General features: G+C 43.9%; 48 protein-coding genes and 1 riboswitch (2 of these 49 running past the window's edge). Of the genes, 27 read left to right on the top strand and 21 right to left on the bottom strand.

Features of this window, described 5'->3' with window-relative positions; translation table 11 throughout:
• On the top strand, positions 1-248 hold the final stretch of the coding sequence (locus tag IEY18_RS11025; protein WP_188920767.1) for an ABC transporter permease. Its footprint begins 2,206 nt before the window's first position; 248 of the gene's 2,454 nt are visible here — the last part of the coding sequence; the start codon falls outside the window, past its left edge; its stop codon occupies positions 246-248.
• Between the two features lie 209 nt (positions 249-457).
• On the opposite strand, the gene IEY18_RS11030 is transcribed toward IEY18_RS11025, so the two are convergent.
• Together IEY18_RS11030 and folX are read right to left on the bottom strand one after the other, a co-directional pair.
• Positions 458-1,372, bottom strand: a complete 915-nt coding sequence (locus IEY18_RS11030) for a TIGR01777 family oxidoreductase (RefSeq protein ID WP_188920769.1) — start codon at positions 1,370-1,372, stop codon at positions 458-460.
• Positions 1,373-1,473: 101 nt separating this feature from the next.
• Positions 1,474-1,845, bottom strand: a complete 372-nt coding sequence (gene folX, locus IEY18_RS11035) for a dihydroneopterin triphosphate 2'-epimerase (protein ID WP_188920771.1) — start codon at positions 1,843-1,845, stop codon at positions 1,474-1,476.
• 131 nt (positions 1,846-1,976) lie between these two features.
• On the opposite strand from folX, the gene IEY18_RS11040 reads away from it, so the two are divergent.
• Complete coding sequence (locus IEY18_RS11040; RefSeq protein WP_188920773.1) at positions 1,977-3,095, top strand: AI-2E family transporter; 1,119 nt, start codon at positions 1,977-1,979, stop codon at positions 3,093-3,095.
• An 84-nt stretch (positions 3,096-3,179) separates the two neighbouring features.
• The gene (locus tag IEY18_RS11045) at positions 3,180-4,103 is read left to right on the top strand and encodes a class I SAM-dependent methyltransferase (RefSeq protein ID WP_188920775.1); all 924 of its coding nucleotides are present in this window, start codon (positions 3,180-3,182) and stop codon (positions 4,101-4,103) included.
• 112 nt (positions 4,104-4,215) lie between these two features.
• Here IEY18_RS11045 and IEY18_RS11050 read toward each other — a convergent pair whose 3' ends face one another.
• Positions 4,216-4,440, bottom strand: coding sequence for a hypothetical protein (locus IEY18_RS11050; RefSeq protein ID WP_188920777.1), 225 nt, complete (start codon positions 4,438-4,440; stop codon positions 4,216-4,218).
• Positions 4,441-5,323: 883 nt separating this feature from the next.
• On the opposite strand from IEY18_RS11050, the gene IEY18_RS11055 reads away from it, so the two are divergent.
• On the top strand, positions 5,324-6,493 hold the full coding sequence (locus IEY18_RS11055) for a MerR family transcriptional regulator (protein WP_188920779.1): 1,170 nt from the start codon (positions 5,324-5,326) through the stop codon (positions 6,491-6,493).
• Positions 6,494-6,558: 65 nt separating this feature from the next.
• Here IEY18_RS11055 and IEY18_RS11060 read toward each other — a convergent pair whose 3' ends face one another.
• The 3 genes from IEY18_RS11060 to ackA form a co-directional block, all read right to left on the bottom strand.
• Positions 6,559-7,002, bottom strand: a complete 444-nt coding sequence (locus tag IEY18_RS11060) for a hypothetical protein (RefSeq protein ID WP_188920781.1) — start codon at positions 7,000-7,002, stop codon at positions 6,559-6,561.
• 507 nt (positions 7,003-7,509) lie between these two features.
• Entirely contained in the window at positions 7,510-9,648 is a 2,139-nt protein-coding gene (pta, locus tag IEY18_RS11065; RefSeq protein WP_188920783.1) for a phosphate acetyltransferase, read from the bottom strand.
• A gap of 90 nt (positions 9,649-9,738) precedes the next feature.
• Positions 9,739-10,938 carry an acetate kinase gene (gene ackA, locus IEY18_RS11070; protein ID WP_188920785.1) on the bottom strand — a complete coding sequence of 400 codons (1,200 nt, stop codon included), beginning with the start codon at positions 10,936-10,938 and terminating at the stop codon, positions 9,739-9,741.
• 211 nt (positions 10,939-11,149) lie between these two features.
• Between ackA and yfbV the strand changes: the two genes are divergently transcribed.
• Positions 11,150-11,575: a terminus macrodomain insulation protein YfbV gene (gene yfbV / locus IEY18_RS11075; RefSeq protein WP_188920936.1), complete on the top strand. Its 426-nt coding sequence runs from the start codon at positions 11,150-11,152 to the stop codon at positions 11,573-11,575.
• 13 nt (positions 11,576-11,588) lie between these two features.
• On the opposite strand, the gene pflA is transcribed toward yfbV, so the two are convergent.
• From pflA to IEY18_RS11090, 3 genes are all read right to left on the bottom strand, one after another.
• Positions 11,589-12,329: a pyruvate formate lyase 1-activating protein gene (pflA, locus tag IEY18_RS11080; RefSeq protein ID WP_188920787.1), complete on the bottom strand. Its 741-nt coding sequence runs from the start codon at positions 12,327-12,329 to the stop codon at positions 11,589-11,591.
• Between the two features lie 61 nt (positions 12,330-12,390).
• Positions 12,391-14,673 (bottom strand): formate C-acetyltransferase, encoded by a 2,283-nt coding sequence (gene pflB / locus IEY18_RS11085; protein ID WP_188920790.1) that lies wholly within the window; start codon positions 14,671-14,673, stop codon positions 12,391-12,393.
• Between the two features lie 846 nt (positions 14,674-15,519).
• Positions 15,520-17,052 (bottom strand): DUF3360 family protein, encoded by a 1,533-nt coding sequence (locus tag IEY18_RS11090; protein WP_188920791.1) that lies wholly within the window; start codon positions 17,050-17,052, stop codon positions 15,520-15,522.
• Positions 17,053-18,006: 954 nt separating this feature from the next.
• On the opposite strand from IEY18_RS11090, the gene focA reads away from it, so the two are divergent.
• Entirely contained in the window at positions 18,007-19,590 is a 1,584-nt protein-coding gene (gene focA, locus IEY18_RS11095; RefSeq protein WP_188920793.1) for a formate transporter FocA, read from the top strand.
• 86 nt (positions 19,591-19,676) lie between these two features.
• Here focA and IEY18_RS11100 read toward each other — a convergent pair whose 3' ends face one another.
• The 4 genes from IEY18_RS11100 to pdsR form a co-directional block, all read right to left on the bottom strand.
• Complete coding sequence (locus tag IEY18_RS11100; protein WP_188920938.1) at positions 19,677-20,588, bottom strand: LysR substrate-binding domain-containing protein; 912 nt, start codon at positions 20,586-20,588, stop codon at positions 19,677-19,679.
• An 867-nt stretch (positions 20,589-21,455) separates the two neighbouring features.
• A complete protein-coding gene (locus IEY18_RS11105; protein WP_373290741.1) occupies positions 21,456-23,141 on the bottom strand; it encodes a M28 family metallopeptidase in 1,686 nt (561 codons plus the stop codon).
• A 111-nt stretch (positions 23,142-23,252) separates the two neighbouring features.
• Positions 23,253-25,463, bottom strand: a complete 2,211-nt coding sequence (gene pdsS / locus IEY18_RS11110; RefSeq protein ID WP_188920795.1) for a proteobacterial dedicated sortase system histidine kinase — start codon at positions 25,461-25,463, stop codon at positions 23,253-23,255.
• Positions 25,464-25,474: 11 nt separating this feature from the next.
• Positions 25,475-26,167: a proteobacterial dedicated sortase system response regulator gene (gene pdsR, locus IEY18_RS11115; RefSeq protein ID WP_188920797.1), complete on the bottom strand. Its 693-nt coding sequence runs from the start codon at positions 26,165-26,167 to the stop codon at positions 25,475-25,477.
• Between the two features lie 321 nt (positions 26,168-26,488).
• Between pdsR and pdsO the strand changes: the two genes are divergently transcribed.
• From pdsO to IEY18_RS11145, 6 genes are all read left to right on the top strand, one after another.
• Positions 26,489-27,247, top strand: a complete 759-nt coding sequence (gene pdsO / locus IEY18_RS11120) for a sortase-associated OmpA-like protein PdsO (RefSeq protein WP_188920799.1) — start codon at positions 26,489-26,491, stop codon at positions 27,245-27,247.
• 28 nt (positions 27,248-27,275) lie between these two features.
• Positions 27,276-29,705, top strand: coding sequence for a marine proteobacterial sortase target protein (locus IEY18_RS11125; protein WP_188920801.1), 2,430 nt, complete (start codon positions 27,276-27,278; stop codon positions 29,703-29,705).
• Between the two features lie 124 nt (positions 29,706-29,829).
• The gene (locus IEY18_RS11130; protein WP_188920803.1) at positions 29,830-29,994 is read left to right on the top strand and encodes a hypothetical protein; all 165 of its coding nucleotides are present in this window, start codon (positions 29,830-29,832) and stop codon (positions 29,992-29,994) included.
• A gap of 10 nt (positions 29,995-30,004) precedes the next feature.
• Positions 30,005-30,640: a class GN sortase gene (locus IEY18_RS11135; protein ID WP_373290742.1), complete on the top strand. Its 636-nt coding sequence runs from the start codon at positions 30,005-30,007 to the stop codon at positions 30,638-30,640.
• A gap of 361 nt (positions 30,641-31,001) precedes the next feature.
• Complete coding sequence (locus tag IEY18_RS11140; protein WP_188920807.1) at positions 31,002-31,292, top strand: putative quinol monooxygenase; 291 nt, start codon at positions 31,002-31,004, stop codon at positions 31,290-31,292.
• Positions 31,293-31,455: 163 nt separating this feature from the next.
• Positions 31,456-31,797, top strand: a complete 342-nt coding sequence (locus tag IEY18_RS11145) for a DUF4144 family protein (RefSeq protein WP_188920809.1) — start codon at positions 31,456-31,458, stop codon at positions 31,795-31,797.
• 140 nt (positions 31,798-31,937) lie between these two features.
• Here the strand turns inward: IEY18_RS11145 and IEY18_RS11150 are convergent, their stop codons facing one another.
• Positions 31,938-32,963, bottom strand: a complete 1,026-nt coding sequence (locus IEY18_RS11150) for a GGDEF domain-containing protein (protein ID WP_188920811.1) — start codon at positions 32,961-32,963, stop codon at positions 31,938-31,940.
• A gap of 325 nt (positions 32,964-33,288) precedes the next feature.
• Between IEY18_RS11150 and IEY18_RS11155 the strand changes: the two genes are divergently transcribed.
• Positions 33,289-34,830 carry a M28 family metallopeptidase gene (locus IEY18_RS11155; RefSeq protein WP_188920942.1) on the top strand — a complete coding sequence of 514 codons (1,542 nt, stop codon included), beginning with the start codon at positions 33,289-33,291 and terminating at the stop codon, positions 34,828-34,830.
• Positions 34,831-34,917: 87 nt separating this feature from the next.
• Here the strand turns inward: IEY18_RS11155 and IEY18_RS11160 are convergent, their stop codons facing one another.
• A complete protein-coding gene (locus IEY18_RS11160; protein WP_188920814.1) occupies positions 34,918-35,775 on the bottom strand; it encodes a hypothetical protein in 858 nt (285 codons plus the stop codon).
• A 314-nt stretch (positions 35,776-36,089) separates the two neighbouring features.
• Positions 36,090-36,461 carry a diacylglycerol kinase gene (locus IEY18_RS11165; RefSeq protein WP_188920816.1) on the bottom strand — a complete coding sequence of 124 codons (372 nt, stop codon included), beginning with the start codon at positions 36,459-36,461 and terminating at the stop codon, positions 36,090-36,092.
• A 267-nt stretch (positions 36,462-36,728) separates the two neighbouring features.
• Here IEY18_RS11165 and IEY18_RS11170 point away from each other — a divergent pair, with 267 nt between their 5' ends.
• The 10 genes from IEY18_RS11170 (at position 36,729) to IEY18_RS11215 (ending at position 46,017) form a co-directional block, all read left to right on the top strand.
• On the top strand, positions 36,729-37,367 hold the full coding sequence (locus tag IEY18_RS11170; RefSeq protein ID WP_188920818.1) for a CDP-alcohol phosphatidyltransferase family protein: 639 nt from the start codon (positions 36,729-36,731) through the stop codon (positions 37,365-37,367).
• 74 nt (positions 37,368-37,441) lie between these two features.
• Positions 37,442-39,226 (top strand): bifunctional alpha/beta hydrolase/class I SAM-dependent methyltransferase, encoded by a 1,785-nt coding sequence (locus tag IEY18_RS11175; RefSeq protein WP_188920820.1) that lies wholly within the window; start codon positions 37,442-37,444, stop codon positions 39,224-39,226.
• 36 nt (positions 39,227-39,262) lie between these two features.
• Entirely contained in the window at positions 39,263-40,627 is a 1,365-nt protein-coding gene (locus IEY18_RS11180) for a phosphatase PAP2/dual specificity phosphatase family protein (protein ID WP_188920823.1), read from the top strand.
• Positions 40,620-41,081, top strand: a complete 462-nt coding sequence (locus IEY18_RS11185; protein ID WP_188920825.1) for a hypothetical protein — start codon at positions 40,620-40,622, stop codon at positions 41,079-41,081. The genes IEY18_RS11180 and IEY18_RS11185 overlap by 8 nt, the downstream gene beginning before the upstream one ends.
• A 27-nt stretch (positions 41,082-41,108) precedes the next feature.
• Positions 41,109-42,041 (top strand): phosphatidate cytidylyltransferase, encoded by a 933-nt coding sequence (locus tag IEY18_RS11190; protein ID WP_188920827.1) that lies wholly within the window; start codon positions 41,109-41,111, stop codon positions 42,039-42,041.
• Between the two features lie 8 nt (positions 42,042-42,049).
• A complete protein-coding gene (locus tag IEY18_RS11195) occupies positions 42,050-42,691 on the top strand; it encodes a lysophospholipid acyltransferase family protein (protein ID WP_188920828.1) in 642 nt (213 codons plus the stop codon).
• A gap of 57 nt (positions 42,692-42,748) precedes the next feature.
• Positions 42,749-42,848: riboswitch (purine riboswitch) on the top strand.
• A gap of 87 nt (positions 42,849-42,935) precedes the next feature.
• Positions 42,936-43,937 carry an adenosine deaminase gene (locus IEY18_RS11200; protein ID WP_188920830.1) on the top strand — a complete coding sequence of 334 codons (1,002 nt, stop codon included), beginning with the start codon at positions 42,936-42,938 and terminating at the stop codon, positions 43,935-43,937.
• A 286-nt stretch (positions 43,938-44,223) separates the two neighbouring features.
• Positions 44,224-44,442 carry a hypothetical protein gene (locus IEY18_RS11205; protein ID WP_188920833.1) on the top strand — a complete coding sequence of 73 codons (219 nt, stop codon included), beginning with the start codon at positions 44,224-44,226 and terminating at the stop codon, positions 44,440-44,442.
• 347 nt (positions 44,443-44,789) lie between these two features.
• On the top strand, positions 44,790-45,335 hold the full coding sequence (locus IEY18_RS11210) for a hypothetical protein (RefSeq protein WP_194468929.1): 546 nt from the start codon (positions 44,790-44,792) through the stop codon (positions 45,333-45,335).
• 202 nt (positions 45,336-45,537) lie between these two features.
• The gene (locus tag IEY18_RS11215) at positions 45,538-46,017 is read left to right on the top strand and encodes a low molecular weight protein-tyrosine-phosphatase (protein ID WP_188920838.1); all 480 of its coding nucleotides are present in this window, start codon (positions 45,538-45,540) and stop codon (positions 46,015-46,017) included.
• A 36-nt stretch (positions 46,018-46,053) separates the two neighbouring features.
• Here IEY18_RS11215 and ylqF read toward each other — a convergent pair whose 3' ends face one another.
• Positions 46,054-46,992 carry a ribosome biogenesis GTPase YlqF gene (gene ylqF, locus IEY18_RS11220; protein ID WP_188920840.1) on the bottom strand — a complete coding sequence of 313 codons (939 nt, stop codon included), beginning with the start codon at positions 46,990-46,992 and terminating at the stop codon, positions 46,054-46,056.
• A 106-nt stretch (positions 46,993-47,098) separates the two neighbouring features.
• A complete protein-coding gene (locus IEY18_RS11225) occupies positions 47,099-47,308 on the bottom strand; it encodes a hypothetical protein (RefSeq protein ID WP_188920843.1) in 210 nt (69 codons plus the stop codon).
• Between the two features lie 26 nt (positions 47,309-47,334).
• On the opposite strand from IEY18_RS11225, the gene IEY18_RS11230 reads away from it, so the two are divergent.
• Positions 47,335-48,288 (top strand): bifunctional methionine sulfoxide reductase B/A protein, encoded by a 954-nt coding sequence (locus IEY18_RS11230; protein ID WP_188920845.1) that lies wholly within the window; start codon positions 47,335-47,337, stop codon positions 48,286-48,288.
• Positions 48,289-48,353: 65 nt separating this feature from the next.
• Here the strand turns inward: IEY18_RS11230 and IEY18_RS11235 are convergent, their stop codons facing one another.
• Both IEY18_RS11235 and rne read right to left on the bottom strand, forming a co-directional pair.
• Positions 48,354-49,910 (bottom strand): SulP family inorganic anion transporter, encoded by a 1,557-nt coding sequence (locus tag IEY18_RS11235; protein WP_188920847.1) that lies wholly within the window; start codon positions 49,908-49,910, stop codon positions 48,354-48,356.
• Positions 49,911-50,173: 263 nt separating this feature from the next.
• Positions 50,174-53,827, bottom strand: a complete 3,654-nt coding sequence (rne, locus tag IEY18_RS11240) for a ribonuclease E (RefSeq protein WP_188920849.1) — start codon at positions 53,825-53,827, stop codon at positions 50,174-50,176.
• A gap of 595 nt (positions 53,828-54,422) precedes the next feature.
• Here rne and rluC point away from each other — a divergent pair.
• On the top strand, positions 54,423-55,382 hold the full coding sequence (gene rluC, locus IEY18_RS11245) for a 23S rRNA pseudouridine(955/2504/2580) synthase RluC (RefSeq protein WP_188920851.1): 960 nt from the start codon (positions 54,423-54,425) through the stop codon (positions 55,380-55,382).
• Positions 55,379-56,026, top strand: a complete 648-nt coding sequence (locus IEY18_RS11250) for an HAD-IA family hydrolase (RefSeq protein WP_188920854.1) — start codon at positions 55,379-55,381, stop codon at positions 56,024-56,026. The genes rluC and IEY18_RS11250 overlap by 4 nt, the downstream gene beginning before the upstream one ends.
• Positions 56,027-56,057: 31 nt before the next feature.
• Here the strand turns inward: IEY18_RS11250 and bioA are convergent, their stop codons facing one another.
• Positions 56,058-57,389: an adenosylmethionine--8-amino-7-oxononanoate transaminase gene (bioA, locus tag IEY18_RS11255; protein ID WP_229779825.1), complete on the bottom strand. Its 1,332-nt coding sequence runs from the start codon at positions 57,387-57,389 to the stop codon at positions 56,058-56,060.
• A 100-nt stretch (positions 57,390-57,489) separates the two neighbouring features.
• On the opposite strand from bioA, the gene bioB reads away from it, so the two are divergent.
• A protein-coding gene (bioB, locus tag IEY18_RS11260) for a biotin synthase BioB (RefSeq protein WP_188920856.1) crosses the window boundary here: on the top strand, positions 57,490-57,671 show its beginning. It continues 871 nt past the right edge of the window; only the first 182 of its 1,053 coding nucleotides appear in the window; its start codon is at positions 57,490-57,492; its stop codon lies off the right edge, out of view.

Here is a 57,671-nt window from a genome sequence, read left to right on the forward strand (position 1 = left end):
TGTTAAAACTAGCAACGGGTTTTGAATTTGCATTGCTTGGTGGGATTGCTGGGGTGCTTGCTGTGATTGTCGCGGAGTTTACCCTGTATTTACTCAAGACGCAGGTGTTTGAACTACAGGTCTTTATGCATTGGCCTTGGTGGGGCATCGCACCGCTCGCTGGAGCAAGCATCGTTGCTGTGCTAGGAATGTGGCGATGCCGTCAACTTTTGAATAAGAGTTGTCGAGAGTTATTACAGCCTGCTTAGTGATAAACAACGGGAAATCATTTTTAAGTTGAACATGGTTCGATAGTGACAATTTGTAAAGCGGCTATTTTAGCCGCTTTTTCTTTTATATTCATTTGAAATGAAATGTAGTAGAGGCAAGCGATAAGCCAGAGGTTGGGTGATTAAAAGTCACAATGGCCAAATTGCGTTCTGTATCGTTTGCAGCTGACCTATTCGTGATCAGCCTTTTAATTATGGCAAAGTTCCGGTTTAGCAAATAAGTTATCTAAAGCGTCTTGAATATAGGGAAAGCGAAATTGAAAACCACTAAGTAATGTTCTGCCGGGATAAACAAATTGCCCTTCTGTCAGTAGCTCTGACATCTCGCCCATCGCTAATTTCAGCGCGATAGCGGGGGTTGGAATAAAAGCTGGACGTTGAATGGCTTTACCTAGAGCCGTTGCAAAATCTTTGTTACTGACTGGATTTGGCGCCGTCGCATTGAATATTCCTTTGCATTGTGGGCTTTGTAATAAATACAGCATGAGCTCAGTTAAATCATCAATGTGGATCCAACTCATTCCTTGTTCACCATGCCCTATAGGACCACCCAGACCAAGCTTAAATGGCGGTAGCATTTTTGCTAATGCGCCACCGTTATCGCCAAGAACGATACCTATTCGAGTCACACAGACGCGAGTTAGATTGGATTGCGCTGAAAGGGCGTGAGATTCCCAGTGTTTACATACTTGATGACTGAACTCTTCTCGACCAGCACTTGCTTCATCTAATCGCTCTTTGTCTCGAGCGCCGTAAAATCCGATTGCCGATGCACTTATCAAACAATTCGGAGGGTTTTCACTGGCCTGAATAAGCGAACTAATTTGTTGGGTGATATCCCATCGGCTTTTACATATTTTATCTTTTTGAGCAGGGCTCCAGCGCTTCGCTACAATGGGTTCACCAGCAAGGTTGATCACCGCATCATAGTCATTGAGCTCCGACAACCCGTTTAGATCGCTGAGGTAATCGACTTTGTCTGCAAATTCCTTTTGCGCTTTTTCGATGTTCCGGGTTAATACCGTGATTTGATGTTCAGGAAGGAGCTTTTTGAGAAGGTGAGAACCAACAAATCCAGTTGCACCAGTCACTAGTATTTTCATAATGGAATACCTCGATTACGCTGTAAAAATTATAATGCTGTACAGAGCAAATGCTTTATAAAAGCCTACAAATATTTATACGTCCGGAGTATAGGGATCGATCAATTCTTCTGCTTCTGGTAACACAGCTCCATCGATACTGAGTCGGCATAACGCAATGCGTGTGGCTTATCGACTTCGACTTTTGCAAATTCGACCCACTCGTGATCACTCGCGATGGCTAACACTTTGTCTGTCAGGTGCTCTAGCAGGGAAAAGCGGTTATTTTCAATCAATGCAATGATGGCTTTGGTAATTGTTCTGTAATTAAGCGCATGATCCATATTATCGCTTCGCCGTGCTTGCGCAGCACAGTAGTGGATCTCTACATTCACAATGACGTCTTGTCGATTTTCAATTTCTTCGTCCTTAATTCCAATAAAAGTGCGTAGTCTCAAGTTTTTAATGCGTATAATGGCAGTTTCTGGTTTCATATCCGTGATGACCTTTTCATGCATAATTGCGCTTAACGAGCCGGAAATTTACGTTGTAAATGTGACTATTATGTTATAGCAATCGTTTAATATTGCTAGTAGGAATTGATTTAACAAGGATTTTTAGCTGAATGGCCAAACTGAATAATTCAAGCATTGCGTTCCGAGGCTTTGCAACCATGGCATTTCTTGTGGTTATCCTCGCTGGTGTGAAGGCTGCCAGTCCAATCGTGGTTCCCTTTGTCTTGTCCGCGTTTATTGCCGTGATTTGTAATCCGGTTATTGGGTTTATGACTCGCTACAAGTTACCAAAGCCACTGGCAGTGATGTTACTGATGGCTTTTATTGTGATGATGGGGCTGTGGTTAGCGAGCCTAGTGGGGAGCTCAGTCAATGAGTTCACGAAGCAATTACCTTTCTATCGTGTGCAATTGATTGAGCAGTTCTCATGGATTATCCAGAAGCTGCAGGCTTTTAACATTCAGATCTCTAAAGAGCAGGTATTGGCTTACTTTGACCCTGGGATGGCGTTGTCAATGACAACGAATATGTTGTCAGGTGTTGGCAATGTCATGGCTAACCTGTTTTTGATTATTTTGACCATTGTCTTCATGTTGTTTGAAGCAGATTCATTGCCAAAGAAAGTGCATTTAGCGCTTGATGACCCTGAAATGCGCCAACAACAAATAGACCGTTTTTTGTCATCTGTGAACCAGTATATGGTGATCAAGTCGTTGGTTAGCCTCGCGACAGCGATGATTGTTGGAGTGGGTTTAGCCATTATTGGCGTTGATTATGCGCTGTTATGGGCAGTGCTGGCATTCTTGTTTAACTATATCCCGAATATTGGTTCAATCATCGCAGCTATTCCCTCGATTTTATTGGCGTTTGTTCAAATTGGCCCTGCTGCTGCCGGAGCGACTGCAATCTTATATCTTTCAACAAATATGGTGATGGGTAATGTCGTTGAACCGAAATTTATGGGCAAAGGCCTCGGTTTATCAACATTGGTCGTGTTCTTATCTTTGATTTTCTGGGGGTGGCTACTTGGTTCGGTTGGTATGCTTCTTTCGGTGCCATTGACGATGATTGTTAAAATTGCGCTAGAAAGTAGCACCAATGGCAACTGGTTAGCAATCATGCTAGCTGATGATGTCGACGATAAGATTAAGGTGCGGCAACAAGAAGAGCCGCAAGCTGATGAAGCTCTTGCTTCGACGGATTTAGCTGAAAAGAGCTCTGATGAATAGGGGTTAAAATTTCTGTTGCTTTGGACGCGCTGAACTCACAAACCCGAATGAAATATAGAATCAATTAAAAATTAGTGGTATTGCATGCAAGAATTTTTTACATCCCTCGAGCAAGTTCAACTCGGTGATGAAGTAAAGCGGTTGTTTCATGGTCGTGGTGGTCGTTATCCTGGCTGCGAACATTTGTGTTTAGATTGGTTTCCTCCTGTTATGTTATTGACCAGTTTTCAAGAGTTGAACACTGAAGCACGTAATGAACTGACACAATGGATTTCGGCACAATGGCCAATTTGGTGTCAGCAAAGTCGCTATGAAAACCCAGAGCTAAATCTGGTGTATCAATACCGTAGTGGAAGCCAAACACAAACCGACATCGTATGTGGAGAAGTACCTGATCAGCATTGGGTGAAAGAAAATGGGCTCAAGTTCAACGTCCATCTTCCTCGAGGACAAAATCATGGTTTGTTTCTTGATATGTGTTATGGCCGAAAATGGGTACAGCAACATGCGCAAAACAAATCTGTGTTGAATTTGTTTGCCTACACCTGTGGTTTTTCTGTTGCAGCGCTATCAGGGGGGGCAACGGGTGTGATTAATATCGATATGAGCAAGGGCGCGTTATCCGTTGGTAAACAAAATCATGTTGCGAATGGTTTTGCCGAAAATGCACGTTTTTTTGGTCATGATATTTTTAAATCTTGGGGCAAGCTTAAAAAATTTGGACCGTATGATCTAGTGATTGCTGATCCTCCCAGCAACCAAAAAGGAAGCTTTGTTGCGACAAAAGATTATGTTCGACTTTTACGTAGACTTCCTGATTTAGTCGCTCAGGGTGGTGAAGTACTGCTGTGTTTAAATGCACCACAACTCGACAGTCAGTTTTTGAAGCAGCAAGTGGCAGATGCTGCACCCCAGTTAGAGTTTGTAGAACGGATTGCTAATCCGGAAATCTTTGCTGATATCGATGAAGAAAAATCTCTGAAGGTGCTGCGTTACCGCTTGAAGTGAGTAACCTAGCTCATGAATTAGCACGTTATACGGGCAGGTTCTCCCATGGTTTTATTATCAAAAAGCCGATGTCAAATCATGACATCGGCGTTTTGGATAGTTGCATTAAATTTTAGTAATTCATCTTTTCTGCGATGCTAGACTGGCCATGGCTTTCAATTACTTTCGCTATTTCATTTTGCTCTTGATGCCGCAAAGAAGATATCTCTGTGCAAATTTTATCTTGTACATCGAGAGGCATATGCATGTTTTCCATGAACATTCTTATACTGAGCATATCTCCTTGATCAAACAATGAGGCGAGTTCTTGAGCTTCATATTCAACGAGTGTATTCATAGCGTTTCCTCCTTAATGTTTAATCAATAGCAGACTGGCAGCGACTCGTTAGATTTTTATCGTATGAGGAGGTAACTACGCCTTATATAAAAAGCCGAACTGAAAGTCTTTCAGTAATTACTTTCAGTATTAGGCTCGAAAACACTGTTTTCGGTGACACAGCTCCGTTTGAGTGAAAGTTTTGTGTAATTTTGTGATCTGGATTGGTATTATGGCGCTGAAGTATTAGAACTTCTCGAAATTCAAATTGTAGTGCTTTGCCGTTGTCTTTATTGATTTCGCTGAAGTGTAACCTCAATCATTAGGAGCGATTATGGAAGTTCAAGAATACCAAGATGCGTACTATCAAGTAAAAGATGACGTTGCTGAATCTCTGCCATTTGAGGCAGAAGAAGAGGCCTGTATTGATTAAGCCTAGAGCTTAACAAAGAATACAAAGTGGGCGGAACCAGTATTGTTAGGTGAACAGCTAAAATCTGTCGCTTAACGAAGGGAATTCCGCCTTTTTTATGGGCGTAAATAACCGCTGTCATTGGCGGGATTGTCTAGGCTTAGACGTTAAAGCCGCTCCCTACATACACTTCCTTGGCGTACAGTCTAAATTGCAACATGCAACTCTATTGCTTTTCCAGTGTATCTATTATTTCTCTACCTTGAGTCGTGTTTGAGCCCGAGGCGTGCCTACTACTTTATCTATCCCCCTGTTTTGGTTACTTTTGTTGATAAATAGTCGCTGAAAGCAAGTTAACGCCAAATGTGATGGGCTGAACTGATGACAACCTAAGATCTATCTTATATCTAGTCTATTTTTAAGTTTGATTTGCTTGACCTGTCTACAACTTTATAGTTTAAGGTAGCGCACTCTCAAAACCTTAGGTTGATAATGTACAAAATTTCTGAGCTCGCACGAGCAGCTGGCCTATCGAGAACAACAATATTGTACTACGAAAAGATAAATCTCATTCGTGGTCAAAGGTTAGAGAATCGTTATCGTGTGTATAGCGATGATGATCTTCAACGGTTGCGTCTCATACAACAATTGCAGGCGGGTGGATTGACCTTAAGTGAGTGTAAGAAATGTCTTGATGCAAAATTGGATCGGCAGCTATTGCAGCAACGGCTAAACAAGTTAGATCAAGAAATTCGACAAAAACAGCAGTCTCGGCGTTTGCTCGCAGGGTTAATGGGAGAGGGGACGATGACAGATTGGCATGGTGAGCTAGGCAAGTTAGCTCCTGATGCTCATTTGGATTGGTTGAAACGTCAGGGTTTTAGTGAAAAAGAAGCGTTACGTTTGAGGTGGTTATCAAAAGATATGAATGAGCATGATTTATATATGGCTGACTTTATGAAAGTGTTTGAGCCGCTAGAGTACTGGGGACCTGGTAGTCCGAGTGATACACAAAAAGCTTTTGCTTTTGTACCAATATCCACAAAACATATTTTGGAGATCGGTTGTGGACAAGGACTTGCGACTCAAGTCCTGTTGACCATTAGTGACGCTGCTGTGACAGCGCTCGACAATGAGCAGCCAGCGCTCGATCGTTTAATGTGCAAACTCCAGCAACAAGGGTTATCAGACCGGGTACAGCCCGTTTGTGCAAGTATGACGTCTTTGACATTTTTAGAGAAAAGTTATGATGTGATATGGGCAGAAGGCAGTGCTTACATTATGGGTGTCGAACAGGCACTACAAAAGTGGCGGTTAATATTATCAGATGATGGTGTGCTGGTTTTTAGTGATATGGTTTGGCGTACGCAGACACCAAGCCCTAAGTCTCAAGCGCTATGGCTACATGATTATCCAGATATTCAAACGGTCCCCACACGATTAGCGCAAATCAAGCAGGCAGGGTATGCAGTTGTTTCTCATTTTGCGCAAAGTGAACAAGCTTGGCGCAATTACTATGAGCCGTTGCAAGCTCGAGTCCACGCTTTAGCGGATGATATGCTCACCTCTCGTGCGATACAAGATATACAAAATGAAATCGATGTATGCACTGCCTTTAATCATGAGTTTGGCTATCATGTGTTTATTGTACAAAAGAAATAAAAAGGCGGTGGGTTGAAACCTGACCGCCTTTATATTGTGGGGAGTTGTGAATATTGCTGTCTATGTTAGCCGTTCACTTTAAACTTCTCAGGAACTATCTCTACAATGACCCATTTTTTTTGTTTTTTATCTTTGATTAAACGAATGGTGCGGTCGTCCAACCAATTCTGACCCCCTTTAAGTCCTTTCATTTTCACAACAACGGTGACGTCATCGGTGAACTTACGGAAGAAATCAATACTGATCTCTTCAATTTCCATCTCCACTTGTGTCATTGACAGGTTGAGCATATGACGCTGAACGGAGCCGGCAATGTGATAGTGATCGAGTAGCTCTCTTAGATGGTTGTCCACAAAAGGCTTGGCTTTTTGTACATCGCGATCTACGTATATTGCAGTAAAGAATCCAAGGGTGACTTGCTCTGGACTGAGTTGGCCACTTTGCTCAGGATTAGATCCCCCACAAGCAGTCAGAAACAATATAAATAGGGGTAAAATGAATTTGTACATAGATAGCAATCATGATTACGATAAAACAGCAGTATCTCGATAAATAACAGCCGACGCAAGATCAGCATGCTTTAGAAGGTGAGTTATTTACACTTTTAGGGAAATGTTTTAACGGCATCAACGCCATACCAAACCCAATACTGTATCTGCTCTTATGAAGTGTGTAAGGTTAGCAAAATAGGATTCGACTTGATGCCGGTTTGCTGGGGTTATAGAAAAAACCTCAAGACTTAGATTGGTTGTAAATTAATCAGTTGCCCGTTGTTTTCTTGACACTTCGCCCTTGAAGGCGCATAGATAGGGGATTGCTTTGTAAATGTTATCCACAAATTCTGTGGACAAGTTTGTTGAAGACTATTTTTGCAATGATTAACTCGTTGAATTTAGTCGAGTAAAACTGCTGTACAATTTTTAGCGTATGCAGTGTTTATCAATATAAATAAAGCACAATAAAAAAGAGCCTGTCATTTGACAGGCTCTTTTTGTTATCCAATGTAGCGTGGCTGATTAGCCTTGAGTCGCTTGGATTGCAGTCAATGCGATGGTGTAAACGATATCGTCTACCAATGCACCACGTGACAAATCGTTCACTGGCTTGCGCATACCTTGAAGCATAGGACCAATACTGATGAGGTCCGCACTACGCTGTACCGCTTTGTAGGTTGTATTACCAGTGTTTAGGTCTGGGAATACAAATACAGTGGCTTTACCAGCAACAGGGCTGTTTGGTGCCTTAGAGCGTGCAACGTTTGGCATAACCGCAGCGTCATACTGAAGAGGACCGTCAATCATTAGATCTGGACGCTTCTCTTGTGCTAAGCGTGTTGCTTCACGAACTTTATCAACATCAGAACCAACACCTGAGCTACCAGTCGAGTAACTGATCATCGCAACGCGAGGGTCAATACCAAATGCAGCAGCAGAGTCTGCAGATTGAATCGCAATATCAGCAAGTTGTTCTGCGGTTGGGTCCGGGTTAATTGCACAGTCACCATATACAAGCACTTGATCCGGCATCAACATGAAGAAGATTGACGATACAAGGCTAGAGCCAGGAGAAGTTTTGATTAACTGTAGTGGCGGACGAATCGTTGCTGCAGTTGTGTTTACAGCACCAGAAACGATACCGTCAACTTCACCTTGAGAAAGCATCATTGTGCCTAGCACCATGTTGTCTTTCAATTGTGCTTTTGCAACGACTTCGGTCAAGCCTTTGTGGCGACGAAGCTCAAGCATTGGCTCGATGTAGCTGTCACGAACAAGCTCTGGGTCAACAACCTTGACACCTTCACCTAAAGTTACACCTTGCTGCTCTGCAATACGAGTGATCTCATCTGGGTTACCCAGTAGCACACAGTTTGCAATGCCGCGCTCAGCACAGATAGCCGCAGCTTTAACTGTACGAGGCTCGTCACCTTCAGGTAGAACAACAGTCTTTTTCGCTGCACGTGCAAGCTCTGTAAGCTTGTAACGGAATGCTGGTGGAGATAGACGGTGCTCGCGTAAAGAGTTTTGTGTGACATTTTCGATCCAAGATTGGTCGATATGGCTTGCAACGAACTCTTGTACTAATTCGATACGGACTGAATCATCTACAGGTACTTCATGGTCGAAGCGGTGGATGTTCAATGCAGTCTGCCAAGTATTCGTTTCAATCAAGAATACAGGTAGGCCTGTTTCGAAAGCTTGTTCACAAAGCTTTAAGATTTCTGGCTCAAGCTCGTAGTTACCAGTGAGAAGTAGGGCACCAATTTTAGTACCGTTCATTGCAGCAAGACATGCAGCAACAACTACGTCAGGACGGTCGCCAGAAGTAACAAGTAGAGAGTCATTGATGAAATGCTCAAGAATGTTCGGCACGCTACGCGCACAGAATGTTACTTTTGATAAACGACGAGTATTCATTTCACCAGCGTTGATGATGCGTGCACGTAGGTGCTTCGCAAGATCAGATGCACGAGGAGAAACAAGCTCTAGGTTATATGGTACACAACCTAAGATTGGCATTGCTGTATCAGTTGGCATTTCAAAAATGCTCGTTTCAGCAGTACGCCCCGTATCTTGATGATCAAATACTTCAGATAAATCTGGACGGGCACGGCCTTCACTGTCTACTGGTGCGCCAACTTTGTTGATCATTGCACCAATAAGACGCTTGTTAGATTTGCCACCCCAAGCGTTGTAAGCAATCTCTAGGCGATTTCTTAGACCTTCTTGGCCATCGTTACCTGGAGTTGCTACGAAGATAACGTCCGCATCAAGCGCCTTAGCGATTGAGTGGTTGATGTCATCAACAAATGGGTGGTTGCGTGTTGGCACTAAACCTTCAACGATAAGCGTTTCAGTGTTTTCTGCGCGATCTGCTGCACGAGCAATGATTTGCTCCATAAGTACATCAGTTTGATCGCTACGAATAAGTGCTTCAGCGTGGCTCATTTCAAACGGCTCTAATGGATTAACCGTTGGAGATTTGCTCAAAATCGTCGTAGAACGCTCAGGACCATGGTCATGAGGACGTTGCTGAGAAATAGGCTTGAAGAACTGCACTTTTACGCCGTGACGTTCTAGTGCGCGAACCATTCCTAGGCTCATTGACGTTAGGCCAACTCCTGTGCCCATAGGAATTAACATAATATTACGAGACATAAAAACCTCTTATATTCGAAGCTCTGTAACAGAGTTTCTAGCTAGAATGCTAAATTAAAAAGCCGCCCGTTGATGAGCGGCTTGAATCATTTACGCGTTGATTAGCGTGATTGAATCTTCAGCAATAACCCACTCTTCGTTTGTTGGGATAACCATAGCAACTGTACCTTCGTCGCTAGTGATTACGCCTTCAGCACCGAAGCGAGCAGCAGCGTTACGCTCTGCATCAACGTTGAAGTTGAAGATTTCAAGCAAGTTCAATACTTTTTCACGAACAAGCATAGAGTTCTCACCGATACCACCAGTGAATACTAGAGCGTCAAGACGACCGAGTGGTACAGTGTAAGAAGCAATGTATTTCGCTAAACGGTAGCAGAATACGTCGTGAGCTAGCATTGCGCCTTTGTGACCTTCTGCAACAGCAGTTTCGATACCACGGCAGTCGTTAGTCAGTTCAGAAATACCTAGCAGACCACTTTGCTTGTTCATCATCGTGTCAACTTCAGCAACAGTGTAACCAAGCTGAGTGACAAGGTGGTTTACGATAGATGCATCAACATCACCACAACGTGTACCCATAACAAGACCTTCAAGTGGTGTCATACCCATTGAAGTATCAACACTTTCACCGTTCTTCACTGCAGTAACAGAAGCACCGTTACCTAAGTGAGCAACGATAACGTTAGTTTCGTTAACTGGCTTGTCTAGAACTTTAGCTGCTTCGCGGCTAACGAACAGGTGGCTAGTACCGTGCATGCCGTAGCGACGGATTGCGTTTTCGCGGTATAGCTTGTAAGGAAGCGCGTAGATGTACGCTTTCTCAGGCATAGTTTGGTGGAATGCTGTGTCAAATACAGCAATTTGCGGTAAATCTGGGAAAGAAGCTTGCGCCGCACGAATACCGATAAGGTGAGCTGGGTTGTGAAGTGGCGCTAGAGAAGCACACTCTTCGATACCTGCTAGTACCGCGTCATCGATGATTACAGACTTAGTGAATTTCTCACCACCATGTACTACACGGTGACCAATTGCTTGAATTTGTGCTTGTAGCTCAGGTTCTTTAGCTAGAATTTGAGTAACGATGTACTCAACAGCTTCACGGTGTGCAGCGAAACCACCTAAAGAAGCTTCACCTTTTTCTCCGTGGGCTTGCCACTTGATGCGAGCATCTTCTAAGTTAAAGCATTCAGCTAAACCAGAGATATAATCTTCACCTGAAGCTGCGTCAATAACAGCAAACTTTAGAGAAGAGCTGCCGCAGTTAAGTACTAAAACCAGTTTGTTGGACATGTTAAACCTTTCGCCTTTAATTTATTGTTGCATCCTTGACTCAATTTTTACTTCAACCATATACGCCGTTGAAGCCCCTTTTTGTGGTCGAAAAACGACCGTAAAGCTAATTTTGCAAGTGAACGCCTTGGGGCGTTCTTTTGTAATGTGTTAGAATGTGAACAGTGTCCACGTTCTAGGAATTCATTTGCGCTTCAATCCGGTTTCAACCATGAAAGAAGGTCGTCGCTATATGCGAACTTGGCCAATGGTGCGCCAATTAGGCTTTTATTTTCCTGAGTATCGCGTGATACGCGCCACCCAGATTGCTTTACCCGTAATGCCTTTTATGGCTATTTTGGCGGGTTTAAGCCAAATTTATCTCTACGGTTGGAATTTTCTACCGCAGGCAATCGCTCTCGCTTTATTTTTTATTAGCTTGCCCGTTCAAGGGCTTCTTTGGTTGGGGTTACGTGCTCGCCACCCTTTGCCTTTAACTTTGCTTGATTGGGGCAATGAGTTAACTGCCAAATTGGCTTCTATGGGAACTCATTGTCCGCCCCTTGGTGCAAATGCTTGCTATCTCGATATGGCCATCATTTTGAAAATGGCTTTTGAGCGCGTCGATGCAAGTTATTGGGAACAGCATTTGCACTAATTAAGATATTGACTTAGTACGCTGCGTTGATGCCGGCGTCGGTAAATATCTTTTTAATCATTTCCATTGTTTCTTTGTTTGGTGGAGAGATTTCATCTAATTGATATTCTTCACCCATTGCTTCCCATTTATGCTTGCCTAGTTCGTGGTATGGGAGGAGCTCTACTTTTTCCACGTTCTTCATCGGCTTGATGAACTCAGCGAGTCTTTTGGCTGATCCTTCATCGTCTGTATAACCACCTACGACCACATAGCGGATCCAGGTTGGTTTGTTGCGTTTTGCCAAGTATTCAGCAAATTGCAATGTTCTATGGTTGCTGACTTTCGTTAAGTCAATGTGTCGGTCGTCATCAATATGTTTGATGTCGAGTAACACTAAGTCGCTGTTATCTAACAACTCATCAATGATTGGTGTGTATTTGCGCACAAAACCATTGGTGTCTAAACAGGTATGAATTCCTTCTTGGCGACAACGCTTAAAGAGTTCATTCACAAATTCTGCTTGTAATATCGCTTCACCGCCACTGGCAGTCACACCGCCACCACCGGCTTCAAGAAAAGGGCGATAGCTGATGATTTGGCTCATCAGCTCATCGACCTGTATTTCTCGTCCACCATCTAAATCCCAGGTATCACGGTTATGACAATACTGGCAGCGCATAAGGCAGCCTTGCATAAAGGTTATAAACCGTATGCCTGGGCCATCCACTGTGCCAAAGGATTCCACGGAATGAATCCGACCTGTAACTGTCATTGCGACTCCTGTATCAGGCAGCCCCATTGAGGCCGCCTGTGATTTAGTGAAAAGGGCTAAATTATAGGCCTTTGGTGAAAGTACGAGTGATAACGTCTTGCTGTTGCTCTGGAGTCAGTGCGTTGAAACGCACTGCGTAACCAGAAACACGGATAGTTAGCTGAGGATACTTGTCTGGGTTAACAACTGCATCTTCAAGCATTTCGCGGTTCATAACGTTCACGTTCAAGTGTTGACCACCTTCACGAGACTGGTTATTAGCGAAGTAACCGTCCATTAGAGACGCTAGGTTAGCGCGACGACCAGTGTCATCTTTACCTAGTGCATTTGGCACGATAGAGAAGGTATAAGAGATACCGTCTTGAGCGTGAGCAAATGGAAGTTTAGCAACAGAAGTCAAAGACGCGACTGCACCTTTCTCATCACGACCGTGCATTGGGTTAGCACCTGGAGCGAATGGCGCGCCAGCTGGACGACCATCAGGCGTGATACCAGTTTTCTTACCATATACAACGTTAGAAGTAATCGTAAGGATAGACTGGGTAGCAATTGCGTCACGGTACATCTTAAGGTCACGGATTTTCGCCATGAAGCGCTCAACTAGGTCACAAGCGATGTCATCTACGCGAGCATCGTTGTTACCAAATTTCGGGTAGTCGCCGCTGATGTCGAAATCAATTGCAATACCGTCTTCGTCACGGATAGGCTTCACTGTGCCGTACTTAATCGCAGACAGAGAGTCAGCAGCGATAGATAGACCAGCAATACCACATGCCATAGTACGCTTCACATCACGGTCATGTAGAGACATAAGCGCAGACTCGTAAGAGTACTTGTCATGTGAGTAGTGAATTGCGTTTAGAGAAGCAACGTATTGCTTAGCTAACCAATCCATTAGCGTGTCTAGACGGCTAAATACGTCGTCAAAGTCAAGAACTTCAGAAGTGATCTTGTCAGAAACAGGACCTACTTGTGCTTTAGAAAGCTCATCAACACCACCGTTGATTGCATAAAGCATAACTTTTGCAAGGTTTGCACGAGCGCCGAAGAACTGCATGTGCTTACCAACGATCATTGGGCTCACACAACATGCAATTGCATAGTCGTCTGATTCAAAATCGTTACGCATTAGGTCATCGTTTTCATACTGGATAGAGCTAGTATCGATAGATACTTTCGCACAGTACTCTTTAAACGCTTGTGGCAAAGCATCAGCCCAAAGAACAGTGATGTTTGGCTCAGGGCTTGGACCCATGTTGTAAAGCGTGTGTAGGAAACGGAAACAAGACTTAGTCACCATAGTACGGCCGTCAAGACCCATACCAGCCATAGTTTCAGTTGCCCAGATTGGGTCACCAGAGAACAGTTGATCGTATTCTGGAGTACGTAGGAAACGAACCATACGTAGCTTCATGACGAAATGGTCAACCATTTCTTGCGCTTCAGTTTCAGTGATAACACCGTTCTTCAGATCGCGCTCGATGTAGATGTCTAGGAAAGTCGAAGTACGACCTAGAGACATTGCAGCACCGTTTTGGCTCTTAACAGCAGCTAGGTAGCCGAAGTAAGTCCACTGGATAGCTTCTTTAGCATTAGCAGCAGGACGAGAAATGTCTAGGCCATACTTAGCAGCCATTTCTTTCATTTGACCTAGTGCACGGTGTTGCTCAGCAATCTCTTCACGAAGCTGCATGGTGTAAGTAAGGTTTTCACCAGCTTCGAAGTCAGCTTGTAGAGAACCGAATTCCTTGTACTTTTCAGCCATCAAGAAATCGATACCATATAGTGCTACACGACGGTAATCACCAATGATACGACCACGGCCGTAAGCATCAGGCAAACCAGTCAATACACCAGACTTACGACAAGCTAGAATTTCTGGCGTGTAGATGTCGAATACACCTGTGTTGTGAGTCTTACGTAGCTCAGAGTAGGTGTACTTGATGTCTTCGTTTAGAGTGCGGCCGTATGCTTTGCAAGAACCTTCAACCATACGAATACCACCGTTAGGTAGCATTGCACGCTTAAGTGGCTTCTCAGTTTGTAGACCAACGATTGTTTCTAGGTCTTGGTCGATGTAGCCAGCGTCGTGAGAAGTGATGGTAGAAACTTTGTCAGTATCAAAATCAACAGGCGCGTGAGTGCTGTTTTCAATTTTGATGCCTTCCATTACTTTGTCCCACAACTTTGTTGTAGCTTCAGTAGGGCCGGCTAGGAAAGACTCATCGCCTTCATAAGGAGTGTAGTTCTTTTGGATGAAGTCACGAACGTTAACTTCAGATTTCCAATCGCCCGGTGCGAATTCATCCCACGCGCTTGCAAATAGTTCGGTTTTCTCTGTCATCGTACTAATACCTTCTTGTTGAGTAAAGGTTATTGGCTATCGACTTAGGCTTAGCCCTGATGGTCGACGTTTACCAACCAATAATGATGTCCCACATATTGTTTCTGAGGGCATAGTCTTACTTATGCCAGCACAAACAATCCCTAAAACATTCGTTCTAGGTGAATCCCACTAACTGATAAAACTGAGGTTCTAACAATTGGCAAAATTCGTTATTTGTAATCTGACCTGCTGGCTATTTGAGTGAGTCCTAAATGCAATAGCAGATGTCTCAGCAAATCGTCAGTAAACCGGATTACGGTTATATGTTCGATGACCAAATAATGAATTAATCACCGACACAAATTCTGTTTGAAAAACGATAGATTCAACAATTCATTTGTTCGTCATATCGACTTTCTAAATCTTGTTTACATGCGTCTCGATTTTTACAAATGTTGAGACGCTTTATCCTGTTTAGTTGATTAGGGAAATTTCCCCTCAACACTCGCAGTCTTAAAATTGGTAAGACCAATTTCCCATATATATTAGCACATCCCCTTTTTACGAACATCTTTTCAGCCCGTTTTTGGGGGGCTTAATGCTAATTTTGCTAGCCAGTTAACAATTTCTTTTGGCTTTGTTCTGTTCGAAAATTGCCTAGCTCGCCTTAGATCACACTTTGCAAATCCGCTTAAAATTTAACCTGAAATGTTAAACAGACTCTATGTTTCACAATTTGTTGAATTTTGTTGCTCGGCTCCTGTTGTTAACAAGATGTAGCGGGTGGTTTAGCTTTCATTAATTAAAGCAGTTGAAACGAGGTTCGGCTAGAAAATAACCAGCCGAACCATCATGCATTACGAATTAAAGTAGTGCAGGGATACCTTTAATCATGCCAACTGCAAGCATTGCTGCTAGACAGATAGAGAAGGCAAGACCAGGAATAACAACGCGGTCAGCGAAAGAAAGTGTCTTAGGACGCTCTTTATCACCAATTAAGCCATTGTTATCTAATAACATGGTAAGAGCCCATGCTAGAACTGGGTTCGATACGAATGCTGCAAAGATACAGATACCCGCAGACTGGCTGCTTGCTGTGTCTTTGACCATTTGTAGACCCGCTTCAAGTAGAGGTAAAAATACACCTACAAGAAGAGCGATTGACATCACTGGGCGCCATACCGTTACATCCATTGGGTAACCAGCTACAGCAACGATGATACAAAGTAGGCCGAGTAGAATCGCACCACCTGGGATTGGACGTTTCGCAATCGCAGCTGGGATCATGTACGTACCCCAAGATGAAGTAATGTTACCGCCACCAAGTGCAGTACCAACCATTTGACGTACTGAACAAGTTGTCATGGTGTCATCAACATCCATCAATACTTTTTCAGTGCCTTTCGGGTAGTTCAACTCTTGGAAAATACGGTGACCTAGGAAGTCAGGAGACCACATTGCTACAGCTAGAATTGCAAATGGTAGAGATGCAATAAAGTGTTGCATGTTTGGTAAACCAAGCTGCCAACCTTCCTCAGTAGAACCCCACCAGTAAACTGGGTTTAAGTTAGGGATACCAGGAGCGGTAACAAACTGAAGGTCAAGTCCAGCACCTAGTCCGAATGCAATGATAATTGCTGTAATCGAACAAAGTGGGATGGCTAACCAACGTTTTTCAAACTTCGCTAGTACAGAGTAAACAACAACGTTCACCAATAGGATGAAGAACGCGACGTAGCTTAGGCTGTAATCTAACGCATGTTTAGCTTGGAGGCTGTCTGCCCATGTGAACAAAGAACCAATTTGGCTTTTCGAACCCATAAACCCTAGGAATACTAGGAGACCACCGGCAACCCCGCTACTGGTGAGGTTAACCAGTTTGGAGCCCCCCTTGAAGTAACTGAGCAAGAGGCCAAATATACCAAGCAAGATTGCAAGTGCTAGAGGGTGAGCACCAGCAAGTGCGATTGCGCCAATCAATGGGATCATTGGGCCATGGTTACCAGCCAAGTTAGCTCTTGGGTTGATAAAGCCTGAACTGATGACACAGAATAAAAGGGCAGGGATAAGCATTTCAACTCGAACAACTGAAATAGCAAATTCAGCGCCTAAGTTTACATGGTCCCACTTTTCAGTTAAGCCTGCGGCCCAAGCTGCCATTACTGCTGAGTACATTACCGTAATGCCGATGGTACCTGCGATTGCAGGAACTAAATCTTCCCACTCAAAGCGGAAATCACGACCTGGTAAGTTTAAACCCCAGATTTTTGGCTTCATGATCTGTAGTTCATGATCCAAATAGTCACTGCGGCTTTCAAACTCAGATGATGGACGGTGCAGTTCGCTATAGCTTTGCTCTGAAGCGTCCTTTCCTTCTGATTTTACTGTTTTAGACATAGTTTCTCATTCTCCGAAAAGGCTAGCGACATTGCTCATCTCTCTGTTGAATGATCCTCAGAGCGACTTTGTAGCAATAACATGACTTAAATGTTATAGCTCAATCTCGTTAACCTTTGCTGCATTTTGACCAAGGATTTGAAGTAGCTCTTCTTCAGTGGTCTGAGATGCAAGTATGGTTCGATAGTTCTTATTTAAAATTGGTCAGACCAATTTACCTCTAAAATATTAACACACTCGCCATTTCCGGACACCTTTTAGGGGCTTTGTTATAAGGGATTTGGGAGCGAGTTAACATTTGCACTCTGAGCGATATGGGCTGGAAAAATCAGGCACACTAATTGCGTTGTTTTATTGTTCACATTGTCTGGCAGATTGTGGCTTAGGCAGGGTTATGTGGCTGAATGTGATCAATATAAATAGTCACTATCAAATTTGTAGATAGATCGGTTTATAATTTTAACAACTCTGTGTTCGATCGGTTCGTCGATCAGAGGGCTTGCTTTCGATTTCCCCTCCTAAATATGAGTAAAGCTAAGAATATGAGACGTTTTTTAATTTCTCAGTCTGCGATGCTTTTACATTAAATATGGGGTGGGTTTGAGTGCTCTAAACAACAATTGATACTCAGTATCAATTGTTGTTTTTCAGAGTCCGCTCGTTGTGGTGCCAGATGTAGGGCACGTATTCTATAAAAATGCCAACACGATCACGCTCAGTTTGGCGCAGCACTTCTGCTTATTTCTCGCGAAGACAGCGCAAATATTCTTAGATTGCAGTCCATCAATTCCATTGATGCCTTTCTTAAAAATTTCCAAATATTATTTTTGGTTTTTTACTCCTATTCTGATTGCGAGCCTAGAACTTAACGCAATCAATCAAGGAGTTAATTATGAATGTAGCAGGAATTCATTTCTCTACTTATGGGAGCCGCAATCCAATGCGGGTACTGTTATGAGTGGGGCCAGCGTTGAGCAAAGTGCACTACTGCAAAGGTTTCGAGCAGAGCGATCTAATCACCTCGTGGCAATTGAACCTTCGAAAGTAGAGACGCCTTTTGACAAAGCTGCAGTATTTGGTCAGGCAAAAGTGACTAAACATAAGGGGCAATCATTTGGCTTAGCTATATTTGCCGGTGCATTTATCGCACTCGCATTTATTTTTTACCTTACGGTAACAACAGGCTCAGAACCTGGCGCATGGGGTTTGGTTCGCTTTAGTGGTGGTATCGCATTCAGCATGGGGCTCATTTTAGTCGTGGTGTTGGGTGGAGAGTTATTCACAAGCACGGTACTTAGTGCCATTGCTTGGGCTCAGAAACGTGTGACGACCGGTCAATTGCTAGGCTGCTGGACAAGGGTATATTTCGGTAACCTGGCGGGTGCACTTTTGATCCTCACGTTAGTCATGGCATCCCAGCTTTATGGTTTAGACGGCAACGCTTGGGGTCTTAACGCCCTTCATGTTGCTCAACATAAAATTCACCATAGCTGGGGGCAGGCCTTTGCACTAGGAACCTTGTGTAACTTGCTGGTGTGTTTAGGCGTGTGGATGACGTTTAGCTGTAAGGATGCACTTGCCAAGGCTTTATTGCTTATCTTGCCTGTGGCCATGTTTGTCAGTAGTGGTTTTGAACATAGCATTGCCAATATGTTCATGGTGCCCCTAGGGATTGCTGTTCAAAATTTTGCCGGAGCGGAATTCTTTACTGCACTGAATATCGCACCTCAGAAGTTTGCGGATCTGACAATTTATAACTTCGTTTTACATAATCTCATCCCAGTCACATTAGGCAATATTCTCGGTGGCGCTGTATTTGTGGGGCTTGGTTACTTTTGGATTGACTCAACCAATAACCAAGCGCCCAGTGCACACCCCTCGCTGCACGTGAGTCCACAATCTATGCATGCTGTAGAAAGCCACTTAATCACAGCTAAAACTCAATCTAATGCAAAAATTCAATATCAACCAAGTCAAGAGGACTTAGTCATGAAAAACAAAATTCAAAAACTTATCGTTAGCGAACTTATGGATACAAAACCACTTGCTTTCTCTATTGATACGAATATCTATCAAGCGCTGATAAAGCTCGCTGAAGCCAATTTACGCAGCGCTCCTGTTGTTGATAAAGATAAGACTTTGCTTGGCTTTGTCTCCGAGCAGGATTTAATGCGCTCACTTTGGTCTGAAGAGTTTGCGTCTCAGCTTCCGATCACGATGAAAGAAATCATGCAAACTAAAATGTTGACGGTGACACCAACAGAGAAGGTCGTTCAATTATTAGAATTTATGGTGGTTGATAAAGATAAGTTGTTCCCAGTAACGGGATCCGGTATGTATATCAGTGGGGGCTATCAAAGTTATGAAGAGAGATTGAAAGAAGCGGCTGCGAATGCGCCGAGCGCTTACCCTGTTGTGGAAAATGGTCGTTTATGTGGTGTTATCCGCCGAGATGCACTAATGCAAATGTTTGCCAAGCTTTATAGCCCTAAACATGATGGCATCACCCATCCAGCGGATCACAAAGCTGTTGCTTAGGCTTGATTCACGTTAAGTAAAGGGGGCATCAGCCACCTACCATCAAAGGCTAGCATGTTGCTAGCCTTTTTTTATTGGTAAAGTGCTTAAAACCGTTTGTTTTTAAAGCGCTCTTTAATCATGCGCCTGGCTTCAGATAATACGCAGTCTCTTAATGGGTTCTCGCCAGAATCATTGCGCCATACGAATGAGAGCGTTCGCTTCATATCGAGCTGTGGTGTCGGCAGGATCACCAAGGTGCCCGCAGCAACATCTTTCTCAACGTCTAAAAAGGGAAGGCTGCCGATATAGGGGCCGTGCTTTACCATTGATTTGAGTACAGGAACTTGCTCATACTCTTTCCAGACATTGATGTTTTCAATCAGGCCGTGGAGTGCGCCATCAAATATTCTTCGTGTACCAGCGCCTTGTTCACGTAAAACCCACTTCGCTTGCTCTAATTGTGCAAGATTGACTTCTTCGTAATTTGCATAAGGGTGGTGTGGTGCGGCCACAATAACCAGGTGGTCATCGACCCAGTTTTCTTGGTGGATACGGCTATCATCAGAGCGGCCTTCAATAATTCCTAGCTCATAATCATAGTTAAGTATGCCTTCGATCACATGGTCGGTGTTTTCAACCATCAATTCTATTCGGAGTTCTGGGAAGTCATTATCAATCTTACTGATAAGATCGGGTAACAGATGTTCCGCTGCTGTTTGGCTGGAACATAGCTGAAAAACACCACTGATCAGCTGTTGATCATGTAATCCCAGTTCAATTTGTTGTGCGTCTTGCAGCAAGCGTCTTGCCCTTGGTCTCAGCCAGCTGCCCCAGTGGCTCAGGGTTAACCGGTTTCCTTGTCGAGTAAAAAGAGGTCGGCCAAGTAGGCTTTCTAGTTGTGACAAAGACATGCTAACTGCGGATTGAGTCATGGAGAGCTTTTTAGCTGCGGCACTAACACTTTCAAAACTGGCAACGGCATCAAACACCGCTAATTGCTTCAATGAATACTTCAACATAGATTCCACTTCCTTTTGAGCTCGGTGCCAACGAAAGGCTGCTAGCATATCAAATAAGTTGATATCTTTACTGAAATTAATTTTAGAGCTTCGCCTGCAGCGCAACAAGCTCGATGGATTTCCATTCCTCGAAAGTGTGCAGCTTCTTAGAAGTCAGGTGATAGTTTGCGAGCTAGGTAGCGTTTTGGCTATGCATAAAAACAGAATTATATTAACCACTTATAGGTAGTTAAGTCCTGAAATCAACCGGTTTTTAAAAAGGAGCGAGCAACTTGGCTGCTTTATTTAACAACTTTTGCCGATAGCGAAGCATATTTTAGCGTTATATATTTCTTAATACTCATATTGAAAACGCTAATCTGAATCGGATTATCAATAATTTTTAACCCTAGGCCGTACGATAAACTCTTGGTGAATCGTAAAAATGATGAGCAAAGATGACTCATTCGATTGTCACTTGTTGAAATGAGATAGGCTTTAAACAGCCATAAATGCTGATTCTAAGGTTTGCTGACTGCGTGGTGACGGTGCGCTCAAATTTTGTGTAAGTTGTGTTGTCGAGCAAAAAACAGGGTTAGGGGAGAATTATTTCATCGCTAAAACGTTCCCAAAAAATGTGAATCATTTGCTTAATGGGCCACTGCAGTTTGAGCGGTAAAAGCTCGGCAATCAATATGGAGCGCTCAGCACTTTGGGCTAAACGTTACCGACTCAATGTTGCTGCAGCGCGAATTCGTGAACCCGTCGTAGCAGTTGGAGCGTGTTGCCCGCATCGGAATAACTTTGAACAAGCGCAGCTTGACGATTTACATCAATACATACTGCGTGATGCGGTCAGCCCGTACTATAAAAGCAACTCGGCTTTTAGTTACTGCTTGGCTGCGATGCATTCGCTGGGCGAAGATGGTGAAATTCAGTTTCTTTGTAGTAACCGGGTCTTAAATCACTGTTAGCCACAGCCGCAGCCGTTTGAAAGAACAATGTCATATCTTCAAGCGCACCACTTAAATCCCAATCGGCATGGTATTCATCGCAAGTGTTGTGATAACAGCCTTGCATTTTCTTTTGCATTGCTTGCTTATAAGTCGCAGTTTGTTCATTGATAGGCTGTTTGCCACCACGGGCATATATTGCTGGTACGCCAAGCTTTGCAAAGCTGAAGTGATCGCTGCGGAAAAAGCCACCTGCTTCGGGGCGTGATTCAGCCGTTGTATGTCTATTTTGGATTTTTGCTGCGCTTGCAATGATTTCTTCTAAGTCTGATTTACCTTTACCTATGATGGTGAAATCTTTGGTTCGGCCATAGACATTAGATGCGTCAATATTGATAACAGCAATGGTGTCATCAATGGGGTATATAGGGTTGGCGGCATAATAACGAGAGCCTAGCAACCCTTGCTCTTCACCCGTAGTCGCGATAAATGTCAGGCTTCGCTTGAGCGGTTTCCCTGCTTTAGCTTGCGCAGTGAACTGACGCGCCATTGCTAGTATGGCAGCAGTACCAGTGGCATTATCTAATGCGCCGTTATAAATCTGATCGCCTGTTAAAGCAGGGTCTTTGCCAAGATGATCCCAATGGGCTGTAAAAATTACATGCTCACTAGCAGCTTCAGATCCGGGTAGCGTTGCGACTACATTGTAGCTATTGGTATAACTAGCACTATTTTCAAAGTGAATATCAGCATTGTGTTGCAGCGCAATTTGAGTTGGTTGCAGAGATGCTTTATAGGCAATGCTCTCAAAATCTAATTGAGCTTTGCTAAAAACATTCTTTGCGGATTCAAGACTCATCCAACCTTCGACTTGTAAGTTCTGATGACTGGTGCCTGTCAGATCCTGTTGGGGGCCAGTCCAGCTATTGCGGACCACAGACCATGGGTAAGCGGCGGGTTTGGTTTGATGTACAATGATTGCGCCGAGCGCTCCTTGCCGAGCAGCTTCTTCAAACTTGTAGTTCCAACGGCCATAGTAGGTCATGGCTTTTCCGTTAAATCGCTTTGATTCCGGATGAGCAAAGCCTGGGTCGTTCACTAAGATCACCGCGATTTTTCCACGCATATCTATGCCGTGATAATCGTTCCAGTTATATTCAGGCGCATGAATGCCATAGCCAACAAATACTAACGGGGCCCCTTTAATGTTGATTTGCGGGATATCGTTGCGACTACCTAAAACAACATCTTGTTTATGGACCATGGGAATCCCCGCCATAGTGACTTGTTGAACCTCACTTGCGGTATAGCTCACCATGGGCACCGCTTGTAAAAAGCTACCTTGATTGGCTCCAGTCAGTCCCATTTCTGAGAATGCAGCACTTAAATAATTAATGGTTTGTTTTTCGCCATAGGTTGTCGGCGCACGCCCTTCGAAAGCATCTGAAGCTAAGGTTTGGATATCCTGACGGTATTTGGCTTCATCAAAAGTGACCGGTGCAAATTGAGTTACGGAGGAAATGTCTTGATTTGTGCCCTGGAGTTGGGAAAGCGAGCAGGCGCTGAACAAAAAAACCATCAAAAAGGGGAAGGTACATCGTTTGAGTAATGAGTACATAGTAGGGTTCTATTCTTTTAATTTTTAGATAGATAGCCGCGGTAGCGGAGCGTTTGCCAATATCATGGTCAAACGGCTTTCGAACCGCAAGTATCAGACTGTTTCCAAGTGTTACATTGGTAGCTTTATCTCAATTTCTACACCCATATGTTGTTGCTGTGCGTTTTGGCGGTTGCATGCAAGAATTGTCCCTTGATGAAAATCAACAATAAGCCTTGCTATATAGAGTCCAAGCCCGAGGTGAGGTTTGTCTTGTGATTGTTGGCGGCGTACAGAAACCATCGACTCAAAAATTTGTTCCGCCATATTGTCTGGAAGCTCAGGGCCAATATTGTTCACGGTTAAGTTGGCATATTTGCCGTGAGATCCGTGGTTCAAGCTGAGATTGATCTCAATGGGTTTATCGTCTTCGCTAAATTCAATGGCGTTGGCAATGAGTTTGTCCATCAGTTGGGCAATATATTCAGGGACGCCATGCATTATGAGTTTGTCGTCAGGCACGGCGATGTTAAAGGTATGCTGAGGATATGTCATCTGATAGCCCTGAACACACCCTTGTATGACTTCAGTGAGAGGGAATTCGCTCGTTTCTGCTTGGGATAAACTCTCTTCAAGGCGCGTGGCTTCACTTAAATTATTGAGGATCATATTGAGTCGATTTACCCCTTCATGGGCTCGATCAACGTATTTCTGCGCGTCAGGGCCTAGGGACTGTAAGTTCAGATGCTCTAATGATGAACGCACGACGGCGACAGGGGTTCTGAACTCGTGGGATAAACGAGAGCCCATGTTTTCGAGATAGTGGGTATACTGGCCCAGCCGACTGACAATATTGGCAAAGCTTCTGGATAAATCACCAATTTCATCACGAGTTTTAGATGGAACGATCGCCTGGGTGACACGGCCTTGGCTATCAATGGCATTTTCGGCCTCATCTCGCAAAGCTCGAATACGGCTTGAAATGTTTGAGGCGAAAATAAACAGAGCAAAAGTGCCCATGCTCATGATGGTGAGGATGACATTAAACAGCTTTTCTAACGCTTTATTGCGTAAGGTGCGGATCCCATGAGTGGTTTCTTCGGCAATTACAACACCCATAACTTGGTCGTCTATCCATATTGGGCTGGCTGCGGCAAGTACCACCGCTTTACTGTCGGGAGTGAGGCGCCATGTTGACCCTTTCTTGCCCTTTAATGCACGTTGAATATGGCTGCCTTCCAGCTCGGTGGAGTCTTCTAGAGAATCAATGAAATCTTTAGGGGGTTTAGTTAAAATTTTATAGTACAGGGGTAATAAATAGTCTTGCTTGAATCCTTGCCATAGATTGTTGGGTTTCGCTTCGAGGTTATTTTGAACCCATGCAGTGCTGCTACTGCGAATATCCCCTGACTTGGCCAAGACTCGACCATGTTTATCAACAACCCAAATACGAGAGCTGTTGTGGCTCATGCCTTTAATTATTTGTTCAATTTCTGGAGAGGGTACTAATACCGTGCCGAGTTGGTCCACACTCTCAAGTGACGATGTACCGATGATGGCATCCAGTTGACGCTGACTATATTTGGTGGGTTGTATTGTAGAGTTGCTTGGCAAATTGAGATCGTGAATTGCAAAGCCTAGCTTACTTCCCACCATGGTCAGCGGCATTCGAAACTCAATATTGTAACCATCTTGCGTTTTTTGCCACTGGCCTTGAATGCGTATTTCTGGCTCCACTGGCGTATTGAGAGAGGGGTCGAGAGGAAGTTCAAATGCATTGATCCACCCATCTTGTGTGGTGGCTACGATATAGCGCCGGAATTCGCCGTCAGGCGCTAGCGTGGCGATAGATAAGTGATCATTTTTTGCCACACTGAGGCTATTTTTACTTCGATATAACACCTGCGGATCGCTAACTTGAAAAAAGCCATATAAATAACCGCCATATTTACCGACGACATGGTTAAATTTGACTGTTGATTGGGTTGACTCGTCCCTCTGGAAAATGGCGTGTGTAGTATCGTAGCTAAGTACACGATGTTGATAATCGTCCCAATCATTCAGTTTTCCATCGAGCTGTATAGGGCCTTGCAGCGGGTAGGCATATAAATCTCGCCCTTTTTGCACTTGGCTTAAAAAACTGGCTTGGTTGTTAAATAACTTAGGGCGCTCATGTAATGCTGTGGCAAGTGCTTGTGTTGTACCCTCTAAAGTTTTCTCTTGGCCATACCTTAGGTATTTCTCCATTTCCCACACATATTGGTACCCTAGCCAAGGTAAGCATAATAGGAAGAGAGACAGAATGATGACTTTGGTTCTTAGGCCTATGCGCACATTTAACATTTTTGTCTTGGTTACCCCTGGCTATCCCAGCGATACCCCATACCATAGACCGTATCAATACAGTCAAATGCTTGATCTGCCGACAAAAACTTTTTGCGGATCCGCTTCACATGAGAAGTGATTGTGCTGTCATCAACATAGATCTTCGCGTCCTGCATCAAATCTTGGCGACTGCGAACATGGCCAGGACGTTTAGCTAAGGCATGCACCATCCAAAACTCAGTGACCGTGAGTTCAATAGCGTGTTCCTCCCATTTCACTTGCATTCGGTTCACATCAATAGTTAATGCACCATGTTCAATAATATTGCTGGCGAGTGGTTGCTGGTTGGCGAGCTCTGAGCGACGAAAGAGTGCTGCGAGTCTAGCGATCAAATGCGGAAAGCTCACGTCTTTAGTGAGGTAGTCGTCTGCGCCTAAGCGAAGGCCACAGACCGTATCAAAGTCGCTGTCTCGTGCGCTTAGAAAAATAATGGGCAGTGAGGTCGACATCGCACGCAGAGACTGGCACAAGGTGAATCCGCCATCAATTTCATCTTCGAGGCCAATATCAATAATCGCTAGATCTGGCAGCCGCACTTGAAATGCCTGCATGGCTAAAGGGCGATTTGCATAGGTCTGCACTGCATAACCTTGATGCTGTAGGACATCTTTGTAGTTTTCACGAATAGCCGCTTCATCTTCAACAATTGCAATCCGTTTCATAGCCTCATTATTACCGAGTTGGGGTTACCTTAAGTGGTGACCTATTGATAAGGAATGCTGTGACTATACAGTAAAATATTAGAGAAAAAACTACCGAATCGTGATTGCCATATTGTTGCCACATTTGATGATTGTAATGCCATTTTTGAGCCCGAACACCGACATTTCCATACGGTTTAATACACCTAAGCAAATCACAACACTGAATGATTATTTGAGATAGATAGACGTTGGTTTTGAAGCCTAGTGCATTTTGGAATCTTAGCTTCCGACTGCCTAGAACAATTAAAAATGAATGAAATGATGAATAAGGGATACAAAATGAAAAAGCAAATTATCGCACTGTGTGTTATTGGCGCTATGACACTATCAACCCAGACTCTTGCAAGCGAAGCTTCAACGGCTGCATCGCAAAATATGCCGCAACACGATCAAACGGCTGAAGCAATTGGTTTTGGCTCCGGACTTGTGATTGGTGCTGTGGTTGGTGGACCCGTTGGAGCATTTGTTGGTGCTATTGCAGGGGGAGTTATCGGTGAATCTAGCTCGAATGAGGACATTATTGATGCACAGCAGGCGCAAATTGAACAGCAATACCAGCAATTGACCGCTTTAGAAAATCAACAGCAGTCATTACAAAACCTATCTGAGCAATATGCCAATGCCCAGCGTGAACTGAAATCATTAAAGTCAATGAAGCAGGATAAGCTGACTGCATTAGCTCTCGGCCTCAATGTGCAATTTAAAACCGGTTCTGCTGAAATCGAACCGCACTTTAAGCAGCAGCTAGATAAAGTGGCTTTGATGATGTCTTTGTCACCCGCACTCACCTTAGATTTAACAGGCTATGCAGACCGCCGCGGTGATTCTGATTTCAACCTAGTGCTTTCAAATCAACGAGTTGTAGAAGTAAAAAACTATCTTGTTAGCCAAGGGGTTTCTGAAAACAGACTGACCGATAAAGCCTATGGCGCTTCAGCGCCATTGATGGCAGAGCAAAGCTTTGAGAATGACTTCTTCGATCGTCGAGTGACTCTAAAAATGATGTCTCCGCAAAGTGAAGTTGCGGTTAATCGTTAATCTAGGACAACGAAATCAAGGAGGTCATATGAAACAAGTGCTGCTTACCCATATCCTGACATCGACGGGTTCAAACCGGCATATCAATCAGGATTCTGCCAAAACGAGGGCAAAGAATATAGCTAAGTCGAATCAATGGGGATGGGGTGAGCAGCTTGCCGACGCGGTACAGGTAGGCGCTATTTCGGGCCTATTATGGTTGCTATTGGCATGGAGTGGTGACTTGCTCGCCAGTGAGCAAACTTCGTATCAGCAAGCGGCAGAACCGAATCATACTGAAGATTTAAATAGTGGACTGCTGCAATATCAAAATGATGCAGGCGAAGTGTTGATTGATATCCCTTTAGAGACACACGTGAGTATGCAAATTTCGGGGTGGGTCAATCGAGTTCAGGTTCGGCAAACATTTAAGAACCCCACCGATGATTGGCTTTCAGGAAAATATCTATTCCCTTTACCTACAAATGCTGCGGTTGACGGACTAAAAATGCATATTGGTTCCCGTGTTATCGAAGGGCAAATTCAAACAAAAGCAAAAGCCAAGAAGACATTTGCGGCTGCAAAAGCCGCAGGGAAACGAGCCAGTTTAGTTGAGCAAAAACGGCCCAATATGTTCACCAGTGCGGTGGCTAATCTTGGTCCAAGAGAAACGTTAATTGTCGAGGTTAATTATCAAGAACTGGTGGACTATGATGCAGGCGAGTTTAGCTTACGTTTTCCGATGACAATTACCCCTAGATATGGCACGCAAGCGAGTCAACCTGAAGGTGGTTTGGCTCAAGCTCTAAAAGAACAATCTTCAGCTCGATTGGAAAGCGGCGCATATTGGTGGCCTAAAACTGAAACCAGGCAAAAAGCCTTGACCGGAAGAGCCACGGATAGTGATGAAGTTTTAGATAATGGGGTTCGAGTCTCCATGAATATCAACCTAGATGGTGGCATTGGCTTAGCTGAGTTGAGTAGTACCTATCATGACATTACGAAGGTGTATGACGAACAAGGCAACTATCAGATCAGCCTAAAGCCCGGTTATCGAGCAGATAGAGATTTTGAACTTCGCTGGCGTTTAGCGACTGGAGAACAACCTCAAGCTGTGATGTTTCATCAACTTGGTCGCACCTATCCAGAGCAACGTAGTTACAACGTAAAGGAGGAGGATACAGCCTCGCAGTCTATCAGTGGTAGTCAACAACTTGGATCGGTTCCTTCTCGTGCTCAGGAACGTGAGAGTTACCAATTATTGATGGTGATGCCGCCGCACATGGATGCAACAACAAGCGCAGTATTGCCGAGAGAGTTGATATTAGTGGTCGATACCTCTGGTTCGATGTCTGGCGACGCGATGATTCAAGCACGGCAAGCGACTTTAGAAGCGCTCGAAGGTTTAGCGCCACAGGATTCCTTTAATATTATCGCTTTTAATCATCAGGTCTCTAAATTTGCACAGCAATCTATTCCTGTAAATCCACAAAACATTTCTCAAGCGAAACGATTTGTACAAAGGTTAATTTCCGACGGTGGGACTGAGCTAGGGCTAGCAATGCAGGCGGCGTTACTGGATCCGCAAAGCCTGCCAACGGAGAGTGAGCAAACGCAGCAACAAAAGCTACGCCAAGTCATTTTCATGACCGATGGCGCGATTCAGGATGAAAAGTCTTTGTTTAACCTGATTCAGAACTCCCTTGGTGTCACGCGGTTATTTACTGTGGGTATTGGATCTGCTCCCAATTCTCACTTCATGCAACGCGCCGCGCACATAGGACGGGGTAGTTATACCTATATTGGTAAAACATCGGAAGTACGAAGTAAGATGAAATCACTGCTGAATAAGGTCGCAAGCCCCGTGTTAACTGATATCGAATTGGCTTATGCAGATGGAACCGTGCCTGATTACTGGCCCAGCCCAATAACCGATTTATATTTTGGCGAACCCATTTTAATTACCATCAAGTCAAAGCCGTCACAGCTGCAACCGATACAGATATCAGGACAGATTGCAGGTCAGTTTTGGTCGCAACGGGTTGATGTCACCTTACCAACAAAGCCAATGGAAGGTGAAACCAAAATCTCACAGACGGAAGCGATGAAGCCGGTGCAAGGCTCTGCCAAAGGTCTGGATTTAGTATGGGCAAGGCAGCAAATTTCAGCGCTTGCACTACAAGAAAACCCAATGACTGCAAGTAAGATAAAACAACAAATTACAGGGCTTGCACTGAGCTACCACCTCGTCAGCAAACATACGAGCCTGGTCGCTGTTGATGTGACGCCAGCGAGACCATCACAGGCGGTAATGAATGAAGGTGTCGTTCGTTCACTTCGCCCGCACCACCAACTGGCGCCTATGCCGCAAACCGCTTCTTCAAGCCTACTGTATATCCAGCTTGGCATGGGTTTGATGATCTTCAGTGCTCTTTGGCTTTTGCTTTGCTTTCGTCGACAACGAGGGGTTGCTATCTGACTGGGTGAAAAGGAGGGGCTGGAATGTGTCGAGGCTGACCGGCTTCTCAATTCGTGATACCTGATCGTAAGAGATGGAATTTTAGAAGGTAAATGCGTCGTTACGCTGGACCATACGAGGGTTGATGGACGGCGCCGATGGCAGTGACAGGGTTAAAACGGAGCCTAGTTATGCAATGTATGTCGCACACGGTGCGAGTCGCACCAATCCAGTCAATCAGGCTCTCGAGAGGTTGGCCGATGCGCTTGGTTGGATTGTTGATGTTGGTTGGTTTTGGTCTGGTTTGTAAAGGAGGATATATGCAGGCAAAAGCACATTTTGCTCAGTTTTTAATTGCCCAAGCTTGGCAGCAAACACTTGAGGATCAGCAGCCTCATAAACCTTGGCCTTGGGCTGATACCCACCCAGTGGCCCAACTAAGTTTTATCTCCCCACAAGTTGCTAATGATAGCGAGTGGCTTCAATCTGATAGAAAAATTGAAGCAACAAGTGCTGATGCCAAGTCAGGCTCAGCGCAATCGCAAAAGCTTGACCATATAGGCTTGAGCCTAAGGGAGGCCGCTGAGACTGAAGCGCCGCTTTATGTATTAGCTGGCGCAAGTGGCCGAAATCTCGCGTTTGGTCCTGCATTAGTGATGAGCGGCGCGATGCCGAATCAAAGTGGAAATGCGATTATTGCTGGGCATAGGGATACCCATTTCTCAATCCTAAAAGGAGTTCAGCTGGGCCATTATATTCGTTTAACTGATGTCACAGGGGGACATCAGTATTATCGTGTGGTGTATACCCAGATCGTTCACCAGGATCAAAATAGCGTGATGGCGCCAACGAAGGATAATCGATTGACTCTAATTACTTGTTATCCGTTCGAAGAGGTTCAGGGAGAAGCTGAACTGCGATTTATTGTGACTGCCGAACCTGTTGATGCGGCTTAGAAGTTGCCTTTTTGCAACATTCTATCTTGATTGCATGCCCGCATGGGATACCTCCTAAGGATTGAACTTTAAACGAAGTTATTTCGGCAAGAAGCTATTTATAGAACAATGGTGAGGTATGGAAGGTTACAGGCCGTTAAAGGCGTGTTGAGTGTGAATTCTTTGCAAGGTAAGTATAATTATCTAATATGGTTTGATAATAAATCAAATGTAACGCTGTTTTTGATTTCCAATAGGGGAGGTAAGCTACCCCCCATCTTTTAGTACTTTCAGGCAGATGTTGTTCACAGTGTTCTCGCATGTCTGCTTGAAAACGAGCGTAAGTTTTATCAATGCTTCTTCTAGTAAATAGGAAACCAAAATGAAATCACTCACTATTGTTGCCAATATTATCGCCAATTCAGATAAAATCGACTTGGTAAAACAAGAGCTTCTCAAGTTAATTGAAATCACTCGCGCGGAAGAGGGATGTATTAATTATGATTTGCACCAAGATAATGAAAATCCAGCTCATTTCATGTTCTATGAAAACTGGACATCGCGTGAGCTTTGGCAAACACATATGGCAAATCAACATCTTGCGGATTATATGGCTGCAACAGAAGGGTGCGTTGCATCCTTTACTTTAAATGAGATGACACACATCGGTTAGTTTGAAGTTTCAGGCTTAGATAGAAAGTGGCGAGTTGTTTCATGTATTGATGTTTGAACACTAGCCTTAAGTATGGATACTTTAACTCGCCCATATTTTCTGTCCTTTCAGCTTAGCGTTACAATCTTTACATTTGAATTTATCGTTTATGTACAGAGGTGGAATGAGCGACAAAGTGGAATGGCCTGTGGTCATACAATATCAGGGGCAACATGAATTAACATATGTAGAAAGTGAATCGGTATGGCGAGGTGATACAGACTTGCATTTTTTTGCTTATGAAAGTGGCGATGTTGTCATCGATTCACGTGGCGCTGTTTATGATATTAGTCAATCAACGCACAGCACTCACCAATGGATAGCCACAGGTGATCACCTCACCAAGGCCCAAGTCACGACCTTAGTTCAACATCATCTTTCACATGCAGGCCAGTGCTGTGTGTCTAAGTTTTCAGTGAATTCAATCGCTGAAGCCATTGCTGTCGTTGGGCTAGAAAGCGATTAGTTGTTTAAGCGGCCTATGATTTAGGTATCTAAGTCATAGAGTGGCTCCGAGCCTGAGTCAAACGCAGAACTTAAAGCACTCAATTACTTCGTCGAATTTCTGTGATTCGCTGCACCACTAATTTTAGCTTCGGTGAGGCATCAATTTGCTATAGGCATAACTCGGTTGCGTCCCAAACGTTTGGCTTCATAAAGCAGCTTGTCCGCGGCATCTGTCAGTTGTAACTGACTTTGATCGGTTTGCCATTCTGCGACGCCAAATGAGGCTGTAATTGAGTCAATTCTTGCGCCTTTACGGCGATCTTTAAGTGATAATTTCTCTATACTACGGCGCATTGCCTCGGCAAGCTGCCGCGCGATTCTTAACTTGCTTTTGGGTACAATGACTGCAAATTCTTCACCGCCATAGCGGTATAGTTTAGCGCCATCTCGGCAAGACTCATTTACGCGTTTAGCAACGGCTTTTAAAACTTGGTCTCCTAGCTGGTGGCCATAATTATCGTTAAAGGCTTTAAAGTGATCGATATCGATGAGAATGAGACAAGTTCCTTGTGGCGCTTGAGTCATAATAGTTGCCATATCTTCATCATAAGCTCTACGGTTCAATACCCCAGTGAGCGCGTCATACAAAATATCTCTTTCGGACTTCTCTAACCGCTGCTTGAGGTTACTAATCTCGGATTCGTATTTTTGTAGCTGCCCTGTAAAAAACTGGGTACTAGAGCGTATATTGTCCGATTCCTGCACTAAGCTCCGTACCAATTCAATGACTTGCTCTAAGTTAAAGCCTTCATCTTCAATTCGGCTCAATTTATTGAAGTTAGCATCGATGTTCGTCTGAAATTTAGTTGCATCACAATTGGTATCTTTGAGCGATTGTGACAACTCCGTGACCATAGCATCAAGGTTGTGGCGCATTTCTCTAACATCAAGTTCAACGGGATCAGCAACGTACTGTCGGTATAAAAGTTGGGTGCGGCTAGAAGGGCAGGTATTGAATTGATCTACAACCGTATCGAGCTCCTTATTTAACTCTTCATTCTGTTCGCCAACGTAAGCGTACCAAAGTGCGTAGTTGGTCGGTGTGGTTGGGATCTGATGTTTAAGCATTAAAGGTACGGCTTTTTTAAGGTTAAGCGCTGCTTCTTGTAACAGACTTTTCGACATAAAAATTCCTTTGCTCAAGCGTGTTGTATATGCACATTAAAAATAATCGCGCCTTTGATGGCGTTACGTCATTTTAGTCTATCTCAAACCGGATAAAGTGACAGGAAAAAAAGCATGGAATTCTGTATTCCTATGATGAGAGCTGGCAAATAGTTGCATAATATTGAATTACTTGTATTTTGAGAGGTTCATATTTAACCTGCAACAGTCATCGATTTGATTGCTTTGCGCCCTATAAATTTTAATTATTAACATAAAAGGAATTGCTGTGAACAAGTATTTGCAGAGTGCCGTATTCAGTGCTGTGGTGTTCTCTGGTGCATTAATGGCCCAAGAAGCGCCGAAGCAATTTGACCTCGCTCAATATAAACAAGATGTAAAAACTTTGGCGAGTGATGCATTTGGCGGCCGTGCACCGTTGTCGAAAGGAGAGCAGCTAACGACAGACTACTTGGTCAAATCCTTAAAGAAAATGGGACTAGAACCAGGGTTTGGTGAGAGTTATTTACAAGCCGTGCCATTGGCAAAAATTAGCGCCGACCAGAATATGTCGCTCAGTATTGGTGACATGACTTTTAAAAATGGTGCTGAATTTACGGCCAGAACGCAAAGAATTAGCCAGCAAGTGGCGTTAAATAACAGCGAACTTGTTTTTGTTGGTTATGGCATTAACGCCCCCGAATATCAATGGAATGATTACGATGGGATTGATGTAACCGGTAAAACCGTTGTGGTGTTGGTAAATGATCCAGGCTTTGCAACCCAAGATAATCGTTTGTTTAAAGGCAACGCTATGACCTATTACGGTCGCTGGACATATAAATATGAAGAAGCTGCGCGACAGGGCGCCGCTGGTGTGTTGATCGTTCATGAAACAGCTCCAGCAGCATATGGTTGGGGGGTTGTGGAAAACTCAAATACTGGCAGTAAATTTACGTTGGTTGATGAGCAAAAAAATCAGCAACAAGTGGGGGTGATGGGATGGATCCAACATCACGTAGCTCAGCAAGTATTTACCGCGGCTGGTCTTGATTACAGTCAACAAAAGCAACGTGCACAGCTACGGGGCTTTAAGGCTACACCTTTAAAATTGAAAGCCAATCTATTGCTTAATAATCAAATTGAACACGCGAAGAGCTATAACGTTTTGGCGGTTTTACCAGGAAAAAAACGACCACAAGAATTGGTGCTGATGCATGCTCACTGGGATCATTTGGGGACACGCATTGACGAACAAGGTAAAGCGCAAATATATAACGGGGCGGTTGATAATGCCTCGGGTGTTGCCGGGGTTTTATCCTTAGCCAAGGCTTTTAAACAGCAATCTCAGCAGCAGCCGTTTGATCGTAGTATCGGATTTGCCAGCTTTACTGCTGAAGAAACGGGTTTAATCGGTGCGCAGCACTATGCACGCAACCCATCCGTACCCACCAAAGATATCGTAGCTTTTTTGAATATTGATGGCATGAACGTAAATGATGGCGTGAACTATATTTTGCAGTATGGGGAAGGTGTTTCAGAGCTTGAAAGCTATCTAGAACGGGCAACTAAGGCACAGCAGCGTTTTGTAAAACCAGATCCACGACCACAAAATGGATTGATGTATCGCTCGGATCATTTTGCTTTGGCGCAAGCAGGCATCCCCGGTTTATTGTTTATGAGCCTAGGAGATACTGATCCGGACTATATAGCGCATAAATACCATAAACAGGCTGATGATTATGATGCCAACTGGTCGCTCGGTGGTGTTAAACAAGATCTGACTCTGATGAGCAGCATTCTGGCTGAACTTGCAAACAATCAAGATTGGCCACAATGGATAGAAGCATCAGGCTTTAAATCGCGCCGGGAGCAAGATAATCGTTAGTTACTGAGTAACCTTATAGTGAGCCTTGAACGAAAAAAGACAGCTTAAATGCTGTCTTTTTTGTGAAGAGAAGAAGGGTAAGGGGCTTTAAAATTTATAGGAGATTGAGAGCATTGGACCAATAAAGCTATAGGCAACATTATAATCAGCAATTCCGGTGCTATCACCTGTCTGCTCAATATCGACGTCAACCTTGTAGTAGTTAAATGCAGCACTCATAAACCAGTTCTTTGCGATTTCAGCTTCTGCACCAGCACGCACATCGATTAAGCTACCTTCAACATCGTCAAGTTTAATTTTGAAATACTGAGCATGGGCTGATAACTGCCACCGAGGGGAGATATGGTAAGAACCATAAATACCAATATCGGGAAGTGGCGCGGTAACGCTTTCATCAATAATGGATGGGATTTCTTGAACCGCACAAATATTGCCAACAACATCAGTAATATTACAGGCACCAATCGTACCCTCAAATCCTGTTTTGATAAACATTGCGTGAATACCGACAGAGACCCCAACCGTATAGTTGTTGCCTTGAATAAAGTCGTATCCGTATCCTATCCGAGCAATATCAATATTTAATGTCGTCGTAAGCTGGCCGCCGGCTTTTACATCGTAAACTGTATCATCAATTTGAACTTGGAACGGTTTAGAAAGTGCTTGCGTCTCTGCGTTGCGGTGGAGTTGTTTCCAGTCGACATAAAAGTGGTGGTTCTCCGCAAATTGATGCTCTAACTCAAAAAAAGGAAGGAATTGCTTTTCTGCTAATTCAAGGTCACTTTCAAAGTCCAATTCAAAATCATTACCGAGAGAAGGGTTCGTTACATTCATGGTTGAATCTGAATGCGAATAAAATCCACCAAAACTGATGCTCGTTTCACTGGCGTGAGAGCTTCCAGCAATACCGGCTAGTAATGTAAATAATAGGCAACGCTTTAACATGAAAACAATCTCAGCTATTACTTTGACGAGGTTAGTCTAACCCTTGCTTTAGCAATTGTGAATTAATTGTTTCAAATAATGTCAGCAATTTTGATATGGTGCAAGTTATTCGCTAAATATTAACATTAATTCTCGATTTCAAACTTTTTGGCATGAAATAACTATTTAAATACAATAACTTGCGGCGTCACTATTTTGTCAGGAACGTATTTTATGTCGTGAAGGTGGCGTTTATTTAAATGTGTCAAAAATATATAAAAGCGTCAATTAAAATTCACAGAGATATAATAATGACGCTTATAGATTCATATTTACTATATAAATAGTGGTACTAAAATCAATAACCAAGTGATAGCCGCAGCAATAAGAGCTAACATTACTGCCGCAGAAGCAATATCTTTGGCTTGGCCACTTAACGGATGTATTTCTCCGCCAAACCGATCAACAACGGCTTCAATCGCTGAATTCAAAAGCTCGACAATCAGGACGAGGAATACAGCCATAATCAATAATATTTTTTCAGCGGGTGAGACATTAATGAATAGGGCTATAGGAATCATGATGCCCGCAAGTATCACTTCTTCACGAAAAGCAGCTTCGTTCGCCCACGCCGCTTTGAGCCCCTTAATGGAGAATCCCGTTGCTCGCATCACACGTTTTAATCCATGATGGTGTTCTGGTTTCATTCAAATGCCTTCTATATAGCTGATATATTTCAAATCATGAGCAAACAATAGTCACGGAGTATAGCATCCTGTATTGGAGATGTTGACGGGTTGTTTTTAATGCAGTCTAAGCTAGTCCATGCACCTTTAAGGTAGTCATCCTCTAGAGCAAAGAAGGGATGGCTAACCAAAAACCATGTACGTTCGTGTTTATTGGTATTTTTTATACACCTTAGTTAGGATTTTTGATAACCTCTAACTCGTTGAATATTCAGGGAACAGAATGTTATGACCTTGTATGAACTTAAGCCCAAGTTTCAATCTCTTTTGAGGCCCTTTGTTCGATGGCTTGAACAAAAAGGGGTGAGTGCAAATCAAGTCACTATTCTTGCCGTGCTTGGTTCAGTATTACTGGGTAGCATGCTGATGATCTATTCAGAAACCCACGCTCTTTTCTTATTGCTGCCTCTTTGGATGTTTGTGAGAATGGCTTTAAATGCCATTGACGGCATGTTAGCTCGCGAATTTAACCAACAAAGCAATTTAGGGGCCTATCTTAATGAGCTGAGCGATGTCGTTGCTGATGCTGCACTTTTCCTTCCTTTTGCGCTTATTAGCCCCTTTACTCCTCTGACCGTTGCGATAGTCATTTTTCTAGCCACTCTAAGTGAATTTGCTGGCTTACAGGGAATAACAATTGGAGCATCGCGCCGCTATGACGGTCCTTTAGGTAAAAGTGACCGCGCGTTTATCTTTGGTGCAATCGGGCTGTGGATCGGCTTGGGTGGCGTGATGCCAAGCTGGCTGTTTTGGTTAATGCCAACCTTAGCTTTGCTTATTTGCCTGACAGTTTTTAATCGAGTGAAACGTGCGCTTCAGGAATCTAACGAACTGCAAGCCGCTAGCCCTTTAAACAAGCATGATTGATCAAGGTACATGCTGTTCTAGTTTGCAGGTTATTAAGCACTTTTTATCACAACCAATCATAGGATGAAGCGTAGATGGAAACGGATTTTTTAAGTGGCGAGAGAATTGTTGAGGAAAAAGCTTTTACAACACATGACAATGTAGAGCTTTTCTATCGTTATTGGCCGGCAGCTGCGGAACAACCTAAAGGCGCAGTTGTGTTGTTTCATCGGGGTCATGAACATTCAGGTCGGCTAACGCACATTGTTGAAGAGCTTCAAATGCCAGAATATGCCTTTTATGCATGGGATGCCCGAGGGCATGGTCAATCACCTGGTGAACGCGGTTATAGCCCTTGCATTTCAAGTTCAATTCGTGATGTTCAAACATTCATTGAGCATATATCGAATACCTACTCATTTACGGAAGAACAAATCGCTGTCATAGCTCAAAGTGTTGGTGCAGTTTTAGTCTCAGCGTGGGTACATGATTACGCGCCTAAACTGCGGTGTATGGTGCTGGCATCTCCGGCATTTAAAGTGAAGTTATATGTACCGCTTGCTCGTTCTGGGCTTAAATTGATCCAGAAAGGGCGGGGTAATTTCTTTGTGAATAGCTATGTTAAAGCAAAGTTTTTGACCCATGATCCCGAGCGAATAGAGTCTTTTGATAATGACCCTCTCGTTACCCGCGCAATATCTTCAAATATTCTGTTGTCTTTATATGAGACTGCTGAGCGAATTGTCTCGGATGCCGCTGCGATTACGGTGCCAACGCAATTACTCATCTCGGGCTCTGATTGGGTGGTCCATCATAAGCCGCAACATCAGTTCTACGAGCGATTAGGGAGCATGGTTAAAGAGCGACATATTCTCGATGGTTTTTATCATGACACTTTGGGGGAGAAAGATCGCCACGTTGCGATAGATAAAGCGCGTCACTTTATCCTTAAAAGCTTTTCCGAGCCCTATAGTCGCCAATGCCTGCTGAATGCGGATAAGTTTGGATTTACTCGCACTGAGTCAGACAAGTTAGCGACACCTAACTCCATCTTGTCGCCTGAAGGCCTATATTGGGCAATGTATAGACAGAGCCTTAAGATTGGTGGGCTTCAATCGAAAGGGATCAAACTTGGGCATGAAACCGGCTTTGATTCTGGTAGCACGCTTGATTATGTTTATGAAAACAAACCTCAGGGAAAATCATTTTTTGGAAAGCTAATTGATAAAAATTACTTAAATGCCATTGGCTGGCGCGGGATCCGTCAGCGCAAAGTGCATATAGAAGAGTTGTTGCAGGTCGCGTTCAGCAAGCTGAGGGAGCAGGGCAAGCCAGTAGACATTATGGATATTGCATCGGGTCATGGGCGTTATATCTTGGAAGCGATTGAGCATAGTAGTGGCGGTACACAATCCCGCCCTAATTCTATTCTTTTGCGAGATTACAGTGATTTAAATGTTGAGAAGGGCAGTCAATTAATTAAACAGAAAGGCCTAGATGATATTGCTCAATTTATTAAAGCTGATGCATTTGAAGCGAAAAGCTATAGCAATCTAGAAACACAACCGACTTTAGGTGTGGTTTCGGGATTGTATGAACTGTTTGCTGATAATGCTTTACTTCAAGTTTCTTTAGCTGGGTTTGCGTCTGCTATTCAGCCCGGTGGCTACCTGATTTATACTGGGCAGCCATGGCATCCGCAATTAAAAATGATAGCCAAAGCTTTGACAAGTCATCGGCAGGGAGATGCATGGGTGATGCGCCGACGTAGTCAAGAGGAGATGGATCAACTGGTCTCTGCTGCAGGGTTTACCAAAATTGAACAACGTATCGACCCCTTTGGTATATTCACTGTTTCGTTAGCGATTAGAAATAGCTAGGCGCCAGTATTCATAGGATGAAGGATAATACGAACTATGGATAGTGTAGAGCAGGAGCGCCCATGGAAATTGGCAAGTATTTGGTTGATGTTTTTAGCGCCTTTTTTCTTTATTAGCTATAACTTTGCCAATGGCCTGGCTGCCAACCGTCAGGTGGCACATATCGTTTTTGAGTGGGAATCCCATATTCCGTTTGTGGCGTGGACGATTCTGCCTTATTGGAGCATCGATTTACTGTATGGGATCTCGTTATTCATATGTGCAACGAAATTGGAGCTACACAACCTCGGCAAACGTCTATTCACAGCACAAGTGATTGCTGTGACTTGTTTTATCTTATTCCCGCTAGGCTTTAGTTTTACAAAACCTGAAACTCAGGGTTTATTTGGGGGATTGTTTGCAGCGCTAGCTGAGTTCGATCAGCCCTATAATCAAGCTCCTTCTCTGCATATCGCTTTGTTGATTATTTTATGGGTTCATTTTCCTCGTCATCTGAATAGCGTGTTAATTGCTCCTTTTCATTTGCTTTGTATTCTCATTGCGATCTCGGTATTAACGACTTTTCAACATCACTTTATAGATGTGCCAACAGGTGCCTTGCTTGGGTGGCTGTGTATATGGTTATGGCCAGACTCGGGCGTGAGCGCTGTAAAGGCAAGGATTTCGAGCGAGTTGGAAGACACCACTGAGGAGGCGCAGCGACATCGGTTGAGCCTGTGCTATTTATTGGGTTCCGCGGTTTTAGCTGTTTTAGCGTTAAGCTTTCAAGGGTGGGTGCTGTGGTTGCTTTGGCCTTCGGTTTCTTTATTGTTAGTGTCGATGATGTATTTGAAGCTAGGTTCTTCGGGGTTTCAAAAGTCTGAGATTGGTCACATGAGTTCAGCCGCAAAATGGCTGCTCTTTCCGTATCTAGTCTGTGCGAGAATTAACTCTCGATTATGGACTCGCAATGTAAGCCATGTAAGTGAAATTGTTGACGGCGTTTGGATTGGGCGCTATCCATCGGCAAAGGATATAGAAATGAACGGCTATAAAACAGTCATTGATATGACTGCCGAGTTCTCAGCCCCACGTCGCTTATCGAATCATGTTTCTTGGCATAGTATCTGCAATCTTGATTTACTTACGCCTTCATCTTCGGCACTCAAAGAAGCAGCGACTTTAATTGAACAGGCAAGGGCCAGAGGACCTGTGCTTGTCGTCTGTGCACTTGGGTATTCTCGAAGTGCGCTTGCGATCATTAGCTGGCTGTTGATGAGCGGTCATGCTCAAACAACCGAAGAGGCCGTTGCGCTATTAAGAACTAAGCGACCAAGCGTAGTGCTCAAAGACAGTGCGCAAATTCGCCTGACTTCATTACATGATGCAACGATGAATCAAGGAACTGAGTATCATGGTTGAAAATAAGTCGTTAACCAATACAGCGGTTTGCATCGCGTTATTAGCAGAGCATCACAAGGTGAATATTCTTTCGACTTGTTTGACACTGCTGTCAGCTGGCACGATTGTGCTGGCTAGCTTGTTTGAACCTTTGGGGGTTATGGCACTTATTTTGCTGATTTCAATATTGGTATTAGGTGTTGCTCAGCTATTTATTGCAATAAGAGTTGGTTTTGATCATCAGCTGTTGTTATCTGTAAGTCACACTAGCGACAACTTTAATGACCTATTAGCAACTGAAAAAGAGTTCATGCTTTTAGACCGTATTTTAGTTGCGCTTAAACTTGTCAAAAATGAACCTTCAAATCGAGTGTTGAATGACCGATTGCTAGGGTGTATTCAACTGTTTAAGCAGCAGTCGATATTGTGTGGCTTACAAGTTGTATTGATTGTTTCGGTACCATTATTGGTTTGAATTTATTAGAACTAACAGGATGTTAATGTGGCAAATATTCCGTTCAATGCTCTTGTCGCAATGATTGCGATTTTAAGTTTTCTTGGTGTTGCAACTGTCATTCAGGTTGTAATGGTTAAGTCGAATCCCAGCAAGGATTTTACTGAGTTGCGTCAACGAATCACCTCATGGTGGTGGATTATTGGCTTATTATTTATTTTCCTTGGTATCGGAACCAATGCTGCAATTGTCTTTTTTGCGTTTATTAGCTATTTAGCTCTAAAGGAATTTTTGTCGATTGTCAGTACCCGTCAAGTCGATAGAAGTGTAGTTTTCTGGGCTTACTTATGTATTCCGTTGCAATACTATTGGGTATCCATCGGTTGGTATGGACTCTTTATTATTTTCATCCCTGTATATATGTTTCTATTTATACCCATGAGAATGGTGATGAAAGGCGAAACCGAAGGCTTTATTAAAGCTGCGGGTATTCTGCATTGGGCCGTTATGCTCACCGTATTTTCGGTGAGCCATATAGCGTATCTTCTCGTTCTTCCTGAAAAAAATGTTTCAGCTGGTGGTATAGGTCTTGTGCTCTACTTACTGTTTATGACGCAGTTTAATGATGTGAACCAATATCTTTGGGGAAAGAGCATAGGCAAACGCAAAATTATTCCTAAAGTTAGCCCCAACAAAACTTGGGAGGGCTTTATTGGCGGTGTGGTTACCATTACCTTGGTGGCAGGCTTCATTGCGCCTTACTTAACTCCCCTGAACCATCTTCAGGGTTTTGTAGCTGGCCTCATTATTAGTGTGAGTGGTTTTGTCGGGGATGTTGTTATTTCTTCCGTGAAAAGAGACTTAAATATTAAGGATTGTGGTCAGCTTTTACCGGGACATGGCGGAATACTGGATCGAATGGATAGTTTAATTTATACCGCGCCGTTGTTCTTTCATTACATCTATTACCTTTATTATTAGGCAATGAAATGAATCGATTTTTTAAAGTTTTATTTGTTGCACTCATCGCGAAACCTTTGGTGTTGATCCTCTTAGGGCTCAATGTGATTCATCGAGAGAAACTGCCACAAACAGGGCCCAGTATTATTGCTGTGAATCATAATAGTCATTTAGACACGCTGGTATTGCTTAGCCTTTATCCTTTGTCTTTAGTACATAGATTGCGACCAGTGGCGGCAGCTGATTATTTCCTATCAAACCGAATCATTGCTTGGTTCTCCCTCAATGTCATCGGGATTATACCTTTAACCCGTAATGGCTCAGCCAAAAGAGATTTGTTTAGTGATTGTCACAAGGCACTCGATAATGGCGATATTTTATTGATATACCCGGAGGGAACTCGGGGTGAACCTGAAGTGACGAGCAAGCTAAAAAAAGGGATTTATTATCTTGTAAAGGACAGGGATGACGTGTCAATTGTACCTGTTGTCACGCACGGGTTAGGTAGAGCGCTTCCAAAAGGTGAGGCATTGTTGGTCCCTTTTAATTGCGACGTTGTTATAGGGAATTCGCTCGATAATAAGTCTTCTCCCGCTGAGCTTGTTGAGAGTCTGACGGATAGTTACAAAGAGCTATTGTTACAATGTTTAACCTATCATGAGCATGATTAGTTAGTTGACTTAAACTAGTTCACCACAATTCAATGTAGCCAAAAGGTTTTTGTTGGTTATAATCGAAGGCGTTTGCTTCGTATAACCCCAATGATATGGTTTGGGGGTCTCTACCAGCTCCCTTAAAGTGCTGATTACGAAGAGTTGAGATTATTATGGATCTTGCTCTTTGTACTGGCGTTCAATTTGTAATCCTTTACGACTAGAGTTATAGCATCCACATCTTATTGAGAATAGGTGTTATATGTACGAATTTATCCAAGATTTGCCTAAAGTTGAATTACATTTACATATCGAAGGTTCACTTGAACCAGAGTTGCTGTTTGAATTGGCAAAACGGAACCAAATTGATTTACCCTTCGAATCACCGGAATTGTTGCGCAAAGCCTACGATTTCCAAGATCTACAATCGTTTTTAGATATTTACTATCAAGGTGCTAATGCGCTTCGAACAGACCAAGATTTTTATGATCTGACTTGGGCGTATCTACAACGTTGTAAAGCCGATAATGTTATCCATACCGAAATATTCTTTGATCCTCAAACACATACAGAACGCGGTGTCAGCTTTGATACCGTCATAAATGGTATTTATAGAGCGATGCAAGATGGTGAGCGTGAATTTGGGATCACTTCTCAAATTATTGCCTGCTTTTTACGCCACTTAACAGAAGATAGTGCCTTTGAAACTTTCACATCGATTAATACTCACAAAGACAAAATTATCGGCGTGGGTTTAGATTCGTCTGAGAGAGACCATCCGCCAGAGAAGTTTGCTCGGGTATTTCAGCACGCTAAACAAGCGGGCTTTTTGACGGTCGCACATGCGGGTGAAGAGGGCTCAGCGCAAAATATTGTCGATGCGATTGATATGCTGAGTGTCAGCAGGGTAGACCATGGTGTTCGCTGCGTCGAAGATCAAGCGTTAGTTAAATCTTTAATCAATAGCCAAATGCCTCTTACTGTCTGTCCATTGTCTAACATAAAACTGCGTGTTTTTGACGAAATGCATCAGCACAATATTGTTGAGTTATTGCGCCAAGGTGTGGCCGTGACGATTAACTCCGATGACCCTGCATATTTCGGTGGCTATATGACGGATAACTTTGTCGCGGTCAGTGAGGCACACCCGATGACAAAGCAAGAGCTCGCTCAATTTACACTAAATGCTATTAATGCGAGTTTTATCAATGAAACGTTAAAAGCAAACTATAGAGCGAAAGTCCTCGCTTACTTAGAGAGGTAAGCCCGCCAAATTTAGGTTGAGAAGGTTTCGCAAAGTGGATAGAAGTGAAGGGCTCCACCGCTAATTTTTGATGTCGGAGAGGCGTCTTATAAGACGGTATTTTAACAGGCCAAAATGAAATCATATTCGTGAGCCAGTATGCATATATTGGTGTGTAATCCATGTAGCATGTGGTTGTAAAATATAATCTTTAGCTTTTTAATTTTCGCGGCCGACAACTTGTTATTCAGTAGCCTAACTTAGTCCTGGTACTGTAATTAGAACGCCACCAATCAAGGATAGATAAATGAAAAATGTCAAAAGTTTTGCATTTTCGTTGGGAATTATTATTTTTACTTCTGTTTCGGCATTTTCAGTGGGAAACCACTACGGTAGCATGACCTCCTGTGAACTGTCTGACGACCAGTCGATAATGACGATGCTTGCGAGGAGCATTGTTCTTGCCAATTTCACTGAAATTGAGATGAAAGAGAAGTGCGGTGAGGGTTTTGTTGAGCGCCTTTAAATGTTGATGGCACAGTGATTTGTTACTCGTGTGGGGCTAGACTTTTTGAAGTGGTGCATGAGTTTTGTTTCCCTTTGAACGCCTCCATTTGTGGTGACGCTCGTATCAGAGCCGAAAATGTCTAAAGTTTGGTGAGTTTACTCTTCGTTTGACATACATGGGGCGGCTTTTTTAACCGATAGTGTGCTTTTTCTTTTTTGTCCAACAATGATAAAAATGTTGATGGTCTATATCTTGTGAGTTTTGTGCAAGAGAAAGCATCGAATGGCTTTGTGTTTGTCTATTTTTCCTGTTTGGCGCGATGTGTCTATTGCGCTATTTGTACGAACTTCAACTTTGGATTGATGATGAATAAATTGCTGGTTTTTATATGCTTCACTGTATTTGTAAGTACGGCTTATGCCGAAAGTTGGTCTTGTTCAGATGGGAACAAAAGTCGATTACGAAATAATCGCGATAAAATCCATGATTATTATGTTTTGGCCTCTGAAATCTCCGAGACATTGGATTGGAGTCATAGAACACCCTTATATACTTTAAGTAAAAAAGGGCAGGCTTCGCTGAGAGAGAATTATAGAAAAGATGGTGCGGCTGGACTTAAACGGCTCAGAAAAGAAATTTCTCGAATTGAGTCGCTAAAATCGACAGCTCAAAAGGCTTCGAATAAGCTCTATCATACGAGAAAACATATTAAGAAAAACATTAAACACTGGGAAAGCTTTAAATCCAATTGCCACAAAAAGCGGGAAAGTAAAAGTATGTCCATCGGTGTCGAACAATCCCATATAAACCTTGAGTATTATGAAGTGAAAGCAAAAGTTGTTAAGAAAATCCTTGCTGACTTTCGTCGAGATTTGAGTATCTATAAGCAATTTGAAAAAGCAATCCAATAAAGCCTACTTAAAGTTTACAAAACGTTCGACGGTTGTGGTGATTGCTGCCCTCCTTGGTTGTCCCCTTGTGCAGGGAAGGCGAATAGGCTTATGATTTCGTATCGCCTGCCTGCTTCCTGATGTTATGAAAGGTCTTTACCGGTTTATTCTGTTCATCATGGGAATGAATGCATGTTGCAATTGGTCATAGGGAATTAATTAAATGCCAATAGATCAAACGATTTCCTCAATACTTTTTGTTTGTATGGGGAATATATGTCGCTCGCCGACAGCAGAAGCCGTAATGCGTCAGAAAATAAAGCAGGCAAATATGCCATTGACGCTCGACTCCGCCGGTACCATTGGTTATCACCAAGGGGCTGCACCGGATCCTCGAGCGATGGCTGCTGGTATGCGACGGGGTTTGAGTTTCGAAGGCATGGCTGCGCGTAAAGTTGTGATGGATGATTTTGAGCGCTTTGATTTAATTCTTGCTGCAGATAAACAAAATCTTGCGGATTTAAAAGCAATTTGTCCGGTTCAATTTCAAAACAAACTACAGTTGGTTCTAGCTTTCACAGAGGAGGGCATCGAGGAAGTGCCAGATCCCTATTATGGTGGAGAGCAAGGGTTTGAATATGTGTTGGATTTACTTGAGTCGAGCTGCGAGCAATTACTGTTGCAAATTCAAAGCGCCAGATAAAACGTTAGGCGCCTTGTGAACCATGCATTTTTTGCACTAGCGATGGCGCTTTCCTGCACGTTTTAACTGTTCTTGTTCTTTTTTTGCTTTTTTAGCGGCTTCTTTTTCTGCAATCATTTTTGCTACTTCCACTTTTTCAACTTCAGCCATCGCTGGGCTTTCTAAAGAAAGCAGGCCGGTTCTACCGGAGCGGAATTCGTGAAGTACAATTTCAGAAGCTTTATGAAGATCGATCCGACCTCCGGGGCGAAGAGCACCTCGTTTACGGCCAATTTCTTCTAATAAGCTGATGTCATCTCTTGGCAACTCATCAAGCTTATATCGTTCGACGATGTGCTCAGGGTATGCTTTGAGGAAGTATTCGGCGGCAAACATAGCCACATCTTCATATTCCATCGCGGTATCTTTAATTGCACCGGTCACAGCTAGTCGGTAACTGCTTGATTCGTTGTCAACTTTAGGCCACAAAATCCCTGGAGTATCAGAAAGAACAATACCGTTCTTTAGGTTGATTCTTTGTTGGGTTTTGGTGACCGCAGGTTCATTGCCTGTTTTCGCAATCACACGACCAGCGAGAGTATTGATGATGGTTGATTTGCCAACATTGGGAATGCCCATGATCATGGTACGAATGTCTTTTTCTATCTTATCTCTACTGGGAACCAATTTGCGACACAGGTCTGTAATATTCTTCAGCGAGCCAGGTTGCAAGGTTGATACCGCCATGGCTTTTACACCTTGCTCTTGTTCAAGGTATTCAATCCATTGCTCGGTAATGGCGGGATCGGCTAAATCTGATTTATTCAGGAGTTTGATACAAGGCTTGTCTCCTCGGAAAGTCGAAACCATAGGGTTTTCACTACTGTAAGGAATGCGAGCATCAAGAACCTCTATGACAAGGTCAACCTGCGGCATCACTTTTTCAATCTCTTTACGGGCTTTATGCATATGCCCTGGATACCACTGAATAGCCATGTTAAATATTTATCCTGATTCTGTACAATTGGCGCGTATTCTACCCTTTTCTGGATTAAATTCACAAAGTTTCATAACGTCGAAAGCGAATGAAGATAAATAGGGTCTATTCCAATAGTTGCGACACGATAATCATGGTTTTAGCCTCTGCAAAAGAGTTCAGGGTCGATTGCGCTAGCCAACAAACGATTTGACTCATGTTGATAACTTGACGGGCAATGAACTGTGAGGTGATCTGCAGCGTAATAACTTTTGATTTATATTTAAAGGTAGCCTCGAGTGAAGAGGGTTTGTCTTTACCAATTTCAATATTCACATCGAAAGCACTTTGTGGAGAACCGCGTGAGAAAACTAACTGAATTTGAAACCTATGTGATAGAGCAGAAGGGCACTGAGCGGCCGTTTACGGGAGAATATGACAAACATGATGCCGTAGGTATTTATCATTGCAAACGCTGCGATGCGCCTTTGTATCTATCTGAGCACAAGTTTAATGCTCATTGTGGTTGGCCAGCATTTGATGATGAAATTGAGGGTGCTGTGACTCGATATCCTGATGCGGATGGGCGTCGTGTTGAAATTGTATGTAGCCAATGTCAGGGACATCTTGGGCATGTGTTTGAGGGAGAACATTTAACGATGAATAACCTTCGACATTGTGTTAATTCGGTTTCGCTACAGTTTAAGTCGGCCGAACAAGCATTACAGCATTCTCCTGATTCAGGCGTGTTGTCTCAACAAGGTGAAAGTCAGCCGCCAATGACGGCCATTGCGACGTTTGGTGCAGGGTGTTTTTGGTGTGTTGAGGCAATCTTCGATGCATTGGACGGAGTGTTCAAAACACGCTCTGGCTATACGGGCGGCCGGGCAGATGAAGCGACGTATAAGCAGGTCTGTTCTGGAATGACTGCGCATGCGGAAGTGGTGCAAATTGAGTATGACCCCAATAAAATTAGTTTTGAAACGCTACTTGAGGTTTTTTTTCAAAGTCATGACCCAACGACGCTTAACCGTCAAGGCAATGATGTCGGTCCCCAATATCGTTCAGCGATTTTTGTTCATGACCAAAACCAAGCGGATTTAGCAAATGAAATTATCGCTGCGCTGACGCAGGCTCAAGTCTATCCAGCCCCTGTGGTAACGGAAGTCAGCTGGTTTACTGAATTTTATCCCGCTGAGGATTATCACAATGACTATTTTGCCAATAATGGTGAGCAGCCTTATTGTCAAATGGTGGTAAAGCCTAAAGTCGATAAGGTGAAGGCAATGTTTGCCAACCGCCTAAAATTAAGTTGATGACTCATGAATAAAAAACGAAGCCTAAAGGCTTCGTTTTTGTATAAGCATTGCGAGTATTCGGATTAATCTAACTCGTCATCTGCGACTTTGTAGTGAGGATCTTCAATTAAGTTGACTTCGACTAAGTCGCCAGCTTTATGTAATAGTTTTTTACAATCCATGCTGAGGTGACGTAAATGTAAGCGTTTGCCTGCTGCTACGTAACGCTCAGCTAAAGTGTCAATGGCTTCCAGCGCGGAGTGATCGGCAACGCGAGAGTTTTGAAAGTCCACAATAACGTCTTCTGGATCATCTTTTGCGGTAAATAAATCCAAGAAATGTGCGACTGAGCCGAAGAATAGTGGGCCATTTAAGCGGTAGATTTTCCAACCATTTTTGTCTTCGCTGACCTGCACGTTAATGTGCTTTGCATGTTCCCAAGCAAAGACCAACGCAGAGACAATCACACCAACAAATACGGCAAACGCTAAGTCAGTGAAGACGGTGACGATTGTGACTAACAAAATCACAAATGAGTCATGCTTCGGTACCTTGCGTACCATCTTAATGCTTGCCCATTCAAATGTGCCTAGAACAACAATAAACATGACGCCAACAAGCGCTGCAAGCGGGATCATCTCGATAAAGCCTGAGCCAAACAAAATGAATGCAAGTAAGGCGATAGCCGCTGCTATTCCAGATAGACGACCGCGACCCCCAGAGTTGATATTAATCATGGATTGACCAATCATGGCACAACCACCCATGGCGCCAAAGAATCCGCTCGTTACATTCGCCACACCTTGGCCGACACATTCTTTGTTGCCTTTACCGCGAGTTCCTGTCATTTCATCAATAACGGTTAATGTTAATAATGACTCAATGAGGCCGACAGCTGCGAGAATACAAGCGTAAGGCAAAATTATGTATAAAGTTTCAAGATTGAATGGTACCGAAGGGATACTAAATGATGGTAAAGAGCCAGCAATGGTAGCGTTTGGATCACCACTCATTGATTTCAAAAAGTCGAGGACGGTGCGCGTATCTAAATCAAAGACGACAGTGAGTGCCGTGACCGCGAGAATCGCGACAAGGGAAGACGGTACCGCGGTCGTGATTTTTGGCAAGAAATGAATAATTGCCATCGTCATCAGAACTAAACCTAGCATTAAATATAGCTGGCTACCCTGCAACCACTCCAGCGTTCCATCTGCCCCTGGAACTTTGAACTGTCCAAGCTGTGCTAGGAAAATCACAATTGCTAGGCCGTTTACAAAGCCAATCATGACTGGGTAAGGCACGATGCGAATAAACTTACCGAGCTTTAACACGCCGGCCAAGATTTGGATGGTACCGGCAAGTACAACAGCCGCAAATAAGTATTGCACCCCATGCTCAGCAACAAGTGCAACCATTACAACTGCCATGGCACCCGTTGCACCAGAGATCATTCCGGGACGACCACCGATCAGTGCGGTAATAAGGCCCATAATGAAAGCGGCGTAGAGGCCGACCATTGGCTCAACTCCAGCGACGAAAGCAAAAGCGACAGCTTCCGGAACAAGTGCGAGTGCAACAGTAAGACCTGACAATATGTCAGCTTTGGAACTAGCGGTTTTATGACGAATAAGATCGAACATTTGTCCTCAACAGTATTAATTTAGTGATATTGATCAAAAATTAGGTTGCGCATCTTACTAGAAAACGAACACAAACTAAACAGTAATTACCAACCAAAACCAATTCAGCCTGCGATAATCAGCGGGTTGATGAACCTTTTGGGTATGGTATAGCGTGATGAAAGCATCTTGAAAGCTATTCAAGTTGCGGCACCGCTTTCGGTAAAGAAATGAGACATGAAAAAAGCCATGCGTTGTCGCATGGCTTTTTTAGAAAACCAAACTTACGGGCGCGTCATTTCTGCTTGCGCGCTATTCGCGGTTGTGGTTTTAACTGCAGCTTCATGGTTGCTGGCTTCATACACTCGGCCCTTTGGAGTCTCTACGACGGCTTGCGGTTGTTCAACCACCGGTTTAGTCGTCGTTGAGCTTACCATTGAGCCGAAGCGACTTGCGCTTGATGAGGCTTTTACTTCAGTGACTACAGCTGTCTCTGTCTGTGCAACGATAGGCTCGCTGACAACTTCTTCAACTGTGGCAACAACTTCTGCCGCTACAACTTCTGCTTGAGCATCTGGAGCTGGCTTGCTTGCCATTGTTACCGCAACCTCAGGCTTTGGTGTGATGTCAGCTGCCTCTGTTGCAACCGGCGCATCTTCATCTGCAGGGCTAGCGACTTGAGCAGTAGCTACTGCATCAATAGCTACAGGTTTTGTTGCCGCAGCCTGCGCTTGGCTTGGCTCTGCTTTAACCGATTGCGCTTCAGTTTTAACCTCGTCAGACTGCGCTTTAGCAACTTCAGATTGCGTTGCTACTGGCTCACTGACTTCAGCTTGGTCCACTGAAGGTTCGCTCACGCTCTCAGGCGTTTTGGCTTCGGCCACTTCTGGCTTTGGCGCAGGGGCAAAACTTGGGCTTGCTGGTGCCGCAGTCGCAGCGCTTGCTACTTTGCGTTTTGCTACTGGCTTCTTCACTGGCTGAACTTCTGCAATAGGTGCCTCTGTGGCTGTTGCCGGTTTGGAAGCGGCTACTGGCATTGGCATGGCGGCTGGACGTGTTGCTTCTGCAGCTGCACTGCTACTGACTCGTGCCTTAGGCTTAGGCGTTTCCGCTGGTTTTGCTTCAGGTGCTTTTACTTCTGCATTCACTTGGGCAGGTTTACTCTCCTGCTTAGCTTCTGGCATTGGTGCTGGAGCTGGACGAGCGGCGGCGGCAACAGCTGTATTCGTCGCTGTTCTATTTTCTGCTGCTTTTGCAACATCTGCTTCAACCTGCACACTGGCAACCGGAGTTGGTTCGGCAACTTGTGATTGCGTGTTTTCATGTGCAACATCTGCGACTTCAACCGAGGCCGGTACTTGTGTTTCCACGGTCGCAGTGACTTCCACGGCTGGCGCTTCTACTGTCGAGGTAGCTTCAACTTCAGGGGCTAAGTCACTAGCATTTGCTGCAATACTTTCAGTAGCCTGTTCTGCATTCTCTGCAGGGTCATCGCTACGGCGACGACGTTGTCCTGCTGCACGTAGATGACGTGGGCTTCGACGGCTGCGGCGCTGACCTTCACGCTTTGGCTTGTCTTCACCTTCAGTCTCTGTCGTTGTTTCTGCGTCTTGCGTTTGTGCTGGTTTAGCGGCTGGTTGAGTTTCCTTAGGCGCCTGAGCTTTCAACGCTTCTTCTGCAGCTGGTGTTTGCTCTGCAACTGTGTTGACGTTTGGCTCTGTAGTCGCTTCTTGCGCTTCAAAGGGTTGCTTGTCCTTTCTTGGCCCACGCTTGCGAGTCGGCTTTGGCTTCGCTTCTGCTTTTGAAGTTTCTTTGACTTTACTTTGAGCTTCAGTGTGTTCAACAGCAGCTTGCGTGTTGATTTCCTCGTTCGCTTGCTCCTGATTTACGCGAACTTTACGACGCATATTGCGACGCTGTCTGCGCTCTCTTACCGCTTCTTGCTTTGGCTGATCTGCAGCTTCTGCTTTTGGCTTATTTTGACGAGGCTTGTTATCGTTCTTTGTGCGCTGCGTGTCTTTGTCATGCTGGCGGTCGACATTTCTATCGTTGTTCCGCTCATTTTTACGGCCTGAACGTTCTGACTTTTCTTTGTCATGATCCGCTTTTTTATTGCGGCTCTTATGCTCTTTATTGCCTTTGCTTGAATCCGACTTATTGCGACGGTTGCGGCGATTGTTTTGGTTGCTACGTGAAGATTTTGCTGGTTTTTGCTCCGGCTTTTTCTCTTCGCTGCTACCAAATAGTGAGCTAATCGCAGCCATCAGTTTGCTGATTAAACCAGGCTCTGATTGCTTTGCTTTTGCTGGAGCCGCTTTTTCGACTTTCTTCGCAGCTTCGGCATTTTTAGGCGCAGAGTATCCCTTAAGCACGGGTTCTTGTGCAGCGGCACGCTCAAGCTTACGAGGCTCATAGAGCTTTGCTTCTGGCTTTTCAGTACGTTTGTAGCTAGTTTCAACCACTTCTTCATCATTACGATGACGGTTGACGCGATACTCGGGTGTCATCATGTGGCTGTCAGGAATGACATACACTTCGACATTATGGCGTTGCTCTGTGATACGAATAGCTTTGCGTTTTTCGTTCAATAAGAATGCTGCAACATCCACAGGAACCACGGCTTCAATTTGAGATGTGTTCTCTTTAATGGCTTCTTCTTCCATCAGGCGAAGAATCGAAAGGGCGAGAGATTCAGTTCCGCGAATCGTGCCTTGTCCGTGACAGCGTGGACAAAGTTTTGCTGCAGACTCTTCTAGTGAAGGACGCAGGCGTTGGCGCGACATTTCCATGAGGCCAAAGCGAGAGATACGGCCAAGCTGGACGCGAGCTCGGTCATGGTGGACTGCATCACGTAGTCTATTTTCAACTTCACGTTGATGACGTACTGGTGTCATATCAATAAAGTCGATAACTACTAAACCACCTAAATCGCGGAGGCGTAATTGGCGTGCAATTTCATCGGCTGCTTCGAGGTTGGTGTTTAGCGCCGTTTCTTCAATATCTCCGCCTTTCGTGGCGCGGGCAGAGTTAATATCAATAGAGGTGAGTGCTTCTGTTGGGTCGATAACGATTGAGCCGCCAGAAGGCAGGCGGACTTCACGCTGGAACGCAGATTCAATTTGCGATTCAATTTGGAAGTGCGTAAACAGAGGTACTTCTGCTTCATAAAGCTTTACACGCTCAATAAAGTCTGGACGAACAAGCTCAATGTGCTTTCTTGCTTTGTCATATACCTTGGCGTGGTCAATCAGGATTTCCCCAACATCGCTACGAAGGTAATCGCGAATTGCGCGCACGATGACGTTACTTTCTTGGTGGATTAAGAATGGCGCTTGCATGCTTTGCGCTGATTCCTGGATACCAGCCCAAAAGTCTTTTAGCACTTTTAAATCAGCTGCGAGTTCAGCAGATTCTTTACCGATACCCGCAGTACGTACAATTAGCCCCATCCCTTTGGGAATATCCAGCTGTGACATGGCTGCTTTTAGTTCCGTACGCTCATCACCTTCGATGCGGCGAGAAATACCGCCCGCTCTCGGGTTGTTTGGCATAAGAACAAGGTAAGAACCAGCAAGACTGATAAAAGTAGTTAACGCCGCGCCTTTATTGCCACGCTCTTCTTTATCAATTTGTACGATAACTTCCTGACCTTCCTTCACCACTTCTTTGATGTTTGGTCGGCCTTGAAAAGAGTAACCTTTCGGGAAGTACTCGCGTGCAATTTCTTTGAGGGGTAAAAAGCCATGTCTTTCCGCACCGTAGTCGACAAATGCCGCTTCGAGTGAGGGTTCTACGCGGGTAATTTTACCTTTGTAAATGTTGGCTTTTTTCTGTTCATGACCAGGACTTTCAATGTCTAAGTCATAAAGTTGTTGCCCATCAACAAGGGCAACACGCAACTCTTCTGATTGAGTTGCATTGATTAACATCCGTTTCATGATGACTAAATTCTTCTCAATAAGGTCATCAGAGCGCGGCTCATTCGTGCATTACGGGCCTAGTTTGGGCGACAAAACCTCACGGTTGGTGCCTAGGCAGGTAGGTGCGCATCACTGTTAAACGCAATCACTGCGTGTCGCATCCTATTTATGGCTTATTTTTTAATGTTTACAAAAACAAGGAATTCGTTGTAAAACGTCAACCAACCCCATAAATTTCTAATATATTCCGGTAATGCCAATATCGAAAAGCGACTGTCTGATGACTAGTTTAAATTAAAATATTCGAAATCTGGCGTGCATTAGATTAGATAACCACTTATTTCGTGGGGCTTGTGCAAGTTTAGCTATCGAAATTGATTTATATCTTCTTTTGTCTCGTATATAGCTTGCAAGTCAATCACTTGCTACTCGCAGAAGCATCAGATTACATCCCTCTGGCTAATGCTCGAATGGTGTATTTGTGAACACTTTATTCACTGCTTATCCCAATTCGCCGATGGAATATAGCAAAAAACAAAAAAATCAGCAATGGAAAGCATAAATTCTTCAGGTTTGATGTACAATAGCGGCCGTTAAGATGAAGTGGCGAACCATGACTAAAGAAACCTCCCCAACAAAAGTTCAGTTGATTACGATTGATGAAGATCACCTTGGTCAACGTATCGATAATTTTTTACTCACTAAGCTAAAAGGCGTTCCCAAAAGCATGATTTATCGAATCGTGCGTAAGGGAGAAGTGCGTGTAAATAAAAAGCGTATCAAACCAGAATATAAATTGGCGATGGATGATGTCGTTCGAGTTCCCCCAGTTCGTATTCCTGAAAAAGATAAAACTAAAGCACCATCGGCAAAGTTGACGAAGGTGTCGCAACTCGAAGCGCGTGTACTGCATGAAGATAAACATCTTATTGTGTTGAATAAGCCAGCAGGAATTGCCGTGCATGGCGGCAGTGGCGTGGATTTTGGTGTGATCGAGGCTTTTCGATCTCTAAGGCCACAACAAAAGTTTTTAGAGTTGGTTCATCGCCTAGATAAAGACACATCCGGAGTGCTGCTAATTGCTAAGAAACGCAGTGCGTTAAAGCATCTACATGATCAACTGCGCTATAAGAAGATGCAAAAAGACTATCAAGCGCTGGTTCGAGGGGCTTGGCAAGCCAGTGATAAAGTTGTTCAAGCGCCTTTATTGAAACTTACTTTGAAATCTGGTGAGCGGATTGTCCGAGTCAATAAAGAGGGCAAGCCTTCAGAAACTCGATACAAAATTTTGCAACGTTTCGAAGGGGCAACTTTAGTTCAAGCTAGTCCCGTTACCGGAAGAACGCATCAAATTCGTGTGCATTGCCAATATGCTGGTCACCCGATTGCATGTGATGAAAAATATAGTGAGCAAAAGTTTGATGACAGTATGCGTGCAGTGGGTCTAAATCGATTGTTCTTACATGCGGCTAGATTGCGGTTTACCCACCCAGATAGCGAAGAAACCATGCAAGTCAGTGCGCCCCTTGACCCGGTATTGGTCAGCACATTGAACAAGTTGAAAAAAATATGAAGCGATACGATCTAGTCATCTTTGATTGGGATGGCACCTTGATGGACTCGATTGGTAAAATTGTAACCTGCATGCAGGCGACTGCTATGGAGTTGCAAATGACCGCTCCAGCAGAACAATCAGTTCGAGATATTATTGGTTTATCTATGGATAAAGCACTGAGTGTTTTATTTCCACATGTAGCGAATGAGCTTCGTCAAACCATGATTGATGTCTATCGCAAGCATTATCTTGAGCTCAATACAACGCCAAGCCCTTTATTTGAAGGAAGCCTGACACTACTCGATAGCTTAAGAGAGCAGGAATATTTGCTTGCTGTTGCAACAGGGAAGGGCAGAGGTGGGCTGGATCGCGTTTTGTCGTTGACTGAACTTGGCCATTATTTTTCGGCAACGCGCTGTGCCGACGAATCAAAGAGTAAGCCGCATCCGCAAATGATATTAGATGTGCTTGACGTGCTCAATGTAGAGCCTGCAAGAGCTTTAATGGTTGGTGATTCTATTCATGATTTGAATATGGCCAATAACGCGGGTGTAGATTGTGTGGGTGTAAGCTATGGTGCCCATGACCATGACACCTTGCTTCAAGCGCAACCCAAACACATCATCAATTCACCTATCGCGCTATTAGATTGCTTGTATTAAGCGAAAGTGCTGACTGCTTTTCACTATCGCTTTAACCGTGACTAATAAATTTGGGTGTGTCATCCGTTGCTTGCAAAGATTGAGCGACTGTTTTCATTGCGGTCGTCAGTTTTGTAAGTTGTGTGCTGCTTATGGTGAAAGGCGGCATGATATAGATGTAATTGGCAAAAGGGCGGATCCAGACGCCAAGGTCAATAAACTGTTGTTGTAACGCTGATGTATTGACTGTTGCATGCATTTCTAAAACGCCGATTGCACCTAAAACACGAACAGCTTTTACGGAAGCATATTGAGCGGCAGCTTGCAGCTCTTGTTGCAGCTGATATTCAATTGCGGCAACCTGCGTTGGCCATTGGTTTTTTGCAATTAAATCAAGGCTGGCGCACGCGGCTGCACACGCAAGAGGGTTGCCCATAAAAGTTGGCCCGTGCATAAATACACCGGAGGGAGAGTCGCTAATCCCCTGAGCCACTTCATCGCTGCATAGCGTAGCAGCTAAGCTGATATAGCCACCTGTCAGCGCTTTACCCACACAAATTAAATCGGGTTCGATATTTGCGTGTTCGTAAGCGAATAGCTTCCCGGTTCGGCCAAAGCCCGTGGCAATTTCATCGACAATCAACAAAACGTCATATTGGTCGCATAGTCTACGCAATTCAGTTAAGTAATCCGCACTATAAAAGCGCATGCCACCGGCGCCTTGCAGAATCGGTTCAATGATGACAGCAGCGATTTGTTCGTGATGTTCCGCTAACGCTTGTTGAAGCGCGATAATATCTTCAGTGCGTAACGGCTCTCCAAATGGTGTTTGAGGAGAAGGCACAAATAGCTGCGGGGTGACAGCTTGGCCAAACATGGTGTGCATGCCACCATCGGGATCACAAACGCTCATTGCTGCAAAGGTATCGCCGTGATATCCCTGCTTTACAGTTAATATTTTTTGTTTGGCAGGTTGTTGCTTGCCTTGCCAGTACTGCAATGCCATTTTTAAGGCCACTTCTACGGCTATCGAGCCCGAATCTGCTAAGAATACTTTGCTGAGCCGTGGACAAGTCATATCAATAAGACGTTTACTCAATTCAATAGCGGGTTGGTGGGTAATCCCTCCAAACATGACGTGACTAAGCTGGCGTAATTGATGCTCCATTTTATCTAGGATGTATGGATGACCATAGCCATGGACACAAGCCCACCAAGAGCTGGTGCCATCAATTACGCGTTGTCCAGTGTCTAGCTCAAGCTCGCAGCCAGAAGCCCCAATGACGCCATAGGTGGGCAGGGCTTTTGTCATTGAAGTATAAGGGTGCCAAATGTGGGCTTTATCAAAATCATAATCAATCATGGGGAATTTGGGGTTGCTCATATTTTGCTCTGTTGTAAACCTGTGGTTTGCTATGACGTTGACAGCTTAAGTGCTACAGGTATCCTTATCAAGTCATAAACAGAAGAACAAGGCCCTAGATATGTCGCAGTTGCAAGTACGTCATGATTGGAATCGTGATGAAATTGAAGCACTCTTTTCACTTCCGATGAATGATTTACTTTTTCAAGCGCAAAGTCTTCATCGACAAGTCTATGATCCTAACGAAGTTCAGATCAGCCGCTTATTATCAATTAAAACAGGTGCCTGCCCAGAAGATTGTAA

It is taken from the genome of Shewanella gelidii (genome assembly GCF_014647855.1).
GTDB classification, from domain to species: domain Bacteria; phylum Pseudomonadota; class Gammaproteobacteria; order Enterobacterales; family Shewanellaceae; genus Shewanella; species Shewanella gelidii.

Coding starts and splice junctions, on each gene's coding strand:
- IEY18_RS11215 (WP_188920838.1), top strand. CDS start 45,538: ATGCCAATAGATCAAACGATTTCCTCAATACTTTTTGTTTGTATGGGG.
- folX (WP_188920771.1), bottom strand. CDS start 1,845: ATGAAACCAGAAACTGCCATTATACGCATTAAAAACTTGAGACTACGC.
- rne (WP_188920849.1), bottom strand. CDS start 53,827: ATGAAACGGATGTTAATCAATGCAACTCAATCAGAAGAGTTGCGTGTT.
- IEY18_RS11060 (WP_188920781.1), bottom strand. CDS start 7,002: ATGTACAAATTCATTTTACCCCTATTTATATTGTTTCTGACTGCTTGT.
- yfbV (WP_188920936.1), top strand. CDS start 11,150: ATGAAAGAAGGTCGTCGCTATATGCGAACTTGGCCAATGGTGCGCCAA.
- IEY18_RS11030 (WP_188920769.1), bottom strand. CDS start 1,372: ATGAAAATACTAGTGACTGGTGCAACTGGATTTGTTGGTTCTCACCTT.
- IEY18_RS11105 (WP_373290741.1), bottom strand. CDS start 23,141: ATGTACTCATTACTCAAACGATGTACCTTCCCCTTTTTGATGGTTTTT.
- IEY18_RS11165 (WP_188920816.1), bottom strand. CDS start 36,461: ATGAAACCAGAACACCATCATGGATTAAAACGTGTGATGCGAGCAACG.
- IEY18_RS11200 (WP_188920830.1), top strand. CDS start 42,936: ATGTACGAATTTATCCAAGATTTGCCTAAAGTTGAATTACATTTACAT.
- IEY18_RS11175 (WP_188920820.1), top strand. CDS start 37,442: ATGGAAACGGATTTTTTAAGTGGCGAGAGAATTGTTGAGGAAAAAGCT.
- pdsS (WP_188920795.1), bottom strand. CDS start 25,463: ATGTTAAATGTGCGCATAGGCCTAAGAACCAAAGTCATCATTCTGTCT.
- IEY18_RS11045 (WP_188920775.1), top strand. CDS start 3,180: ATGCAAGAATTTTTTACATCCCTCGAGCAAGTTCAACTCGGTGATGAA.
- IEY18_RS11195 (WP_188920828.1), top strand. CDS start 42,050: ATGAATCGATTTTTTAAAGTTTTATTTGTTGCACTCATCGCGAAACCT.
- IEY18_RS11050 (WP_188920777.1), bottom strand. CDS start 4,440: ATGAATACACTCGTTGAATATGAAGCTCAAGAACTCGCCTCATTGTTT.
- IEY18_RS11155 (WP_188920942.1), top strand. CDS start 33,289: ATGGCCCAAGAAGCGCCGAAGCAATTTGACCTCGCTCAATATAAACAA.
- IEY18_RS11090 (WP_188920791.1), bottom strand. CDS start 17,052: ATGTCTAAAACAGTAAAATCAGAAGGAAAGGACGCTTCAGAGCAAAGC.
- IEY18_RS11135 (WP_373290742.1), top strand. CDS start 30,005: ATGCAGGCAAAAGCACATTTTGCTCAGTTTTTAATTGCCCAAGCTTGG.
- IEY18_RS11250 (WP_188920854.1), top strand. CDS start 55,379: ATGAAGCGATACGATCTAGTCATCTTTGATTGGGATGGCACCTTGATG.
- pdsR (WP_188920797.1), bottom strand. CDS start 26,167: ATGAAACGGATTGCAATTGTTGAAGATGAAGCGGCTATTCGTGAAAAC.
- IEY18_RS11235 (WP_188920847.1), bottom strand. CDS start 49,910: ATGTTCGATCTTATTCGTCATAAAACCGCTAGTTCCAAAGCTGACATA.
- IEY18_RS11125 (WP_188920801.1), top strand. CDS start 27,276: ATGAAACAAGTGCTGCTTACCCATATCCTGACATCGACGGGTTCAAAC.
- IEY18_RS11140 (WP_188920807.1), top strand. CDS start 31,002: ATGAAATCACTCACTATTGTTGCCAATATTATCGCCAATTCAGATAAA.
- pflA (WP_188920787.1), bottom strand. CDS start 12,329: ATGACAGTTACAGGTCGGATTCATTCCGTGGAATCCTTTGGCACAGTG.
- pta (WP_188920783.1), bottom strand. CDS start 9,648: ATGTCTCGTAATATTATGTTAATTCCTATGGGCACAGGAGTTGGCCTA.
- IEY18_RS11170 (WP_188920818.1), top strand. CDS start 36,729: ATGACCTTGTATGAACTTAAGCCCAAGTTTCAATCTCTTTTGAGGCCC.
- pflB (WP_188920790.1), bottom strand. CDS start 14,673: ATGACAGAGAAAACCGAACTATTTGCAAGCGCGTGGGATGAATTCGCA.
- IEY18_RS11040 (WP_188920773.1), top strand. CDS start 1,977: ATGGCCAAACTGAATAATTCAAGCATTGCGTTCCGAGGCTTTGCAACC.
- IEY18_RS11180 (WP_188920823.1), top strand. CDS start 39,263: ATGGATAGTGTAGAGCAGGAGCGCCCATGGAAATTGGCAAGTATTTGG.
- bioA (WP_229779825.1), bottom strand. CDS start 57,389: ATGAGCAACCCCAAATTCCCCATGATTGATTATGATTTTGATAAAGCC.
- focA (WP_188920793.1), top strand. CDS start 18,007: ATGAGTGGGGCCAGCGTTGAGCAAAGTGCACTACTGCAAAGGTTTCGA.
- IEY18_RS11145 (WP_188920809.1), top strand. CDS start 31,456: ATGAGCGACAAAGTGGAATGGCCTGTGGTCATACAATATCAGGGGCAA.
- IEY18_RS11205 (WP_188920833.1), top strand. CDS start 44,224: ATGAAAAATGTCAAAAGTTTTGCATTTTCGTTGGGAATTATTATTTTT.
- rluC (WP_188920851.1), top strand. CDS start 54,423: ATGACTAAAGAAACCTCCCCAACAAAAGTTCAGTTGATTACGATTGAT.
- IEY18_RS11160 (WP_188920814.1), bottom strand. CDS start 35,775: ATGTTAAAGCGTTGCCTATTATTTACATTACTAGCCGGTATTGCTGGA.
- IEY18_RS11130 (WP_188920803.1), top strand. CDS start 29,830: ATGGACGGCGCCGATGGCAGTGACAGGGTTAAAACGGAGCCTAGTTAT.
- ackA (WP_188920785.1), bottom strand. CDS start 10,938: ATGTCCAACAAACTGGTTTTAGTACTTAACTGCGGCAGCTCTTCTCTA.
- ylqF (WP_188920840.1), bottom strand. CDS start 46,992: ATGGCTATTCAGTGGTATCCAGGGCATATGCATAAAGCCCGTAAAGAG.
- IEY18_RS11210 (WP_194468929.1), top strand. CDS start 44,790: ATGAATAAATTGCTGGTTTTTATATGCTTCACTGTATTTGTAAGTACG.
- IEY18_RS11185 (WP_188920825.1), top strand. CDS start 40,620: ATGGTTGAAAATAAGTCGTTAACCAATACAGCGGTTTGCATCGCGTTA.
- IEY18_RS11150 (WP_188920811.1), bottom strand. CDS start 32,963: ATGTCGAAAAGTCTGTTACAAGAAGCAGCGCTTAACCTTAAAAAAGCC.
- pdsO (WP_188920799.1), top strand. CDS start 26,489: ATGAAAAAGCAAATTATCGCACTGTGTGTTATTGGCGCTATGACACTA.
- IEY18_RS11055 (WP_188920779.1), top strand. CDS start 5,324: ATGTACAAAATTTCTGAGCTCGCACGAGCAGCTGGCCTATCGAGAACA.